Genomic DNA, 57,671 nt, shown 5'->3' with positions numbered 1-57,671 from the left:
GTCTGCGGCCGACCGGGACACAGTAATGGCTGTGCGCGTGGCCCGGTAATACAATCCAGCCAATGAATGACGAAATCCGGCCAAGCACAGGCGCAACCCTTTCTTCGGTCAGGCGGCGGGCACCGCAGGGCTTTGACATGCAGCTGCCCGCCCCGCTGCTGCGTGACCAGGAACTGGACTGGTTCGAGCGCGACGACGGACCGCCAGTGTTCGGCTTCCGCTTCGACAGCCCGCAGGGCCTGGCCCGCGAGGTGGACTGGCACCAGCATGCGCGGGCACAGCTGATCTGCGTCGAGCGCGGCCTGCTGACCACCCGCACCCGTCACGGCACCTGGTCCTTGCCGGCGGGTTCGGGCGGCTGGATGCCCGCAGCCGAGCCGCATACGGTGGTGATCGACGGCCCACTGCGTGGCTGGGGCATGGCCCTGGCCAGCCCGATCTGTGTTGATTTGCCCGACGACCCCTGTGTGATCGGCATATCCCGCCTGCTCAATGCACTGGCCGAGCGGATCAGCGACTGGTCGCCGGAGCAGCCACTGTCTCTGCCCCAGCAGCACATGATGGATGTACTGCTCGACGAAATCCGGCAGGCACCGCGCCAGCGCATGCACCTGCCGATGCCGGCCGATCGCCGCCTGCTGCGGATTGCCTCGCAGCTGTTGGCCGAGCCGGCCGATGACCGCAGCCTTGCGCAATGGGCGCAGTGGGCGGGCCTGTCACCGCGCAGCCTGAGCCGCCATTTCCGCGACGAGACCACCTTGAGCTTCGCCCAGTGGCGGCAGCAGGCACGGCTTGCCGAGGCGCTGCGCCGCCTCAACGACGGCCATGCCGTGGCCGACATCGCCCATTCACTGGGGTTCAGCAGCCCCAGCGCCTTCGTGATCGTGTTCCGTCGTCACTTCGGCCTGCCGCCCGGCCGCTACCAGAGCCGGGCAGAACAGGGGCTGGAAGGCGGGCTCGATCCCGTCCGTGGCTTGGCATCTCCGCCGCCATCCGGATAATCGTCGGATCAGGCAGCCGGCGGCCCCCGCCTTGGCTCCGCACAACAGGTAGCACCCACCCGCAATGACTGAGTCTGCACGCCCCGCTTACCATGGCTTCGAACAGCAGCCACTGCGCGAATACGCTGAACGCGCCTATCTTGATTACTCCATGTACGTGGTGCTGGACCGCGCCCTGCCCTTCATCGGCGACGGGCTCAAGCCGGTGCAGCGCCGCATCATCTATTCGATGAGCGAACTGGGCCTGGGTGCCGCATCCAAGCCCAAGAAGTCCGCCCGCACCGTCGGTGACGTCATCGGTAAGTACCACCCGCACGGCGACAGCGCCTGTTACGAGGCCCTGGTGCTGATGGCCCAGCCGTTCTCGTTCCGCTACCCGCTGATCGACGGCCAGGGCAACTTCGGCTCCAGCGACGACCCCAAGTCGTTCGCGGCCATGCGTTACACCGAATCCAAGCTGACCCCGATCGCCGAGGTGTTGCTGGGCGAACTGGGCCAGGGCACCACCGACTGGTCGCCGAATTTCGACGGCACCCTGGAAGAGCCAAGCTGGTTGCCGGCACGCCTGCCGCACCTGCTGCTCAACGGCACCACCGGCATCGCCGTGGGCATGGCCACCGACGTACCGCCGCACAATCTCAATGAGATCGTCAGCGCGCTGGTGCGCCTGATCGACGAGCCGGATACCACCGTCGCCGAGCTCTGCGAGCACGTGAAGGGCCCGGACTACCCGACCACCGCCGAGATCATCACCTCGCCGTCGGACCTGCGGAACATCTACGAGACCGGCAATGGCAGCGTGCGTGCGCGTGCCACTTTCAAGAAGGAAGGCAGCAACATCGTCATCGATGCGCTGCCGCACCAGGTCTCGCCGTCCAAGGTAATCGAGCAGATCGCCGCGCAGATGCGCGCCAAGAAGCTGCCGTGGCTGGAAGACATCCGCGACGAATCCGACCACGCCAACCCGGTGCGCGTGGTATTGATGCCGCGTTCCAACCGCGTCGACGCCGAGCAGCTGATGGGCCACCTGTTCGCCATCACCGACCTTGAGCGCAGCTACCGCGTCAACCTCAACGTCATCGGTCTGGACGGTCGTCCGCAGGTCAAGAACCTGAAGATGCTGCTCAGCGAGTGGCTGCGTTTCCGCCAGGACACGGTCACCCGCCGCCTCAACCATCGCCTGCAGAAGGTCGAGCGTCGCCTGCACCTGTTGGAAGGCTTGTTGGTTGCCTTCCTCAACCTGGACGAAGTGATCCGCATCATCCGCACCGAGGACGATGCCAAGGCCGCGCTGATCGCACGCTTCGCGCTGAGCGAAGACCAGGCCGAATACATCCTGGAAACCAAGCTGAAGCAGCTTGCGCGCCTGGAAGAAATGAAGATCCGCGGCGAGCAGGACGAGCTGGCCAAGGAACGCGACAAGATCCTGTCGATCCTGCAGAGCAGCGCCAAGCTGAAGAAGCTGGTCAAGGACGAACTGCTGGCCGACGCCAAGAAGTTCGGCGACGATCGCCGTTCGCCGCTGGTGCAGCGCGGTGCCGCCCAGGCCATCGACGAGACCGAGCTGGTCCCCAGCGAGCCGATGACCGTGGTGCTGTCGGAGAAGGGTTGGGTACGCGCAGCCAAGGGCCACGATGTCGATGGCTCGACCCTGAACTACCGCGACGGTGACAGCCTGCTGGCGGTGGCACGCACGCGAAGCACGCAGCAGGTCGCCTTCCTCGATACCGAAGGCCGCGCCTACTCCACGCCGGTGCATACCCTGCCCTCGGCACGTGGCAATGGCGAGCCGTTGACCGGCCGCTTCTCGCCGGCTCCGGGCAGCAGCTTCGTCACCGTGGCCAGCGGCGACAACAACACCCGCTTCGTGCTGGCGTCCACGCATGGTTATGGTTTCGTCACCCGCTTCGAGAACCTGACCGGCCGCAACAAGGCCGGCAAGGCGATGCTCAACCTGTCCGCTGGTTCGGCAGTGCTGACCCCGTCCCTGGTCGCCAACCCGGAAACCGACCGCATCGTCGCGGTCACCAGCGCCGGCAACATGCTCGCCATCCCGGCCAGCGAGTTGCCTGAGCTGGACAAGGGCAAGGGCAACAAGATCATCGAGATCCCCAAGGCCAAGCTCTCCACCGAGCGCGTGGTGGCGGTGGTCGCGGTTGGTCCGGGCAACAGCCTGCTGGTACGCAGTGGCCAGCGCACCATGAACCTGTCGTTCAAGGACCTGGAGACGTATCTGGGAACGCGGGCAACGCGCGGGCATCTGCTGCCGCGTGGGTGGCAGAAGGTGGAAGGGCTTGAAGTCCAGTAAGTACAAAGAAGGCCGGGCAATGCCCGGCCTTCTGCTTTTTGTTTCTTGTAGGAGCGGCGTAAGCCGCGAAGCCACTGAACCAACAATCAGCAGTGACCATAGACCACGCTTGATCCATTGCTATCAGCTTCGCGGCTCACGCCGTTCCTACAAACCACCGGCAACACAAGCGGAGACCCCCATGCAACCCGACTTCTGGCTGCAACGTTGGCAGAACGGTCAAATCGGCTTCCATCGCAACGAAGTGATGCCACTGCTGCAGAAGCACTGGCCCGAACTGCAACTCCCGGCAGGCAGCCGCGTACTGGTGCCGCTGTGCGGCAAGACCCTGGACATGCACTGGCTGGCCGCGCAAGGCCACCGCGTGCTTGGCGTCGAATTGTCGCCAATGGCGATCGAGCAGTTCTTCGCTGAAGCCGGCATCAGTCCGCTACGCCACAGCAGCCAGTACGGCGAGCACTACAGCGCCGGGCCGATTGAAATCATCTGTGGTGATGCATTTGCACTGGACGCGGAGTTGCTGGCAGACACAGCCGGCGTCTACGACCGCGCCGCCCTGATCGCCTTGCCGCCGCACCTGCGCCAACACTACCGCGACACCTTGTACGGGCAGTTGCCGATAGGTTGCCAAGGCGTGCTGATCACCTTGGAATACCCGCAGGACGAAAAGCAGGGCCCGCCGTTCTCGGTGGTAGAAGCCGAAGTGCAGCGCTTGTTCGCCAGCCCCTGGCAGGCCGGCCTGCTGGAACGCCGCGACATCCTTGATCAGCAGCCGGATTTCCGCGCGGACGGCGCAACTGCACTTTCCACCGCCGTCTACAGGCTGCAGCGCCTGTAGTGCCGACCCATGGTCGGCAGGGGCATTACCGATAGACCTGACAGATGCCGACCATGGGTCGGCACTACCAGGCGGCGTCCACCGCCCTCAGATCAATGTGCCGGGGTGCCCTTGGCGTCCATCTTGCTCAGCTGGTACAGCTCAAGGCCAATACGCTTGATCAGGCCCAGCTGCTTCTCCAGCCACCAGGCATGGTCTTCCTCGGTGTCGCGCAGCTGCAGCAGCAGGATGTCGCGGCTGACGTAGTCACCCTGCGCTTCGCACAGCTTCACACCGGCGGCCAGGTTGGCGCGCACCTGGTACTCGACCTGCAGGTCCTTTTCCAACATCTCCATCACGGTCACACCCGGCTCGAAGGCGTGCGGACGCATGTCCGGGTTGCCGCCGAGGAACAGGATGCGGCGCAGCAGCGCATCGGCGTGCTGTGTCTCTTCTTCCATCTCGTGGCCGATGCGCTCGAACAGCGCCAGCAGGCCCTGGTCCTCATAGCGACGGGAATGGATGAAGTACTGGTCGCGCGCAGCCAGTTCGCCGCGCAGCAGCTCCTTCAGGCACTCAATGACTTCGGCTTTGCCCTGCATGGGGGGGTGCTCCTGATGATTCGATGGTGCATAGGGTGCCCCATCTGAAAACCCAATGATCTAATCGGAATCACTTTCAGTTGCGATTCCCTCTCTTTCGGCTTCACAAGCTGTCTACAATCGCGACAGAACCGCTACCGGGGGTAGGCCTGTGCTGCGTTGGCTGCTGCGTTCGCTTTGGGTTGTATTGGGGCTGTTGCTGGTCTTGCTGCTGGTCATCTGGGGGTTGCTGCGTGGCAGCCTGCCGCAGTTGGACGGGGAACTGGCGCTGCCGGGGCTGTCGGCACCGGTCAGCATCCAGCGTGACGCACTGGGGGTGCTCACCGTCGAGGCCGCCAACGAGACCGACATGGCCCGTGCGCTGGGCTATGTACACGCGCAGGAACGCTTCTTCGAGATGGACCTGATGCGCCGCTCGGCGGCCGGGGAACTGTCCGAACTGTTCGGCGCCAAGGCCTTGCCACTGGACAGGCGCATGCGCGTGCACCGGCTGCGCGCCCATACCCAGCAGAACCTGGGCGCCGCCCTCGGCGACAAACGCGGCGTGATCGAAGCCTACCGCGACGGCGTCAATGCCGGCCTGGCCGCCCTGCCGGTGCGGCCATGGCCGTATCTGCTGCTGCGCCAGCAGCCGCGGCCGTGGGAGCTGGAGGACTCGGTGCTGACCGGGCTGGCGATGTACGCCGACCTGCAGGACCCGACCAATACCCGCGAACTGGCGATGGCGCGCATCCGCAGCGTGGTGCCACCCGCGCTGTACGCAATGCTTGCCCACGACGGCAGCAGCTGGGATGCACCCTTGTTCGGCGCGCCCCGTGGCGATGCGGTATTACCGGATGCGGCAACGCTGGACCTGCGCAATGCAGGCACCGCGCCGGCCCTCACTCCACTGCCTGCTTCGCAAGCGGTCCCCCTCTCTCCCGCTGCGCAGGAGAGAGACGTAGGTGGGTCGCCTGCGGCGACCGGTTCTTTTCCGGGTAGCAACAACTTCGCAGTAGCAGGAGCTCTGACTCCCGACGGCCGCGCCATCATCGCCGACGACATGCACCTGGGCCTGCGTGCGCCGAATATCTGGTTCCGCGCACGCCTGCGCTATGCCGACCCGACCGCGCCGGAAGGCAAGGTCGATGTCGCCGGATTCACCCTGCCCGGCCTGCCTGCAGTCATCGTCGGCAGCAATACGCGGGTGGCCTGGGCCTTCACCAACAGCTATATCGACACCGCGGACTACACCACCCTGCCCGCCAACACGCCGCTGCGCAGCTACAACGAGGCCATTGCCGTTGCCGGTGCCAACCCGGAAATGCTGCTGGTGCGGGAGAGCGATTGGGGCCCGGTCCTGCACGACGAACCCGACGGTCAACTGCTCGCACTGCGCTGGGTTGGTCAACAAGCCGGTGCGGTCCGCCTGGATTTCGCTGACATGGCCAAGGCCGCCGACCTGGATTCCGCATTTGCGGTAGCCGACCGCTCGGGCATCCCTGCTCAGAACCTGCTGGTCGCTGACCGCACTGGCCGTATCGCCTGGCGCCTCATCGGCGCGCGCCCTGCGCGTGACCCGAGTTGCCATGCCGACGCAGCGGCGCAGGCCAGCTGCTCGCCGTGGCCGATCCGCACCGACCACGCACCGGCACTGGTCGACCCACCGGACCATCGCTTGTGGACGGCCAATGGCCGCGTCCTCGACGGTGCCGCCCTGGCCGAAGCCGGCGATGGCGGTTATGACTTCGGTGCGCGCGCCAAGCAGATCCGCGACGGTCTGTTTGCCCACGAGAGCTTCAATGAAAGCGACCTGCTGGCGATCCAGCTGGACGACCGCGCCCTGCTGATGGAACGCTGGTGGAAGCTGCTGCGGCAGACCATCGAGCATAGCGATGATCCTGCACTGAAGCGTCTGGAAGTCGCCAGCCGCCAATGGCAGGGCCGCGCCTCCCCCGACTCGGTCAGTTACCGGATGGCACGCGGGTTCCGCGGCATCCTGATGGACAACATGGAAGGCGCGCTGCTGGCGACGGCCAAGCAACGCCTTGGCGAGCGCTACATTCCACCCAAGCTTGCCCAGTTCGAAGGCGTGCTGTGGCCCCTGCTCAAGGAGCGTCCTCCGCATCTGCTGCCGCCACCCTATGAGAGCTGGGATGCCCTGCTCGCCGACAGCGCCCGCCAACTTGAGAAGGATCTGGCCGAACAGGGCCCGGATCTGGCGCAACGCAGCTGGGGCGAGCGCAATACTGCAGCGATCTGCCATCCGGTCTCGGCGGCGCTGCCGGGTCTGTTCAAGCGCTGGCTGTGCATGCCGGCCCAGCCCTTGGCCGGCGATGACAACATGCCGCGCGTGGTCGGGCCCAAGTTCGGTGCCTCCGAACGCATGGTGGTGTCACCCGGTCACGAAGCCGACGGCATCGTGCACATGCCCGGCGGCCAGAGCGGCCATCCGCTGTCACCGTTCTGGGGCGCAGGCCACGACGACTGGGTGGAAGGCCGACCAACGCCGTTCCTGCCAGGCAAGCCGGCGCACACCCTGAGCTTGAGTCCAAGATAGGAGACATCACCGCCCACGCAACCCCGGCTGGCATCCAGGCGTGGGAGCGGCATAAGCCGCGAAGCTGGATTTACTGGAACCCTCGATGCATATGCAATCTGATGGTGTCCCTGCTTCGCGGCTGACGCCGCTCCCACAAACAGCTGACCGGCTCGCCGTCACCAATGCACTACGCGCTTACTTCAAGCGCACCGTCCACTCCACCTCGAGCTTGGCCTCGGCGTCGAACAGGCGGCTGATCTGCACCCAGCTCGCGGCTGGATACTTGCCGTCGGGGAAGAAGGTCTTGCGATCGGGAATCGCCTTGATCAAGCTATCCATATCCGTGGTGAAAACCGTTTCCTTGACCACCTGGCTGCTGTCAGCATTGAACTGCTGCAGGATTTTCGTCAGCTTTCCGTAGCAATCGCGTACCGCGACATGCATGTCCGCACCTCGGCAGGGGACGCCGGAGATATGCAACGTGTCGCCATCGCGCACCACGCCGGTGTAACCAATATCTGTTTCCCAGCTGCCCAGCTGATGCCGCTCCAATGGCACCTCGGCAGCGTGGGCCAAGGAACTGCACAACAGGCCAAGCATCACCAACGCACAAGCACGCATCGAAAGTCCTTTTTATCGGTTGTGAAGGGAGGAACTGCAATTTCCTGATCGCGCGCATTGGATTGTGCGGCATGAAACGTGCCCCCTCTCCCGATCCCTCTCCTGTACCGGGAGAGGGATTTCGGAGCCAATGCAGGCCAATGCGTCAAATGACCACCGGGTCGATTGACTACTTATCCAGCCAAGGCCTGTTCGTGCACACCGGCCACGGCGCGACCGGACGGATCGGCCATGCTGGCGAAGCTGGCATCCCAGGCAATCGCCGCGGGTGACGAACAGGCAATCGACTTGCCGCCCGGCACCGTTTCCGACGCCGCATGGCTGGGGAAGAACTGCTCGAAGACGTGGCGGTAGTAGTACGCCTCCTTGGTCTGCGGCGGGTTGTGCGGGAAACGCTTGTCGGCGGCGGCCAGCACGCGGTCGCTGACCTGTGCTTCGGCATGCGCCTTCAAACCATCGATCCAACCGTAGCCGACGCCGTCGCTGAACTGCTCCTTCTGCCGCCAAAGGATTTCCTTGGGCAGGTAACCCTCGAAGGCCTCACGCAACACCGCCTTCTCGATGCGGCCGCTGGCCTTGTCGACCATCTTGTGGCGCGCATCCATCTTCATCGCCACATCAAGGAATTCGCGGTCCAGGAACGGCACGCGCGGCTCCACGCCCCAGGCCATCATCGACTTGTTCGCGCGCAGGCAGTCGTAGTTGTTCAGTGCATCCAGCTTGCGCACGAGTTCTTCATGGAACTCACGCGCGTTCGGCGCCTTGTGGAAGTACAGGTAGCCACCGAAGATCTCGTCACTGCCCTCACCGGACAGCACCATCTTCACGCCCATTGCCTTGATCCGTCGCGCCAACAGGAACATCGGCGTGGATGCACGGATGGTGGTGACGTCGTAAGTCTCGACGTGACGGATCACCTCCGGCACTGCATCAAGGCCTTCCTCGAAGGTGTATTCGAAACCGTGATGCACGGTGCCCAGCATTTCCGCCGCCACCTTGGCCGCGGCCAGGTCGGGCGAACCCTTCAGGCCAATGGCAAAGCTGTGCAGGCGCGGCCACCAGGCCTCGCTCTGACCGCCGTCTTCGATGCGGTTGCGCGCATAGCGCGCCGCGACCGCGGCGACCAGCGAGGAATCCAGGCCACCGGACAGCAGCACGCCATAGGGCACGTCGGTCATCAATTGGCGGTGCACGGCACGCTCGAAGGCCTCGCGCAGTTCGGTCAGCGATACGTCCACACCTTCCACTGCGTCGTAGTCGCGCCACGGACGCTCGTAGTACTTGCTCAGCGTATCGGTGCTGCTGTCATACCAGTGGCCGGGCGGGAACTGCGCCACGTCGGCACAGGTATCGGACAGCGACTTCATTTCCGAGGCCACGCACAGCCGGCCCTGCTTGTCGTGGCCCCAGTACAGCGGCACCACGCCGATCGGGTCGCGGGCGATGATCACGCGCTGTTTCTCGCGGTCCCACAACGCAAAGGCGAAGATGCCGTTGAGCCTGTTCAAGTAGGACGCAGGTTCATCTTCACGGTACAGCGCGTTGATCACTTCGCAGTCCGAACCGGTCTGGAAGGCGTAGGGCTGGGTGAGTTCCTTCTTAAGTTCCTGATGGTTGTAGATCTCACCGTTCACTGCCAGTGCCAACTGGCCATCGTCGGACAACAGCGGCTGCGAGCCACCGGCCGGGTCAACGATGGCCAGGCGCTCGTGCACCAGGATGGCGCCGTCGTCCACGTAGACGCCGCTCCAGTCCGGGCCGCGATGCCGCTGGCGCTGGGATTGTTCAAGCGCCTGCCGACGCAGCGCCTGCAGGTCGTCACCGGATTGCAGGCCAAAAATGCCGAAGATGGAACACATGGGAAAGCTCCTGGGTTGTGTGGGGACAAACATTCGAAGCAACGGTTTGAAGACCTGCAGCCGCTCGGTGTTCCCGCCCGGCCACAAAAAAACCCGCATCGGCCGATGCGGGTTTTCTGGTGTCCTGAGCGTGTTGCCTGTTCTAGCTCTGGTCGCAGTCCCGCAGTGGCCGCGCACGATTATTCGCGCGCAGATTATTGCGGTTGTTATTGTTGACGGCGGTGGCCAGGAACGAGGACATGGCGCTGACCGTATCCCGCTTTCGGCGCCCGCGCAACTGTTGCTTTGGCAACCGATTCAGCGGCCGGGCCGGCGCACTCCGCGATAATCCCCCGCCACCTTGCCCGGACCTGCTGGATGCCCCGTCCCACACCCCGCGTGCTGCTGTACGCCCTGCCCCTGTTCATCCTGCTCGGTTGCGCGACAAGGCCCAACACCCGCCCTGCCAGCGACACCGAACGCGACGCGCTGTCCGCGGCCGCCGATGGCCAGTTCGATTCCGCACTGCGGGTGGCGAAGATGTATCAGGCCTGGAACGACCCGCGCGCATTGGATTGGTACGCGCGCGCCGCGGCGACAATACCGCGCACCCACCGCAGCACCGGCGCCGAGGAGCAACTGGGCAGGATCCTTGAGCGCGGCCGCCTGGACAGCAGTGACGAACCGCAAAAGCCCGAGGACGTCCGCTTCAAGCCGTCACCGCGCAAGGCACTGCGCTGGTACCAGAGTGCCGCCTACCACGGCTCGCCGTATGCCATGTCCGATCTGGCACGCTGGTACGAACGCCAGGGCGACATGGCGGGCGCACTGCGTTGGCGCCTGCGTTCGGCGGTGTACATGCGTGAGCTGTACAAGCTGGACGCACTGCGCAAGGCAACCCTCGCCTCAAGCGAAGCTGCTCGCCTTGACCCGGACCAACCCTCCAGCAATGCGACCATCGCCCGCATCCAGCGGCGTGCCGCGCGCGGCGATGCCGAGGCCCAGGTCGATCTTGGCGCCTTGCACGAAGCGGGCATCGGCATGCCAACGGATATGCGCGAGGCACTGCGCTGGTATCAGCGCGCCGGCGAACAGGGCAATGTCTACGGCCAGTACTTCAGCGGCTTGGCGCTCGGTCGCGGCAGCAAAAGCCTGCCGAAAGATGAGACTGCAGCGGCGGCATGGTTCGCGCGCGCCCAGGCGCAGGAGTTCTATCTGGCCGAGGAGTCGTACTGGCGCCGGGCCATCGCGCCGCCGTTCTTCATCTTCGAATAGATCGAGCAGGTCTGTACACACAACGTCCGCCGCAACAAGACTGCATCAGCACAGCGATGTCGCGCAGAATGACGCGCAAGCACCTGCAGAGTTGGACATGACGAACACTCCGGTTTTCCACGAAGAAACCATCGACCGCGCGCGCATGCAGCAGATCATCCGCGCGCACCCGCGCGCTGCGATATTCGAATCCTGCACGCTGGACGAAGGCGATTTCTCGCGCCTGGACATGGACGGCTTCCAGTTCAAGCAGTGCTCGCTGAGCAGGGCCAACTGGCTGGCCTCATCACTGGAGGAAAGCCAGTGGCAGAAATGCCGCGGCAGCCACTGCGACTTCAGTTCCGCGCAGCTCAGTGATTCGCGCTTCGATCACTGCGACCTCAACAACAGCTTCTGGCGACGCGCCACGCTGTCATCGGTGCAATTCAAGGACTGCAAGCTGACCGGCGCCCACCTGCAGGAAGTGAGCGGCTGGGCGCTGGAGTTCCGCGATTGCCTGCTGGTCAGCGCCGACCTGCGCGGCATGTCATTCCGCAAAGCGCAGCTGGAAGGCATGGATTTCTCCGATGCCGACCTCTCGGGCTGCGACTTCCGCGATGCCGTATTCACCGGCGGCAGCCTGCGCAACACACAGACCCGCCTGACCCGCTTCGAAGGTGCCGACCTGCGCGATACCGATATCAGCGGGCTCAACCTGATGGACGCAAAGCACTTCAAGAAGGCGGTGATCTCGCAGCGGCAGGCTGCGGCGGCATTGGCGGCGTTTGGGTTGATCGTCGCCTAGGGAAAACAGGTGCTTCGGATAGGCACCAGTACGGGCTTCCCGCTGGCCCAGGTCATGCCCCTCCCGGTCACTCCGCATCCAGCGTTGCGATCTCAACCCGATTCCGCCCCTCGCGCTTGCCGCGATAGAGTGCCAGGTCGGCACCGCGTACGAGCGCCATCGGGTCTTCCCCAGGCACCGGAGTGCAAACCGCCACCCCGACACTGATGGTCACCCGTTGCCCCGCCGCACCGGTCACCTGTTCCACCGCACTGCGCAGACGCTCCCCAAGCGCCATCGCCATCTGCGCGTCGCAACCCGGCAGGATCAACACGAACTCCTCGCCGCCATAGCGTGCGACCAGCTCTTCGGCACCGGTCACCTGCGCGGCCAGGGTCTGCGCAACGCGGCGCAACTGCAGGTCGCCGATGTGGTGGCCGTGGGTGTCGTTGAACTGTTTGAAGTGATCTACGTCGATCATCATCACCGCCAGCGGCTCCTGCTGTTCGACGCAGCGCTGCCACGCCCGTGGCAAGGCCTTCTCCATCGCGTGGCGGTTGGCGATGCCGGTGAGTCCGTCGGTCACCGCCAGGGCAGAGAGCCTGGAATTGGCGCTCTGCAGCTCGGCTGTGCGCTCGTTGATCTTCTGCTCAAGCAGGCGGTTTTGTGCATTGATGGCACGGGTGCGTAGCCGCACCACCGCGACCACGAACAACAAGCCCGCCACGCCAAAGCCCACTCGAGCCCAGGGCCGCTGGTACCAGAAGGGTGAAACCTGCAACGGGTAGCTCGTCGCCTCGGTGGGGGCGCCGCCCAGTACCCTCGCCTGCAACTGGAAGATGTAATCACCCGCTGGCAAGCGCTGGTAGGTCAGCTCACGCCCTGCCGTCCACGGCGACCATTCGTTGTGATAGCCCGGCATCCGGTAACGGAACTCGACTTCCGGCTCCATGCTCTGCACACCGAAGCGCAAGGCCCATCCCGCCCCCGCTGGCAAGTGCGGCGGTGTTTTTGGCAACAGCGGCAACAGTACCGGCGGATGGTTCGGACCTTGCAGCTCGATGCGATCCAGCCGCGCCTGCGCCGGTGTCGCGACGGACTCGATCGCAGCAGGATCCAACTGCAACACGCTGTCGCGGGTAACCACGCGCAGTTGCCCGTCGCGATGCAGGGCAACCGTCTTGAAACCTGGCACGCGGCTATCACTGACATGCTGCAGTTGGAACGTGGCCGCACCGGGCTTGCGCCACCATAGCTGTCGCGCGGTCCAGGCAAAGCTGCCCTTGGCGTTGTCCTCGCCTTCCAGCTCCATGGGCGCCTGCAGTCCCGGCAGCACGGGCAAAGCCGCGGCAACAAACCGTTCACCCTGCAAACGGTGCACCTGCTGCCCGGATATCGCGTACAAAACGCGATCACTCCGGAACAAACGAGTGCCCTTCCCTGCAGCTGCAGGCAAGCCTTGCTTCGACCCAAAATGCTGCTCAGCGAGCAATTGGCCAGTATCCGTAGCGAAGCGCCAGCGCCTCGCGCCACCGCCTGCATCGCCCGCCCACAACTCGCCTGCGACACCTTCATACACCCCAACCGCAGCGCCGCCGATCTGCCACTGCGCCTGCAGCTGCCAGCGCCCGTCGTGTTGACCGAGCACGATGATCTTGGTGTTGGTCAACGCGAACATGCGCCTGGCGTCGAACGCCGAGGGCATCAGCCTGCTGACACTGTCACCCAGCGCCGGCGGCAGCAGCCGTCGCGGTTGCGTTTGCCCGGGATCGAGCACCGCCAGTCCATAGCGATCTCCGATCAGGAGACCGGCGTTTGTTCCCTCCAGCGCAAAGGTCTCCAGATCGCGTCGCGGCCATTGCGAGAGCGAGAACATTGGCGTGCCCGCCGCAGAGGGTTGCGCACTCCACACACCCATGCTTGCCACCCACAGGCGGCCCTCATACCACGTGCTGTCGAAGATGCGTCCGTTCAGGCCATGCAGACGCCCATAGCGCGTCCAGGGTAGCGACCAGCGCAGGCGTGCGATGCCGTTCTCGCCTGAGATCCACACCGCGCCTTCGCGATCCTCCACCAGGTCGTGCATCTCACCCGCACACGCGGCAAAACTGTCGAGCAGGTGCAGATCGGGGGAGAAACGCATGATCGTGCCGTCGAAGCTGCCGATCGCGAAGCCACCGTCGGCAAGGGCAATACCGGTGTACGGCTCGTGCAGACGGAAGGCCGCATCGGCCTCCGTGTCGAGCTTGCGCACACGCCTACCATCGCTGAAATGGAAGCCATCGGCCGCGGCAAGCAGCAAGCCGCCCCGGTACGGCCAGGCCGCTGGAACACGCAGCTTGGCGAGCGACTCCATGCCTTCGACCAGCACCATCGCCGCCTTGTCAGCACGGTAAAGACCTTGCCCCGGAACACGGAAGAAGACCTCGTCGCCGGCCACCAGCGGACGCGTACGTGCGCCAGCGGGAAGCTGCATGCGCGTGGTGCTGCCGTCCTTTTCAAGCACGAACAAGGCGCCAGCGCTTACCGCGTGTACGCCACGCGAGGTTTCGCCCAACGAGAAGACCTCGACCGGCCCTTGCACCAGACCCGCACTGGCCAAGCGTGGCAACAGGTCAACGAATTTGTGGGTTCCATCAGGCTGTCGCAGCAAGCGTCCGAAAACCCCTGCGCCGGCGACAACGATGCTGCCGTCGCGCGCCAGCATGATCGAGTACACCGGCGCTTCACCAGACGCTTCCAACAGCTCCCATACCCCGCTACGGAAGACCATCACGCCTTCGCCACTGGCAGCATAGAGGTTGCCCGCGCGGTCGACGACCACGCCGGGATAGGTTGGCGCGGCAGGCAATTGGCTTGCCCCGAACTGACGTAGCAGCGGCAAGCCGTGCAGTGTTGTGCTGGCGTGCGCGAATGGCAGCAGGCACACCAGCAGCAGGGCCATCAGCCCTTTACGGAACCGCATTTGAACACTGTCCATCTCGCCCCCCCGGCAAGATTGTGCACTTGCACCGTAACAGCTTAGTCCAGCAGCTTTTCGATCAGTTTCCTGTACAGCCCAGGCAGCGCCTCCAGATCGGCGACGCGCACGTTCTCATCGACCTGGTGGATGCTGGCATTCACCGGCCCCACTTCGATGCACTGTGCGCCCAAGGGCGCGATGAAGCGGGCGTCGGAGGTGCCACCGCCGGTGCTTTCTTCCGGCGCGGCGCCGGCGAATCCGGCCAGAACGTTGCGGGCAACACTGCGCAGGCGCCCTTCCGGCGTATAGAACGGCTCGCCGCTGCGGTGCCACTGCAGGTCGTAATCCAGGCCGTGACGATCCAGCAGCGCACCAATCTCGGTTTCCAGCTTGTCCGCATTCCAATGTGGGTTGTAGCGCAGGTTGAACATCACCTGCAGCTCGCCCGGGATCACGTTGTTGGCGCCGGTGCCTGCGTTGATGTTCGAGATCTGCAGGCTGGTGGACGGGAAGCTTTCGTAGCCATCGTCCCAATGACGGGCAGTCAGCTCAGCCAACGCCGCTGCGGCCAGATGGATGGGGTTGCGTGCCTTGTCCGGATAGGCGACATGACCCTGCACGCCCTTGATACGCAGCTTGGCCGAAAGGCTGCCGCGGCGACCGACGCGCAGCAGGTCACCGAGCTTGGCGGTGGACGACGGCTCGCCGGTAATGCACCAGTCGATGCCCTGCCCGCGCTCGACAAAGAGTTTGGCAACGTGGCGGACGCCATCGATGGCATCCCCTTCCTCGTCGCTGGTCAGCAGCACCGCCAGCGTGCCGGGATGGTCCGGATGCGCGGCAACAAACTGCTCAGCGGCCACCACGAAGGCGGCAACGCTGCCCTTCATGTCGGCAGTGCCGCGCCCGTACAGCACGCCATCGCGCACCTCCGGCTTGAACGGGTCGCTGCTCCAGGCCTCGACCGGCCCGGTCGGCACCACATCGGTGTGACCGAGCAGCACCAGTACCGGTGCGCCGCTGCCGTGGGTGGCCCAGAGGTTGTCCACTTCCCCCAGGCGCAGGTGCTCGCAGTTGAAGCCTGCGGCGCTGAGGCGGCCTGCGATCAGCTGCTGGCAGCCGGCGTCTTCCGGGGTAACCGAGGGGCGGGCGATCAGATCGCAGGTCAGGGCTAGTACGTCGTTCATTGCAGCCTTCTTGGGTCGGTGGCTTCGCGGCTTACGCCGCTCCCACAATTGCTGGTGGGCGGATCAGGCGATGTTGAAACGGGCCTTGAAGCCGTTGTCACTGAAACCCTGGCTCAGGCTGCCATCGTCGGTGATCACCAACGGGCGCTTGATCAACTGCGGGTACTCGCGCAGCAGCAGCTTCCACTCGGCATCGGACTCGGGCGATTTGCGGTTGTCCGGCAGCTGCCGCCAGGTGGTCGAGGATTTGTTGATCATCGCGGCGAAACCGCCGGCCTTGCCAGCCCATTCGAGCAGGGTTTCCGGGCTGGGCTTGTTGTCGCGGTAGTCGACGAAGGTGTAGGCGACATTGAAGCGATCCAGCCATTTGGTGGCCTTCTTGCAGGTGTCGCAGTTTTTCAGTCCGTAGATCGTGGTCATGGTTCAAAGCTCGCGGTGATGTAGCCCCTCTCCCTTCGGGAGAGGGGTTGGGGTGAGGGTAAGGGCGAAGCCTCGCACAGGCTTGGCACTGCAGCGCTTCGCGCCAACCCTCATCCGCCCCTTCGGGGCACCTTCTCCCGAAGGGAGAAGGAGGAAATCAATCCGCCAACCCACGCAGCAGGTCATTGACGCTGGTCTTGCTGCGGGTCTTGGCATCCACCTGCTTGACGATCACCGCGCAGTACAGCGAATGCGTGCCATCCTTGGACGGCAGCGAGCCGCTGACCACCACGCTGTACGGCGGTACATAGCCATACGTCACTTCGCCGGTGGCACGGCTGTAGATACGGGTGCTCTGGCTCAGGAACACGCCCATGCCGATCACACTGTGGTGGCCGACAACCACACCTTCCACCACTTCCGAACGCGCGCCGATGAAGCAATGGTCCTCGATGATGGTCGGGCTGGCCTGCAGCGGCTCCAGTACGCCACCGATGCCGGCACCACCGGACAGGTGGCAATGCTTGCCGATCTGCGCGCAGGAACCCACCGTGGCCCAGGTATCAACCATGGTGCCCTCGCCCACATGGGCGCCGATATTGGTGAAACTCGGCATCAGCACCACGTCCTTGCCAAAGTGCGTGCCGCGACGGGCAATCGCGCCCGGCACCACGCGTACGCCGGCCTGGCGGAAGGCCGCTTCGTCGTAACCTTCAAAGCGCGACTCGACCTTGTCCCAGAACGGGGCCGGGGCGCCGTCCATCACTGCCATGTCGTTGACACGGAAGTACAGCAGCACCGCCTTCTTCAACCACTCGTTGACCTTCCAGCCGCCGTTGCCATCGGGCTCGGCAACACGGAATTCACCGGACTCCAGGCCGTCGATGACGCGGTTGACCAGCGCGCGGGTCGAACCTTCGATCTCGTCCATGGTCAGCATGGTGCGGCGCTCGAATGCGCTCTCGATGCCGAACTTCAACTCGGCCACGCCCGGTGCCGGCGGCTTGCGCAGGCTGCGCGGTCCTACCGACGGCGTCACCGGCTTGGTCGACTTCGGCTTGGCAGCAGCAACCTTCTTCACCGGTGCCTTGACCGTCTTCGCAACAGGCTTGGCGGCCGGCTTGGTCGCTACTGCAGCTTTTTTCTTCGGCGCAGCCTTTGCAGGCGCTGCCTTCTTGGCGGTCTTCTTGGTCACGGTCTTCCTGGTTGCGGGCTTGCTTGCCATCAGTGGGGGTCTCCTGGCTTGTTGTCGGGATCCAGGCAGGCAAGCAATGCATCACGCAAGGCCTGCATGGAGGTTTCGGTAAGGGGGTGATCGTGGCGATCGGTAAGTTGGAACTGATCTTCGGCGCGTTCGCCGAAGGTGGCGATGCGTGCATCCTGCACGCGCAGGCGCTGGTCACGCAGCACATGCGCGACGTCGGCAAGCAGGCCGGGACGATCCGGCGCCACCAGGTTCAAGACGGTCCGGCCTTCATGACTGGCGTCGAGGAACTCGATGCGCGGGGCGAAGCGGAAATGTTTGAGCTGCCGTGGCATCACCCGCCGCGAGGGACGCAGGATCAGGATATTGCCGGCCAGCGCCTTGCGCAGCACGGATTCCAGGCGCGCGGCATCGCCGTCGGCGAAGCTGCCCGCCGGCGTCACCTCGAAGGTATCGAAGATGGTGTCATCGGGGCCGTCAAGCACGCGCGCGCGGTGAATGCCGTAGCCGGCCCGGTCCAGTGTCATCACGATCGCGGCGAACAAGCCGTCACGGTCGGGCGAGTGCACGAACACTTCCAGTGCATCACTCTCGGGAGTAATCCGCCGTACCTTGACCAGGGTGCCGCCCTTGTGGATTTCCACCAGGGACGCAGCCTGCCAGACCAACTGCTCCGGGCGGAAACGCACGAAGCTCTCATCCGGCATGGCCGCGAACTGGCGGTCGATCACCGCATCCCCATGACCAAGCAGGCGCATCTGTTCACGCACGTTGTCGCGCGCTTCCTGCACCCGCTCGGCCTCCGGCAGGGGATGTTCCAAGCCTTCGCGCAGCGCGCGACGGGTGGCGAAATACAGGTCGGCCAGCAGCCTGTCCTTCCATGCATTCCACATCTTGGGACTGGTACCGGCGATATCGGCGCAGGTAAGCAGGTACAGGTAGTCGAGACGATCACGGTCGCCGACCAGACCGGCAAAACGATGGATCACCTCGGGGTCGGTGATGTCCTGCTTCTGCGCGGTCACCGACATGCGCAGGTGCTGCTCGACCAGCCACGCCACCAGTTCAGTGTCCGTGCTGCTCAAGCCATGTGCGCTGCAGAATTCACGCGCATCCACCGCGCCCAGTTCGGAATGATCACCACCACGGCCTTTGGCGATGTCGTGGAACAGCCCGGCCAGCAGCAGCAACTCCGGCTTGCGCAGGCGCGGCCAGACTTCGTGGGCGATGGAGAAACGCTCGTCGGCGCGGCCGCTGGCGAACAAGGCCATGTTCCGCAGCACCATCAAGGTGTGCTGATCCACCGTGTAGACATGGAACAGATCGAACTGCATGCGCCCGGACACCGCAGCGAATGCGGGAATCCATTGCCCGAGCACGCCAAGCCGCGCCATCCGCGCCAGCGTATCGACCGCACGCGGACCGCGCAGCAAGGCCATGAACTGCTCGCGTACGTCGTCGTCCACGGCGGTGTAGTCAGGAATCTCGTCCAGCATCTCGGCCAGACCGCGTGCCGTCATCGAATGCAGGCCGCGCACATCGGCGGTGCGCGCCCAGCACGCGAACAAGGCAAAGATGCTGCGGATGTCGCCATGCGGCCAGAACGGGTCGTCGGCGGACAGATAGCCGCGGCGCAGCGAGAATCCCTCACCTACCGGCTGCGGCGTCGCCTCACCGTCAAATTGTTCTTCAAAGCGTTGCAGCAGGCGGTCGCTGATGCGCCGGATCACCGTCGCACTGCGATAGAAGCCCTGCATCATTTTTTCCACGCCCAGGCTTTCGGCATCATCGCCAAACCCCATGCGCGCGGCCAAGGTCTTCTGGTAATCGAAACGCAGGCGCTCTTCCGGCCGCTGTGCGACCAGGTGCAGGCCGAAACGCAGCCGCGCCAACACCTGGCGTTCGCGCTTCAGCGCGGCGGCCTCGTCCAGGCCCAGATGGCCCAGACCGACCAGCGCATCGATATTGCTGACTCCGAAGGCACGCAGTGCCATCCAGCCCAGGGTATTGAGATCGCGCAGGCCGCCCGGGCCGTCCTTGATGTCTGGCTCCAGATTGTCTGCGGTATCACCGAAGCGCTGGTGGCGGGCAAGCAGCTCTTCACGCTTGGCCAGAAAGTACTCACGCGGCGGCCATACCAGGCTGGGCGCAATCGCCCGCGCCAGACCGTGCTGGGCGGTTGCGTCCGCAACCAGCGGACGCGCCTCGATCAAGGCCGTCAGCACCGTCTGGTCAGCCGCGGCGTGCACGCACTGCGTTGCCGAGCGCACCGCATGGCTGGCCGGCAAGCCGGCATCCCACAGCAAGGCGAACAGACGTGCCAGTGCGGCTTCGTGGCGTTGCTGCACGTCGGTCTCGGCCAGTACCAGCAGGTCAATGTCCGAGCGCGGGAACAGCTCGCCACGGCCGTAGCCACCGACCGCGAACAGCGCCAAGCCTGCAGTCGCAGGAATGCAGCGCTGCCAGGCTTCAATGATCAGCTGATCGACCGCACGCGCGCGCAGGCCGGGCAGACGCTCGACATTGTCGGTCTGCTCGAAGCGCTTGCCCAGGCGGGCATCGGTGTGGGCAAGTGACTGCCGTGCATCGGCAGCCCATTGCGCGTCACCGGCAGGATCTGCCGGCGTGTCCAGAATCGGGCCCGCCGGCAAAGAGGTCATGCCTGCGCGGATTCCGCCGGAGACAGCGTCAATACCTCAACGCCATCCTCGGTCACCACAATGGTGTGTTCCCACTGCGCCGAGAGCTTGCGGTCCTTGGTCACCACGGTCCAGCCATCGGGCAGCACCTTGGTGTAGCGGGTGCCTTCATTGATCATCGGCTCGATGGTGAAGGTCATGCCCTGCTTGAGCACCAGGCCCTGGCCAGGACGGCCGTAATGCAGCACCTGCGGCTCGTCGTGGTAGACCTTGCCGATACCGTGGCCGCAGTACTCACGCACCACGCTGAAGCGCTCGCCTTCAGCGAATTCCTGGATCGCATGGCCCACATCGCCCAGCGTCGCGCCCGGCTTGACCGCACGGATACCGCGCCACATCGCTTCCTTGGTGGTTTCCACCAGGCGCTTGGCCATCACCGACGGCGTGCCGACGTAATACATGCGGCTGGTATCACCGTGCCAGCCATCCTTGATGACGGTCACGTCGATATTGACGATGTCGCCATCCTTGAGCACCTTGGCTTCGCTGGGAATGCCGTGGCAGATGACGTTGTTCACCGAGGTGCACACGGTCTTGGGGAATCCGCGGTAGCCCACATTGGCCGGGATGGTGCCCTGCACGTTGATGATGTGGTCGTTGCAGATGCGATCCAGCTCTTCGGTGGTGACACCGGGCTTGACGTGCGGGGTGATGATGTCGAGCACCTCAGCCGCCAGACGACCGGCGATGCGCATCTTCTCGATTTCTTCGGGGGTTTTCAGTTGGATTGCCATGTGTCGATTATCCCCCATTTGGGTTATTTCGCTAAGTATTTCACATTAATGAACACGGAATCGGGTAGCCCGACCTGCTCCGCCCCGGTGTTCCCTGACCGCGAAGGCCCACGCTCCCGCCCAGCCCCCATACCCATGCGAATCGTCCCAATCGGACATTCGACAAGGCCTTAAACGCCCGCCACGCGTAGCTTATTTCGCGCACGCGCATCACAGAAAATCCCGCATTGGGACATATCTCATACCCCTGACAGTGACCCTGGGAACAGACTCAATCCGCACCTACCGCATACGCCAGACCTGCAAGCTGGCGTGTTCGAGACAAACAGGTGCGTTGTCTCTCATCCAAGGATCAACATGAAGCTCCGCAACGTTCCCCTGCCGGTCTGTATCGCCGCCGTTGTTGCAACCGGTGCCGCCCACGCAGCAACAGACACCGCGCAGTTCCAGGTCAAGATCACCATCACCGAGTCCTGTGACGTGCACACTGTAAGCGCGACCGATCTCGACTTTGGCAGCCACGTCCGTTCGACCATCGCCACCCCGATCGACAATCAGGGCACCCTGCAGCTCAACTGCAGCCGCGGCACGCCTTATCAGATCGCACTGGACCCCGGCCTCAATTCCAGCAGTGCAACGGCCGCCGCCGACAACCGCCGCATGATCAGCGCTGACAACAACTTCGTACCCTACGGTCTGTATCGGGATGCGGCCCGTACCCAGTTCTGGGGTCGGGTCGTGGGAACCAACACTTTCGCAGGCACCGGCACCGCCGCGCAGCAGTCGATCCCGGTCTATGGACGGGTACCGGCGACCGATGTGCCGGCAGGTGTCTACGTGGACACCATCACCGCCACTGTCACCTACTGACCAGGCCAGTGATGTGAACGATCGCCACCCGCCCCGCTTTCGGGTGGCGAGCCTGGCACGGCTCGCCACCATCACCCTTGCACTTGTCCTGCTGCCCGAGCTTCACGGCTACGCGGGCAATCTACAGGTCGCCCCCATCCTGCTGGAATTCAGCAACAGCCAAGCCTCACAGACACTCTGGCTGACCAACTCGGGAAACGAACCATTGCGCGCACAGATCCGCGTGCAGGAATGGCGCCAGGACAACGGACAGGAATCCTTGCAGCCCTCCGATGCGCTGCTCGCCAGCCCACCCTTGGTCGATATTCCTGCCGGACACAGCCAACTGGTACGCCTGCTGCAGGCGCACCCCGGCAGCAAGGATGGGGAGCGCGCGTTCCGGCTCATCGTCGATGAGCTGCCCGGCACCTCCAGCAGCGCCAGCTCCGGCCTGCGCTTTCTGCTGCGCTATTCCATACCCGTCTTTGTGCTGCCAACAGGGGCGACCCCACAACTGGAACGCAGCGGAAAACGCGAACCCACCGACGCCCGCCAGTTGCAGGGCGATTGGTCGGTACGCGACGGCAACGCCACGCTCTCGCTGCACAACCTCGGCACACAGCGCATCCGCATCAGCCAGCTGAGCTGGACATCCCCATCCGCCATGCCGATCGACATCACTCCCGGGCTGCTCGGCTACGTATTGGCCGGCAGGCAGATGCGCTGGACGCTCCCGCTGCCTACAACCTTGCCGGTCAATGGCACCCTCCACGCAACACTCAATGACGATGCCCATTCCCAACCGCTGCCGCAGGTCACTACTGACCGCTAGCATGGGGCTTGCGATTGCGGCCGCGATTCCGGCAGCGACGCTCGCCGAAGGAACCGGCAGAGAGTCACCTGCGCGCGTAGGCGATACCGGCGAATACGAACTGCACCTGCAAGCCAGCATCAATCAGGTAGACACCAGTGGACTGACCCGTTTCGTGGTTCGCCAAGACGCCTTGCTTGCCAGCCCCGCCAGCCTCCGTCTACTGGGGCTCAAACTCTCTGCCGAAGCCAACAGGCAAGCACTGCTGCCACTTGCATCGTTACCCGGCGTCGACGTGCACTATGACGTGCAACTGCAGCGCATCAACCTGCAGGTACAGGTGGACATGCTCGACCGCCCCCCGACCCATGTCGATCTGCGCCGCACCGATCACCTTCGCCCTGATCCCGAACAACGCGCGACCGGCGCCACGCTCAACTACGATCTATATGGACAGCGAAGCAGCAGTGCCAGCACCCTAAGCAGCTTCAGCGAACTGCGCCTGTTTGGCATTGGCGCCGGCATCTGGAACAACACCCTGGCCCATGCCTTCCATAGCCGCGGCGTGGACCACCACAACCGCACCAGCAGCACACGTCTGGACAGCAGCTGGCAACTGGACTTTCCCGAGTCAATGTTCAGCCTGAGTATTGGCGACAGCGTTTCCGCTGCACATGACTGGTCCCGTGCCTTGCGTTTTGGCGGGGTTCGGCTGTCGCGCAACTTCTCTTTGCAGCCGTATCGCATCACCACACCGCCAGCCTCGTTCGCTGGCGAAGCCGCCCTGCCCTCAACGGTGGATCTGTATATCGACGGCATCCGACAATCCAGCCAGCAACTGCCACCGGGACGTTTCCAGTTCGACAGTACACCTTCACTCAATGGTACCGGTCAGGCCAGTCTGGTCATCACCGACATCAATGGACAAAGCCGGACGCTGGATTTTTCACTGTACGGCACACCCGAACTATTGCAGGCCGGACTGAGCGATTGGTCGCTTGAACTGGGTGCGCTCCGCCGCGATTACGGCCTGCGCTCTTTCGCGTATAGCCCCTATCCCTTCGTCAGCGCCAGCCTCCGCCACGGGTTGAGCGACAGTTTGACCCTGCAATGGCATGCCGAAAGCAGCCAGGGCATACATCAAGCAGGACTAGGCGCGGTGATGTTGCTTGGCCGCCGCGGCGGCGTGTTCTCCGGATCACTGGCCGGCAGCCATGCTGGCGCGACCAGCGGACAGCAGCACGGCATCGGTTACCACTGGAGCTCGCGCCAACTCACCCTGTCCGCCAGCAGAACGCGACGCAGTCCAGGCTACCGCGATGTCGCTGCAGTGCATGAGCTGACCAGCTTGCCACGGCGCAGCGAGCAGGCGTACGTCGGCGTCAGCACGCCGCTGGGACAGCTCGGTATCAGCTACATCGCACAGCAGCACGCAGAGTTGCCACGCAGTCGCTACGCCAGCCTCAACTGGTCACACATGCTGCCCGACAATGGCCAGATCAACGTCAGTTTCAACCGTGACCTGGGCGAATACCGTGGCAACAACGTGTTCGTTCATTGGTCGCGACCGCTGGATCGCCACACCACCCGCACCGCGTCATTGCGGCATGCTCGCAACGGTACCCAGCTATCCCTGGAAGCCAACCATTCCGCCGTGCGCGACGACGCACTCAACTGGCGCACACAGCTCAGCGGCGGTGACGGCCAGCGCGGTGCGCGTGGAGAAATCGGCCGCCGCGGACACGCCAGCCAATGGACCGCAGGGCTGGAGCATGACAACGCACAACACAGCACTATCCGGGCATATGCCAGCGCCAACGGCGCCCTGGCCTGGCTCGGCGGTCATGCCCACGCACTACCGCGTATTGATGATGCCTTCGCATTGGTTTCGACCGCTGGTGTAGCCGATGTACCGGTACAACTGGACAACCGCAGCGTCGGCCGCACCGACAAACGCGGACAGCTACTGGTTTCCCAGCTCAGCGCCTGGCAACGCAATCAACTGTCGATCGATCCGCAGCACCTGCCTGCAGACATGCACTTGAACAACACCAGTAAACTCGTGGTGCCGGCAACACGCAGCGGCGTACTGGTGTCCTTCGACATGCGCCGCACGCTGGCAGTACATGTAGGCATACGCGATCGCGACGGTCAGTGGTTGCCGGCAGGCAGCCGACTCACCGTCAATGCGCCGGGCGCGCCAGAGGCAACCAGTCTTGTCGGCCACGAAGGCAAGGTCTATCTGCTTGATCCGCCTGCACGAGCACGATTGCTGTACCGCACCGGGACCAATGAATGCGCCGCCACCCTGCCAGCCCTTCCTGCGCGGGAAGGGCGCATCGACCTTGAGGACGTGACATGCGAATGATGCTGCCAGCACGCCCGGCAGCGCCGAACCACCACTGCTGGCGCCTGGTCTACTGGTTGTTGCCGCTGGTGCTCCTTCTGTGCCTCCTGCCGTCACTGCCGGTTCGTGCAGCCCCTTCCTGTTCGGTATCAGGCTCACCAGCCCTCAGCTTCGGCGCGGTCACAGCCAGCAGCTACCAGGACAGCCAGACGTCATTGACACTGAATTGCAACGGCGGCTCTGCCACCTTGTTGACTGCAGCGCAGGTCAGGGTCTGCCTGTTTGTCGGCACCGGCACGGCCGGAGCGGTTGGCCCCCGTTTGATGACCAACGGTAGCGGAGGCCTGATGCGCTACGACATCTATGCCGATGCCGCTCGCAGTCAATTGATTGGTCCACATTCCAGCGGCTACCCGCTTTACAGCATCAGCTTCCGAATCGCCCCCCGCGAAAGCCGGAGCATCAGGATCCCGATCTATGGACGCGTGCCTGCCGGCCAGAACCTGCCAGGCAACCTTCCCTATCGGGACCTGCCCTACAACTCCTACGTACGTTACAGCTATGGCTATATACATGCCCCTTTGGAAAGTGACTGCCGCGACCGCCTGCCCGGTCATCTCGGAGGCGCTGGTGACATCAGCTTCAACTGGAGTGGTGTATCTGCAAGTGTTCTGCGCACCTGCCGTATCAGCAATCTTTCCAATATCGATTTCGGATCTACGTCCGGACTGAAGGCCGCACGCGAACAGACCACTTCCGTACAGCTGAAATGCACCCCCGATGTGGCATGGCAGGTCAGCCTGAACGATGGCCTGCATGCACAATCGGGTGCGCGCTACATGGCTGCGGCCAACGAGCGTGTGGTCTACGAGCTTTACAGTGACTCAACCCACCTGAGCCGATGGGGAAACAGCCAGACCAGCACCGTCACCGGAACTGGGACTGGCGTACTGCAGAATCTGACGGTGTACGGCCATGTGCCTGCACAGCCAAGCGCAGCGCCAGGCACCTATCAGGACACCGTCACCATGACGCTGACCTATTGAGATCAACTCGGCAGAACAGCAGTACTGGCTCAGCAGTACCCTTTTCAGAGAGGTCACCTGCGATGCCTCATCTGGCGCGCACCAGCAGTATCGCGACGGCGACCATTGTCAGCCGACCCACGCATGCTGTCAGTTGACCGAACTTAGCAAGATCCCCCGTTCAGGCAAAACTGCCTGCGTGAACACGTGCCAGCGCTGCGCTGCCGTGCTTTGCTCTGCGCGCACCCCGAGGCCATGCAGCATGGCCTCGCCGCTGCCGCCAACCGCCGGGAGAATCGACATGCTCACGCGCACGCTCTTGATCACCGCAGCCAGCATCGCATTGACGGGAACTGCAGGCCTCACCCAGGCAGCGACACAGACCGCGCAGTTCCAGGTCCGCATCGTCATTACCGAGTCCTGTGATATTCAGGCCGTCGCCGCCAGCGACATCGACTTTGGCAGCGTGGCACGCGCCACCAGCACCCCGCTCGACGCCCAGGGCACGCTGGAGGTGAACTGTACCAACGGCACCCCCTACACCATCGGCATGAACCCCGGCGCCAATGCCACCAGCACCACTGCCGCCGCCGACAACCGGCGCATGAGCGACGGCGCCAGCAACTTCGTTGCCTATGGGTTGTACCGCGATGCCGGCCGGCAGAATTTCTGGGGCGAGGTGATCGGCACCGACACCCTGGCCGGGACCGGCACTGCCAGCGCGCAGACGATTCCGGTATATGGCCGCGTGCCTTCCACCGATGCCCCAGCCGGCAGCTACGGCGACACGGTGATTGCCACGATCACGTATTGAGTCCTTACCAGATGCAGCCCGCCTGCCCACGCGTCCGCAGCACCGCTCCGCGCCCTTTGCACCGGGCGCACTGGGGCCTGTTGCTGTTGGCCCCACTAGCAAGCGCCGGCAATCTGCAGGTTGCACCGATCCTGCTGGAGTTCGGTGAAGGTGTGCAGGCGCAGGCACTGTGGCTGGAGAACAGCGGCGATCAGCCATTGCATGCACAGGTGCGCATACAGCGCTGGACCCAAAGCAATTCGGCTGACGTGCTCGAGCCATCGCAGATGCTGCTGGCGCGCCCTGCCATCGTCCAGATTGGCCCCGGCCAACGGCAGCTGGTACGCGTGCTGCGGCCCGCCCCTTTGTCCGCGGGCGATACGCAGGAGCAAGCCTATCGCCTGCTGGTGGATGAGCTGCCCGCCACCCACGTCAAGCCCAACCAGGGCTTGAATTTCCTGCTGCGCTACTCGATTCCGGCGTTCGTGCTACCCGCCGGTGCCAACCCGCGCGAACCAGGAAGCAAAGCCGCTGCCGACACAAGCGGACTGCACGCCCGCTGGCAGCTAGACCCGGGCCTGCTGACCCTGACCGTACACAACACGGGCGCACAGCGCGTACGCCTGAGCCAGTTGCGCTGGCTGCCCGAGAACGGCCCACCGATTGAACTGACACCCGGCCTGCTCGGCTATGTACTGGCAGGCCAACACATGCAGTGGACGCTGCCGCTGCCACGCCCCTTCCCCCTCATCGGCACTTTGCAGGCCAGGCTGAACGATGCCGCCATCCCGCAGCCGCTGCGCCCTGCTGACCTTTGATCTGGCAATGCTCATGGCGAGTAGCTCCTCCCTGTCTGCCGCGCCTCCTGCCCGCCCGGATACGGCGCTCGTCGGCATTGGCGAACAGCTGCCACAGGAGCTGTATCTGGAAGTCCGGATCAACCAGGGCAGCAGCACCCAGCTGGCACGCTTCATCGTTGCCGGACAACAGCTGTCCGCCAGCACGGCGACATTGCGGGAACTGGGCCTGCGCCTGCCGGCGGGCGTGGAGCCCGACCAGCAATCGGTTGATCTTGCCCAACTGCCGGATATACGGATCAGTTACGACGCCCGCAACCAGCGCCTCGCACTGCAGCTACCGTTGGCCGGACTGAATCGGCCAGTCACTCGACTGCGTCCGGCGACGCCTCCCAGCGTGCTCGCTGCAAGCGACAGCAGCCCCGGCCTCCTGCTCAACTACGACCTGCATGCGCAACAGCAACGCGGATACCGCAGTGCCAGCAGCTTCAGCGAGCTACGCCTGTTCGGCGTCGGGGCAGGCATCTGGTCAACCACACAGAACACCAGCCTGGACGCTGACCGAGGCCACTGGCAGCACCGCAACATCCGCCTGGACAGCCACTGGCAACTCGACCTGCCCGGTCCGATGCTCACCCTGGGCATTGGCGACACCCTGACCGGCGCGCTGGAATGGTCGCGCGCCGTCCGCATCGCCGGCGTACACCTGTCACGCGATTTCGCCCTGCAACCCTACCGGGTGACCACACCATTGGCGTCATTCACCGGCGATGCCCTGCTGCCATCCACAGTCGACCTGTACATCAATGGCATCCGCCAGGCCAGCCGCAACGTGCAACCAGGGCGATTCCAACTGGATGCCGCCCCCACCCTCAATGGCAGTGGCCAGGCGCAGCTGCTGGTGACCGATATCAATGGGCAGCAGCGCATGCTGGAGTTTGCGCTGTACGGCACGCCCAGCCTGCTGCAGGCCGGCCTGAGCGACTGGTCACTGGATCTGGGCGTGTTGCGTGAGGATTACGGGCTGCGTTCCTTCGCTTACGGTGACAGGCCGATGGCCAGTGCCAGCCTGCGCCACGGCGTGCACCAGCACCTGACCATCGAAGCGCATACCGAGCTCAGCACGGACCTGCAGCTGGCCGGCATGGGTGCGGTGGCCCTGCTGGGCGAGCGCGGCGGGGTGGTGAACGCCTCCTTCAGCAGCAGTCGCGCCGGCATCATGCGCGGACATCAACACGCGCTGGGTTATCAATGGAGCGCGCACGGCTTCAGCGTCTCGGCCCGCACCCAGCGCAGCAGCAGCGACTTCCGCGATGCCCCTGCGTTTCTTGCCAATGCACTCCCGCCCCGCCGTACCGATCAGCTTTTCGTGGGCCTGGGCAATGTCCACAGCGGCCAGTTCAGCCTCAGCTACATCTCCCAGCATTACCCCGGCAGCCTCCCCACCCGCCTGACCGGGCTGGGCTGGTCACGCAACCTGCACGGAAATGCCTGGCTCAGCGTGCAGCTCCAGCACGACCTCGACAACCGGCGCACGGACAGCGCCAACCTGTATCTCTCCCTGCCACTGGGGCGGCTTACCCAGCTCAGCAGCGCAGTACGCCACGGCAGCGACGGCAACGCGCTGGCCCTGCAGGCAGGTCGCAGTGTGCCGGCGGATGCGGGCGGCTGGGGCTGGCGCGCGCAGGCAAGCCTGGGCACACGCCGCAGCGCCAACGCCGAACTGAGCCATCTGGGCGATGCCGGCCAGTGGCGTATCGGCATGGATTACGATCCCGACGCCGGTACCAACGGGTACGCCGATGCCAATGGCAGCATCGTGTGGTTCGGCCGCAGCATACGTGCACTGCGCCAGGTTGACGACGCGTTTGCCCTGGTGTCGACCAATGGCGTGGCGCAGGTCCCGGTACGACTGGAAAACCGCTTGATCGGCAGCACCGATGCGCAAGGGCATCTGCTGGTCGCCCCATTGCGCGCCTGGCAACGCAACCTGATCAGCATCGACACCCTTGGCTTGCCAATGGATTTGTCGCTGGATGCCCCGCAGCAGCTTGTGGTGCCTGCATCGGGCAGCGGTGCAAGCGTGGTTTTCAAGCTGCAGCCAAGCCGCCCGCTGCGCCTGCAGGTCCGCGGCACGGATGGGAGATGGCTGGGCGTCGGCAGCACGATCGCAATCGAACTGGCAGATCAGGTCGTCGCAACCACAATCACCGGCCATGACGGCGAGGTGTATCTGCAGGACCCGCCTGCCGGCGCGGTGCTTCGGATCCCGGTGGACGACAGCCACGACTGCGTGATTCCCCTGCCCATCGCCTTGCAAGGCAGCGACCCGCCCGGCATCACGACACTGCAGTGCCCACCATGAGCGACACGGCCACGCCATCGCCGCGAAAACTGCGCATCGCGACCCTGCATATCCTGCTGCTGGTGTTGGCAGGGCTCCCGCTCTTCACGTGGGCGCAAAGCTGCCAGGTGATCCGAAGCCCGAACATCGACTTCGGCGAAATCCGAGGCACGGCCACCACCGACACAGCGGCCACTGTCGTCGTCAGCTGCCAGGGCCTGGCACCGTTCGGCAACCAGATCACCGCCTGCATCTTCCCTGGCGAAGGCGTTCCCGGCGGCGTGGCACCACGCCGCATGACAAATGACGCAGGCGCCCTGATGAACTACGACCTCTATGCGAACCCGGCGCAGACACAACTGCTAGGCGCATTTGGCGGCAGCCAGCCCGTTTATGCGATCTCGATCCAGGCAGGCGCCCTGGGTCCACAACAGATCCCGTTCAACATCTATGCCCGCGTCCCGGGTGGGCAGACATTGCCAGCAGCCTACCGATACGAGGGCAACCCAGGCACCTCCATCCTCCGTTACAGCTATGGCCCACCACTACTCGCGCCACCAACCGCGGAGAACTGCCGCGATGGCACCTTTCCCTTGTTGGGTGGTGCTGGTCAATCGCAGTTCCTTTTTGGCACGGTCAGCGCGCAAGTGCCCAGCGCCTGCCTGATCACCATCGCCACCGACCTGGACTTCGGCAGCGCCAGCCGCCTCGACGCCTCCCGCGACCAGAGCTCGCTGATCCGCCTGCGCTGCGCTACCGGCACGGCATGGACCATGACCCTGAGCAACGGCAACAACCCTGCCAATGGGCAGCGCAGGATGGCTTCAAATGGCAACTTCCTGCCCTACGAGCTCTACCTCGACCCGGCACTGCTCATTCCCTGGGGCGACTCGGAGGCGACCGGCGCCAGTGATGTGGGTGAAAACGAAGAGGTAGCCTTCCCCGTCTATGGCAGGGTGTTCCCACAGCCGGCCCCCATTCCAGGCAGCTACAGCGACACGATCACGGTCACGCTTACCTATTAGGCCGCCCCCTTTTAGGCCGCTGCCCCTCGCTGATCCGGCAAATTGCGCGCAGCCCAGCCAGGGGCTATACTTCGCCGGCTTTTTCGGGCGCATGCCCGTTGGAGCGCGCTGACACCGGGCGTCAACCGGTGAATCCTCACCTGTCGCCCCCATCCGTGCCGGGGTGCCCTGTTCGTCAGGGTTCGGCCACGGAGGCGCCAGGGAAGCCCAACCCCGGAACTGTTTGCGCGCTCGACATGAAAGCCGCGCATCGCAGCACGACCCCAACAAACCGGGCGCGCGCGGTGTCAGTTCCACCATCAGGAGTTTTGCAATGCCCCAGATCACCATGCGTCAGATGTTGGAAGCCGGCGTCCACTTCGGCCACCAGACCCGTTACTGGAACCCGAAGATGGGCCAGTACATCTTTGGCGCCCGCGGCAAGATCCACATCATCAACCTGGAAAAGACCGTCCCGCTGTTCAACGATGCGATGAACTTCATCTCCTCGGTTGCGCAGAAGCGCGGCACCATCCTGTTCCTGGGCACCAAGCGCAGCGCACGCGAATCCATCAAGGAAGAAGCAGAGCGTTGCGGCATGCCGTTCATGAACCAGCGTTGGCTGGGCGGCACCCTGACCAACTTCGCCACCGTGAAGAAGTCGGTTGCCCGCCTGAAGGAACTGGAAGCCGGTGAAACCGACGGCAGCTTCGACAAGCTGGTCAAGCACGAAGTGCTGGGCCTGCGCCGTGAGCGCGACAAGCTGGAAGCCTCGCTGGGCGGCATCAAGGAAATGAACCGCCTGCCCGACGCCATCTTCGTCATCGACATCGGTCACGAAGACATCGCCATCAAGGAAGCCAAGAAGCTCGGCATCCCGGTGATCGCCGTGGTTGACACCAACTACAACCCGGAACTGGTTGATTACGCCATCCCGGGCAACGACGACGCCATCCGTGCCGTGCAGCTGTACGCTCGCGCCGCTGCCGACGCCGTGCTGGAAGGCAAGGCTGCTGCTCCGAACGCCGCCACCGTGCGCGAAGAAGAGTTCAGCGAAGCCGCTGCTGGCGAAGAAGCCAAGCCGGCCCGCCGCGCTCCGGCCAAGAAGGCTGGTGCCAAGAAGGGCGACGAGGCTTCGGCCTGATCCCCCTGGCGGGTGCAGCTGCTGCACCCGCTCCCCTGTGCTGGCGCCCGAGGCGCCGATCGCTGACAGGGCTGCGTAACAACGGCCGGCCATCATGGCCGGCCTACCCCTTTCTATTGATGAGGTAATTCCATGGAAATCACTGCTTCCCTGGTCAAGGAACTGCGCGAGCGCACCGGCGCCGGCATGATGGAGTGCAAGAAGGCTCTGTCCGAGACCAACGGCGACATCGACGCAGCGGCGGAAGCCCTGCGCAAGTCCGGCGCTGCCAAGGCCGACAAGAAGGCCGACCGCGTCACCGCTGAAGGCCGCGTGGGCGTCGCCAGCAACGGCGGCAACGCCGTCCTGGTCGAAGTGAACTCGGAAACCGACTTCGTTGCCAACGACGTCAACTTCAAGGCATTCGTCGATGCCGTTGCCGCTGCCGCCCTGGCATCCGGCGTCGCCGACGTTGAAGCCCTGAAGTCGGTCAAGCTGGCCAGCGGCGAAACCGTCGAAGAGACCCGCGCCATCGCGATCCAGAAGCTGGGTGAAAACATCCAGATCCGTCGCCTGGTCAAGATCAGCGGCGACAACACCGTTGGCACCTACGTGCACAGCAACGGCAAGATCGGCGTGCTGGTCGAGCTGGCCGGCGGCAACGCCGAGCTGGCTTCGGGCCTGGCAATGCACGTGGCCGCGATGAACCCGCCGCACAACAAGGCAGCCGACGTTCCGGCCGACTTCGTTGCAAAGGAAAAGGAAATCGAGCTGGCCAAGATGACCGACAAGGACAAGGCCAAGCCGGCTGACATCCTGGAGAAGATCATCAGCGGCAAGATCAACAAGATCATCAGCGAAGTAACCCTGTACGGCCAGAGCTATGTGCTGGACAGCGACAAGACCGTCGAGCAGGCCGTCAAGGCCGCTGGCGGCGACGTCGTCGGCTTCCAGCGCCTGGCTGTCGGCGAAGGCATCGAGAAGGTGGTGGAAGACTACGCCGCCGAAGTTGCCAAGGCGATGCAGGTCTAAGCACCCGCCGTCTGCAGCCCCTGAAAAAGCCGCGGTTTTCCGCGGCTTTTTCTTTGCCGCAAGCCGCCCGCAACGGCACACTCCCGGCACTGGGTTGCAATCCCCGTCTTTGCTTAAGGCATCCTGTATGCTTGCAGTACTGCCGACTGCTTCTTTGACATGTCCCCCGAGCTCACCGCAGCCCTGTCCCTCTGCCGCAACCTGCCCTCGCCACCGGCCATCGCTGTCCGTTTGATCGAGCTTGCGCAGGATCCGGAGACCGACATCGCCAGCGCCGCCGACGTGATAGCACTGGATATGGGCTTGAGCGCACGCATGATGCGCATCGCCAATTCGCCGCTGTACGCCAGTCGCCGCCGCATTGAAAACCTGGGCCAGGCATTGACCATGCTGGGCCTCAACGCCACCTTGCAGCTGGCGCTGGGTTTCAGCCTGTCACGCGCACTGCGCGAGGACGAAGATCACGCCCAGCTGCTGCAGGCGGTCTGGCGGCGCAGCATCCTCAGCGCCCTGGCCGCCCGTTACCTCGGACTGGCCCGCAACGTGCGCCGCGTCGAAGAACTGATGCTGGCCGGCCTGCTGCAGGACATCGGCATCCTCGCCCTGTTGCAGCTGCGCGGCGACAACTACCCCAGCCTGCTTGCCGGTGCCAGCAGCAATGAGGAACTGCTCGCCCACGAACGCACCATATTCGAGTGCAGCCACGCCGACGTCGGTGCCGAGCTGTGCGAGCAATGGGGCCTTCCGCCCTACCTGGTCGACGCCATCAGGCACAGCGAAGCGCCTGCCGAACCAACCGACCTGTTCGGCCGCTGCGTTGCCCTATCAGGCAGCATTGCGGAGATCTGGCTGAGCAAGGACACCGACCAGGCCCGCGACACCGCCCTGCGCCTGGTGCATGCACAGCTGGAAATGGACAGCAGCCAGTTCGAACTGGTGCTGCAACAGGTCAGCCAGATGCTGCCGGAGATCAGCGCATTGTTCGACGTGCCGGTACCGTCACCCGCGCGCATCACCTACCTGCTCGATCACGCCGCCGAACTGATGGCCCTGCGCAACCTGCGCGAGCTGCAGGACGCTGGCGCCGCCAAGCGACGCGCCGATGATTTCGAGCAGCAGGCACGCCGCCTGACCGAACAGGCGCATCTTGACGCACTCACCGGCCTGTTGAACCGGCGCCAGCTGGAAGTGGTGCTGGCACAGGAATTCGACCGCGCCGGTCGCGCCGATCGACCACTGTCGGTAGCCTTCATCGACCTGGACGACTTCAAGAAGATCAACGACCAGCACGGCCACCTGGTCGGCGACCAGGTCTTGCAGGCGTTCGCCAGCCAGCTGCAGGGCCAGCTGCGCGGTAGCGATACCGTTGCCCGCTTCGGCGGCGAGGAGTTCGTCGTGCTGTTCCCCGGCACCAACGAGCAGACCGCGCTGGAAGTGATACGCCGCGTGCTTGGCGCCATCACCCAGACCCCGATCGTCACTGTGGCCGACATGCCACTGCATGTGACCTTCTCGGCCGGTGTGGCCACCCATGGGGCTTACGAGCGTTTCACCGACATGCGCGACCTGCTCAAGGCCGCCGATGACGTGCTGTACCGCTCCAAGAATCTTGGCCGCAACCGGGTCATCGCCCGCGCACCGGATCCCCACCCCACCGCCTGCTGAACCAGATTCCGATTGACCCGGGCTTTGTCGCTGCATTGCAACAATAGATGTCACCTGAAACTGCGGCATCCGTTAGAATCCCCCGCGTTTTCCAGCCATCTGAGGTCACCATGTCCAAGCTCGCCTACCGCCGCATCCTGTTGAAACTTTCCGGGGAGGCGCTGATGGGGGACGAGGACTACGGCATCGACCCCAAGGTCATCAACCGCCTCGCCCACGAAGTCATCGAGGCCCAGAACGCCGGCGTGGAAATCGCACTGGTGGTTGGCGGCGGCAACATCTTCCGCGGTGCCGGCCTGGCTGCAGGCGGCATGGACCGCGTCACCGGCGACCACATGGGCATGCTGGCGACCGTCATCAACGCCCTCGCCATGCAGGACGCGCTCGAAAAGGCCGGTGGCAAGGCCCGCGTGATGAGCGCGATCAAGATCAACGACGTGTGCGAGGACTACATCCGCCGCCGCGCCATCCGCCACCTGGAAAAGGGCCGCCTGGTGATCTTCGCCGCCGGCACCGGCAACCCCTTCTTCACCACCGATTCGGGCGCCGCACTGCGTGCCATCGAGATCGGCGCCGACCTGCTGCTCAAGGCCACCAAGGTCGACGGCGTCTATGACAAGGACCCGAACAAGCATGCCGATGCGGTCCGCTATGACAGCCTGAGCTACGACCAGGTCATCAACCAGGGCCTGGAAGTCATGGACACGGCTGCCTTTGCGCTGGCCCGTGACAGCGACCTGCCGCTGCGCGTTTTCGACATGAGCCAGCCCGGCGAACTGCTGAAAATCCTGCACGGCGAGCCCATCGGCACCCTGGTGCATGGCCGCGACGCACACTAACCCACGCCGCCGGCGCGGTGGGCAGGGGTAATCGCCTATAATCGGCCGGTTCTAGAAACATCCAGGATTCGGCCGATGATCAACGATATCAAGCAAGATGCGCAGGCGCGCATGACCAAGAGCATCGAAGCTCTGCGCCATACCCTCACCACCATCCGCACCGGTCGCGCTTCGCCGACCCTGCTGGACGGCATCAAGGTCAAGGCTTACGGCACCGACACCCCCTTGAATCAGGTGGCCAGCATCAGCGTGTCCGAAGGACGTTCGCTGGTGATCACCCTGTTCGACAAGAACATGATCAAGGACGTGGAAAAGGCCATCTATGCCTCCGACATCGGCATCACTCCCACCACCATGGGCACGGTGATCCGCCTGAACCTGCCGCCGCTCACCGAAGAGCGCCGCAAGGAACTGGCCAAGTCGGTGAGCAAGGAAGGCGAAGAAACCAAGATCGCCATCCGCAACATCCGCCGTGACGCCAACCAGGAAGTGGCCAAGCTGCTCAAGGACAAGGCGATCACCGAGGATGACGACCGTCGCAGCCAGGACGACATCCAGAAGCTGACCGACAAGGCGATCAAGGACGTCGACGAAGTGGTCAAGCTCAAAGAACAGGAACTGATGGCGGTCTGAGGCGTGTCCTCCGTCCCGCACGACGACACCGCGGCCCCGGCATTGCCGGGGCACATTGCCATCATCATGGATGGCAATGGCCGTTGGGCGCAGCAACGCCGGCGGCCGCGCATGATCGGCCACCGCGCCGGCGCGCGCGCGGTCAACCGCAGCATCGACTTCTGCCTCGAGCGCGGCATTGGCGCACTCACCCTGTTTGCGTTTTCCAGTGAAAACTGGGGCCGCCCGCAGGAAGAAGTCGACTCGCTGATGAAGCTGTTCCTCGGCGCACTGGACCGCGAGGTGGATGAACTCCACCGTCGCGGCGTGCGCGTGCGCTTCATCGGCGACCGCAGCCGCTTCGCCGGCAGCATCGTCCAGCGCATGGACAAGGCCGAGCAACGCACGATCGGCAATACCGCGATGACCCTGAGCATCGCCGCCAGCTATGGTGGTCGCCAGGACATCGCGCAGGCTGCGCGCATCCTGGCCGAACAGGTCGCCGCCGGTACCCTGCGCCCCGAGCAGATCGACGAGCAGGCCCTCGGCCAGCACGTGGCATTGGCCGACATGGCGCCGCCGGACCTGTTCATCCGCACCGGTGGCGACACCCGCATCAGCAACTTCCTGTTGTGGCAGCTGGCCTACAGCGAACTATGGTTCACTGACGTGCTGTGGCCGGATGTCGATGCGGCCGTCCTTCAACTGGCACTGGATGACTATGCAAGGCGTGAGCGCCGCTTTGGTCTGACCAGCGCCCAGATTGCCGCCGCTGCGGCAGCGAGCGCACATTCATGACAAAGACCCGCGTGATTGCAGCGCTGATCATGGCCCCGGTGGCGATCTGCGCAATCCTGTTCCTGCCCAGCCAATGGCTGGCCGCCGCAGCCGCCCTGGTGTTCCTGATCGGCCTGTGGGAATGGCTCAAGCTCACCGGCGTGGTTGGCCTGCCACGCACCGTGCTGGTGGCGCTGAACCTGCTGCTGATGGTGCTGCTGGTCTGGGCCTCGGACGGCAGCATGGTGCTGTTCCAACTGGCAGCGCTGGTCGGCGTCGGCTTCTGGCTGCTGGCCTTGCTGTGGCTGCGTTTCTTCGATTTTGGCGCGCATGACGAAAGCAGCGCACGCATGCTCAAGCTCGCCGCCAGCAGCCTGGCGATCATCCCGGCCTGGGCCTCACTGGTCCTGATCCATGCTGGCAGCAATGGTCACCTGTGGCTGTTGACCGCATTGACCCTGGTCTGGGCAGCCGATTCCGGCGCGTATTTCGCCGGCCGCACCTTTGGCAAGCACAAGCTGGCCCCGCGCATCAGCCCCAACAAGACCATTGAAGGACTGCTTGGCGGACTGGTCGCCGGTCTGGTTACCGCTGGCGTATTCGGCTGGCTTGCCGGCGTGCAGGCCCCGCAGTTCGGCTGGCTGATGCTGGTCACCGCGGTGGCAGTGCTGGCTTCGGTGCTGGGCGACCTGTTTGAAAGCCTGCTCAAGCGCCACGCCGGTGCCAAGGACTCGGGCCACATCATTCCCGGCCATGGCGGCGTGCTGGACCGCATCGACGGCGTGCTCGCCGCGCTGCCGGTATTCGCGCTGGGCAAGGAAATCTTCGGTTTCTAAGCATGTCCACCTCTTCAATACGTCAGGTCGCCATCCTTGGCGCCACCGGCTCCATCGGCACCTCGGCGCTGGATGTGATGGCCCGCCACCCGCAGCAGATGCGCGCCAGCGTGCTGGTAGCGGGCAGCAATGTGGATGCGCTGATAACGTTGTGCCGTCAGCACCGTCCGGATCACGCCGCGATTGCCGACCCGGTGCTGTTCGCGCGCCTGCGTGACGGCCTGAAGGACGCCGGACTGACGACCGAAGCACATGCCGGCCATCAAGCCATCGACGCACTGGCCGCCAGCGACTGCTGCGACACCGTTGTGGCCGCCATTGTTGGTGCCGCCGGCCTGTCCTCCACGCTCGCCGCCGCCCGCGCCGGCAAGCGCCTGCTGCTGGCCAACAAGGAATCACTGGTACTGGCCGGCGAGCTGCTGACCCGCGAGGCCGCCAACGCCGGCGCCGAGATCATTCCGATCGACAGCGAGCACAACGCCATCTTCCAATGCCTGCGCTCGCGCGACGCGCGACTGGAAGCCGGCGTCCGCCGCATCATTCTGACCGCGTCCGGCGGCCCGTTCCGGGGGCGCAACCGCGCCGAGCTGGAAAAGGTGACCGTGGCACAGGCCGTTGCCCACCCGAAGTGGTCGATGGGCCCGAAGATCTCGGTCGATTCGGCGACGTTGATGAACAAAGGCCTGGAAGTCATCGAGGCCCACCACCTGTTCAACGTGCCCGGTTCACGCATCGACGTGCTGGTGCACCCGCAGAGCCTGGTGCACTCGCTGGTCGAATTCATCGACGGCTCAACCCTTGCCCAGCTTGGCTTGCCGGACATGCGCACCACCCTGGCCGTCGGCCTGGGCTGGCCGCAGCGGATCGAGTCGGGCGTCGGCGGGCTGGACCTGCTGACCCAGGGCCGGCTGGATTTCGAGGCGCCAGACATGGATGCCTTCCCCTGCCTGCGCCTGGCCTGGCAGGCGATGGAGACCGGTGGCAGCGCCCCGGCAATCCTGAATGCCGCCAACGAAGTCGCCGTTTCAGCGTTTCTTCAGGGGCGCATAGGCTTCCTGTCGATCCCGGCACTGGTGGAACACACGCTATCTACCCTGCCCTACGTGGCGGCCGATACACTGGACGCCCTGTTGGCAGCTGATACTCAGGCCCGCCATATCACCGAATCCGCCATTGCCCGCCTGCCGAATGTCTGATCCCACCCTACAACCGAGCTGTGCCCATGGCTGATTTCCTGGGGTCTGTGTGGTGGATGATCGTCAGCCTCGGCGTGCTGGTGACGTTTCATGAATTCGGCCATTACTGGGTGGCCCGCCGCTGCGGGGTAAAGGTCCTGCGCTTCTCGGTAGGCTTCGGCAAGCCGCTGTGGAGCCGCCGCAACCGCAACGGCACCGAATTCGCCATCGCCGCCATCCCGCTGGGTGGCTATGTGAAGATGCTGGACGAGCGCGAGGTCGAGGTCCCGGCCGGTGAACGCGCCGTCGCCTTCAACAACAAGACCGTCTGGCAGCGCATCGCCATTGTCGCCGCCGGCCCTGCTGCCAACCTGATCCTGTGCATCGCCCTGCTATGGGCGATGTTCGTGATCGGCCGCCAGGACTATTCGGCCACCATCGGCCGCACCACCGGCATGGCCGCACAGGCCGGCTTTGTCGCCGGCGACCGCATCCTTGCTGTCGAGGACCGCAGCGTCGACACCTGGGCCGAGGCCAGCATGGCCTTCACCACCGCTGCCATGGACCGTCAGGATGCGCACGTACGCGTCCGCGACAGCCTCGACAACGAACGCACCCGGGTGCTGCCACTGTCGCAGCTGCCCGCTGGGTTTGATGAACGACAGGTGCCGACGCAGGCCGGCTTCATCTGGCAGTTCTGGCTGCAACCAGCGCGGGTTGACTCGGTTTCCGTCGATTCGGCCGCCGCCGGTTTGCTGCAGACCGGCGACCTGATCCTGGCCGTGGACGGCCAGCGCGTGGACAGCGCCGACCAGGTCACCCCGCTGATCCAGCAACTCGGCCAGCGCGGCGGCCCGGGCATGGTCGAGGTCGAGCGCAATGGCGAGCGACTGGCGCTGGAGCTGACCCCGCAGGCCGGCCAAGGCCCGGACGGCAAGCCACGCTGGCTTATCGGGGTTGGCTTTGCCACCAACCAGGCCCCCGCCTACGACGCCCGCCAGCAGTACGGCGTGTTTGCCGCGCTGCCGGCTGCCGTGCGCGAAACCGGCAAATTGGCGACAGATTCGCTGGGTATGATGCGGCGCATGCTCACTGGCCACGCCTCGGTAAAGAACATTTCCGGCCCGATCACCATCGCCCGCGTCGCCAATGCCTCGGCTGAACGCGGGGTGGATTGGTTCCTGTATTTCCTGGCTTTGCTGTCGCTGAGCCTGTGCATCATCAATCTGCTGCCCATCCCCATCTTGGACGGCGGGCACCTGCTGTATTACCTTATCGAGTTGGTCAAGGGCAGCCCGCTTAGCGAGCGCGCCATGGCTGCCGGCCAATACATCGGTCTGGCGCTGTTGGCGGGGTTGATGGGACTGGCGTTCTACAACGACATCCTCAGCCTGGTCCCGCGATGAACTTTTTCCCGTTGTCGTCGTCTTACGCCGGCACCCACGCATTATCGAAATCGACTCCAACCGGACGTGATATGACGCGACTTCCCAATCGCCGCTTGCTGGCCCTCGCACTTGCCGCTGGTCTGGCCCTGCCTGTGCTCGCACAGGCAGCCGAGCCCTTTACCGCCAGCGACATCCGCGTGGACGGCCTGCAGCGCATTTCCTCCGGCACCGTGTTCACCTACCTGCCGGTGGAACGCGGTGACGTGGTTGACGATGCCAAGACCGGCGACACCATCCGCGCCCTGTACAAGACCGGCTTCTTCGAAGACGTGCAGCTGGACCGTCAGGGCGACATCCTGGTCGTCACCGTCAAGGAGCGCCCGGCGATCAACAAGTTGACCGTCACCGGCAACAAGGACATCAAGAGCGAGCAGCTGCTCAAGGGCCTGTCGGACATCGGCCTGAGCGAAGGCGGCACCTTTGACCGCCTGAGCCTGGACCGCGTGACCCAGGAACTGCGCCGGCAGTACAACGACCGCGGCAAATACAACGTGGAAATCACCCCGACGGTGAGCCCGCTGGACCGCAACCGCGTCGACGTTGCCATTGCCGTCAAGGAAGGCAAGGCGGCCAAGATCCGCCACGTCAACCTGATCGGTACCGAGAAGTTCCCGGCCGAAGACATCATGGACATCTGGGAGTCCAAGGAGCACAACTGGGCCTCGTGGTACCGCCGCGATGACCAGTACTCCAAGGAAAAGCTGTCCGGCGATCTGGAAAAGCTCAATTCCTGGTACCTGGACCGTGGCTATGTCGACTTCAGCATCGACTCCACCCAGGTCTCGATCAGCCCGGACAAGCGCGACATGTTCATCACCGCCGGCGTGACCGAGGGTGAGCAGTACAAGATTTCCGAGATCAAGGTCACCGGCGACACCATCCTGCCGCAGGAAGACGTCGAGAAGATGGTCATCCAGAAGAGCGGCGATACGTTCTCGCGCGCCCTGCTGGAGTTCAGCGCCGACGGCATCACCAACAGCTTGTCCAACGTTGGCTATGCCTTCGCCAAGGTCAACCCGATCCCGACCAGCAACCGCGCCGACCGTACCGTGGCGGTGAACATGCAGGTGGTGCCGGGCCCGCGCGTGGCCGTGCGTCGCATCGTGTTCAAGGGCAACGCGCGTACCAGCGACGAAGTCCTGCGTCGCGAAATGCGCCAGTTCGAGAACAGCTGGTATTCGCAGGCCGCGATCGACCGCTCCAAGATCCGCCTGCAGCGCCTGGGCTACTTCGAGTCGGTCGATGTCGAGACGCAGCCGGTCACCGGCAGCAATGACCAGGTCGACGTGGTCTACAACGTCAAGGAAACCACTTCGGGCAGCTTCGTGTTCGGCCTGGGCTATTCGCAGTCCTACGGCATGACCACCTCGGTACAGCTGTCACAGAACAACTTCCTCGGTGGCGGTAACCGCGTGTCGGTCGAGGCTTCGCGCAGCAGCTACCTGCAGCGTTATGGCTTCAGCTACACCAACCCCTACTTCACCGATGACGGCGTCTCGCTGGGCTACAACCTGTCCTGGCGTGAGCTCGACTACTCCGACTTCAACACCGCGCAGTACAACAGCACCAATGGTTCGGCGCAGGTGGTGTTCGGTATTCCGATCACCGAGAACGATGCGTTCTCGCTGATGTTCGGCATCGACAGCAACCAGATCACCACCTATCAGGGCTACACCCCGAAGGCGATCATCGATTACATCGATGCGGTCGGTACGCGCACCTTCCATTCCTGGCGTTCGGAGCTGGGCTGGGCACGCGACACCCGCAACGACTACTTCATGCCGACCCGCGGCACCTACCAGCGCCTCGGCCTGGAAGCCACGTTGCCGGGTTCGACCGTGGAGTACTACAAGCTCAGCTACCAGTTCTCCAAGTACTGGCCGATCATCCCGTCACTGGTGATCAACACCCGTCTGGAACTGGGCTACGGCGACTCCTACGGCAAGGACAAGGTCCGCGATATCTGCTGGAACGATATCCCGGCCACGCCTGGCACGCCGGCCACCGGCACTACTCCTGCGGTACCAGGCACCGCAGCCACCACCCAGGTCGTTGACTGCGCCACCAATCCCACCGCCAACCACCGCCAGGTCAAGGCGAGCGGCCTGCCGTTCTTCGAGAACTTCTACGCCGGCGGCACCAACTCGGTGCGCGGCTTCGAAGACAACACCCTGGGTCCGCGCTCGGAAATCATCGGCGGCTACTACAACGGCCAGCCGCTGGGTGGCTCGGTGAAGACCGTCGGCTCGATCGAAGCCTATTTCCCGAAGTTGTTCGACAGCCCGTCGGCGCGCGTCTCTGCGTTCATCGACTTCGGCAACGTCTACAACGGCACCAGCAACTTCAAGGCCAATGAGCTTCGTGCATCGGCCGGTCTGGCCCTGCTGTGGCGCGCACCGGTCGGCCCGATCTCGATCAGCTACGCCATCCCGTTGAAGAAGGAAGACGGTGATGAGATCGAGCGCCTGCAGTTCACCTTTGGTGGTCAGTTCTAAATAGAACTGACCCGCTGACCCGAGGCTGCGCCCCGGGTACCGAAGACTGCGCCATGGCGCAATCTTCGGGCGCGCTCTGGTCTACCGATTCCCCGCGCCTGTCGGCGCGCCCCCTTTACCAAAGGGGGCTTTCCACCAGAACTACCGTCTCAAACTGCCCCGGGAAGCAACACCGTCCCGGGGTTTGCTTTTATGGGACACGTGGCTTCGCTCGGCGCAGCGGGACATTCCATCAAAGCCATGCTGCCCCATTGGCCCCCACTTCCGGCCAACCCGCCCCCCCCCCCGCTCCCTTGCCCTGCAAGGGTGATAACGTCTGTTCGCATGACCGCCATCGGCGCACACGGTAAACTTGCTGCGTGAATACTCCTACCTATACCGCTCAGGAACTTGCCGACCGTTTCGGCCTGCAGGTGCACGGTGACCCTTCGGTCGCCATCCACGGCGTTGCCACGCTGGCCCATGCCGGGCCCGGGCAGCTGACCTTCCTGGCCAATCCGCGTTACCGGGCACAGCTCGCCGACAGCAAGGCGTCGATCGTGCTGCTGCGCGCCGACGACGCCGAGGCCGCACCGGGCACCGCCCTGGTCGCCAAGGACCCGTACACCACCTTCGCCAAGATCGGTGCGCTGTTCGAGACCGTGCCGGTGCGCGAACCTGGCATCCACCCCAGCGCGGTCATCGACCCCAGCGCGACGGTGGCCGCCAGCGCCCATATCGGTCCGCACGTCTGCATCGGCGCGCGCAGCGTGATCGGCGAAAGCTGCATCATCGGCGTCGGCAGCATCATCGGCGACGACTGCGTGGTCGAGGCCGGCACCGAACTGCTGGCCCGCGTCACCCTGGTTGCGCGGGTCAAGCTGGGCAAGCGCGTGCGCATCCATCCGGGCGCCGTGCTCGGTGCCGAGGGCTTCGGCCTGGCAATGGACAACGGCCACTGGATCAAGGTCCCGCAACTGGGTGGCGTGCGCATCGGCGACGATTGCGAGATCGGCGCCAACACCTGCATCGACCGTGGTGCACTGGAAGACACCACGCTGGACGAAGACGTGCGCGTGGACAACCTGGTGCAGATCGCCCACAACGTACAGATCGGCGCTCACAGCGCCATCGCCGGCTCCACCGGCATTGCCGGCAGCGCCAAGATCGGCCGCTACTGCCTGCTCGGCGGCGCCGTCGGCGTCGTTGGCCACCTGGAAATCTGCGACCACGTCGTCATCACCGGCAAGTCGGTGGTGCGCAACTCGATTACCGAACCGGGCGAGTACTCGTCTGGCACCCCTTTGACCGACAACCGCACGTGGCGCAAGAACGCTGCGCGCTTCAAGCAGCTCGATTCGCTGGCACGGCGCATCCTGGCTGTGAGCAAGGAGAAAGAATGAACGCACCACTGCAGATGCCCATCGACGTCACCACGATCCAGACGTTGATCCCGCACCGCTACCCGTTCCTGCTGGTCGACAAGGTTGTCGACCTGGATGTGGACGCCAAGCGCATCATCGCGCACAAGAATGTCACCATCAACGAGCCCTATTTCCAGGGCCACTTCCCGGGCCAGCCGATCATGCCGGGCGTGCTGATCATCGAAGCCCTGGCCCAGGCCGGTGGCGTGCTGACCCAGCTCAGCCTTGGCCGCGACGCGCAGTCCAAGCTGTTCTACCTGGTCAAGGTCGACAACGTGCGTTTCATGAAGCAGGTGGTACCGGGTGACGTGCTGGAACTGCATGTGCAGGTCAAGCGAATGATCCGCAACATGGCGGTCTACTACGGCGAAGCCAAGGTGGATGGTGAAATCGTCGCACACGCCGAAGTGCTCTGCGCCGGCACCCGCGAATAATCTGCCTGGAGCAAACGATGAGCGATAACGCACCCTTGATTCACCCGACCGCGGTCATCGATCCCTCGGCCAAACTCGGCCAAGGCGTGCGCGTGGGTGCGTTCACCCTGATCGGCGCCGACGTCGAGATCGGCGATGGCACCGAAGTGGGGCCGCATTGCAGCATCCACGGACCGACCCGCATCGGTCGCGACAATCGCTTCATCGGCCACGTCGCGGTCGGCGGCGAACCGCAGGACAAGAAGTTCGCCGGTGAACGCACCGAGCTGGTGATCGGCGACCGCAATGTATTCCGCGAATTCGTCACCCTCAGCCGCGGCACTGCCGGCGGCGGTGGCGTGACCACCATCGGCAACGACAATTGGATGCTGGCCTACGTGCATGTCGCCCATGACTGCCACGTCGCCGACCATTGCGTGTTCTCCAACAACACCACGCTGGCCGGCCACGTATCGGTTGGCAACTGGGTGATCATCAGCGGCTTCGCCGGTGCCCACCAGTTCTGCCGCATCGGCGACCATGCCTTCCTTGGCATGGGTGCCTTGGTCACCGGCGATATCCCGCCGTTCACCATGGTCGGCATCGACGGCCACGGCCGTCCGCGCGGCATCAACAGCGAAGGCCTGAAGCGGCGCGGTTTCGACGCCGAGCGCATCAGCGCGATCAAGCGCGCTTACCGCACCATCTACGTCGCCGGTGTGCCGTTGGCTGAAGCCAAGCTGGCGCTGGCCGAGCAGGCGCAGAACAGCGATGACGTCAAGCAGATGCTGGACTTCATCGAGCACGGCGAGCGCCCGCTGCAGCGATGAGCGCTGTAACCCAGGACTCCGGATTGGCGCTTGGCCGCAAGCCGCGGATCGCGCTGGTTGCCGGCGAGGCGTCGGGCGACCTGCTTGGCGCCGGCCTGATCAATGCCCTGCGTGCGCGCTACCCCGATGCCGAATTTGCCGGCATCGGCGGCGATGCAATGCGCAATGCCGGCTGCGAAACCTGGTTTGATGCCAGCGAGCTGGCGCTGATGGGGCTGGCTGAAATCCTGCGCCATCTGCCGCGCCTGCTGAAGCTGCGCAAGGAATTCCGCCAGCGCGTGCTCGACTGGCAGCCGGATGTATTCATCGGCATCGACGCACCGGATTTCAATCTGGGCGTGGAAAAGTGGCTCAAGCAACGCGGCCTGCGCACCGTGCACTACGTCAGCCCCTCGGTCTGGGCCTGGCGCGAGAAGCGCGCCGAGAAAATCGGCGCCAGCGCCGATCTGGTGCTGTGCCTGTTCCCGATGGAACCGCCGATCTATGCCCGCCACGGCATTGACGCACGCTTCGTCGGCCATCCGATGGCCGATGAGATCCCATTGCACAGCGATCGCACGGCAGCGCGGCAAGCACTGGGCATTCCCGGGCAGGCAACGCTGCTTGCGGTACTGCCCGGCAGCCGCCTGGGCGAAGTGAGCCGACTCGGCCCGCCATTCTTCGCCGCCGCCTGGCGGCTATGCGAACAAGATCGCGGCCTGCATATCGTCGTGCCCGCGGCCAATGCCAGGTGCAAGACGATGATCACCGAGCAGATCCGCAGCGCAGCGCTTCCCAGCGCGCGCCTGCACCTGCTCGATGGCAAGGCACGTGAAGCGATGACCGCCGCCGACGTGGTGATGCTGGCCTCCGGCACCGCCACCCTGGAAACCATGCTGGTCAAACGGCCGATGGTGGTGGGCTATCGCGTGGCCGAACTCACCTACCGCATCGTCAAGGCGCTGGGCCTGATCAAGGTCGATCGTTTTGCCCTGCCCAATGTATTGGCCGGCAAGGACCTGGCACCGGAGCTGATCCAGCATGAATGCACCCCGGAGAATCTGGCTACCGCCGTGCGCAACTGGTTTGAGCATCCCGATTGCGTCAGCGGCCTGCAGGACGACTACCAACAGCTGCACCAGCAGCTGCGCCAGGACGCCTCGGCACGAGCAGCAGAGGCTGTCGCGGGCCTGTTGCAGGCGCCGCGCAAGCAAGGCCAGCCGTGACCACAAGGCGTACTCCCAAGGCGGCGGATGTCTCGCTGTCCTTGTTTGACGACGCTGCTTTGCTCGAACGGCAGGCCCCGCGCCTGGTTGCTGGCGTCGATGAGGCCGGGCGCGGCCCGCTGGCCGGCCCGGTCGCGGTAGCAGCCGTCGTGTTCGATCCCGAACGCCCACGCATCAATGGCCTGGATGACTCCAAGGCATTGACTGCACTCCGCCGCGACCAGCTCTACGACCGCATCATCGAACGTGCGTTGGCTTACAAGATCGTGATGGTCGACGTCGCCGAGATCGACAGCCTCAATATCTTCCAGGCCACCATGCAGGGCATGCGCCTGGCGGTGGAAGGCGTGGCACATGTCGCCCAGTTCGCCCGCATCGATGGCAACAAGATTCCCAAGGGCCTGCCCTGCCCGGCCGAAGCACTGGTTGGTGGTGACGCCATCGACCGCAGCATCATGGCCGCCTCGATCCTGGCCAAGGTCAGCCGCGACCGCTTCATGCTGGAGCTGCACCAGCAGCACCCCGAGTACGGCTTCGATCAGCACAAGGGCTATGGCACACCCTTCCATATGGCCGCGCTGCGCACACATGGCCCCTGCCCGCAGCACCGACGCAGCTTTGCACCGGTGCGTGCAAGCCTGGACGCATCCTGAGCCACGCGCCGCGCCCGTCAGCGCGGCACGATCTTGATTCCAGGGTCGAGGTGGCTTGAGCCGATGCGCACGTCGTACTTGATATTGCTCTCGCTGCTCACGGTTTTTGCAACGATCAGCACTTCCTGCCGCCTGCCCATGCGCTGCGAATTGAAGTCCTTCTGCCCGATGCTACCCGCACTGCGGTAATACGCGGCAGCACCGGGAGATTCGGCAAACGCCAATGCGAACGGGTCCAATACATCTTCTGCGGTGCGCCAGAGCACCTGCGTACCACTACGCACCGTGCACACATCCGGAGTGATTACCGGCCCACCTGGACCAGACGCCACATCGACGTAGACCAGTTTGACGATACGCGGCGGCAGGTTCTCCGTGCATTGCAACACTTCACCCGGAAGCGGTGGTTGGGTGGCGCAGGCAGCAATGCCTGCAACCGTTCCGATGGAGACGACAAGATAGAGCCACACGCTAAGGTTCATGACGACCACTCCTCGTTGAGGTCCGCCGCCACGGACAGAAACCGTGTTCACTCCTTACGCACGCCGCTGCCGACCAGCGCATGACGCTGCAGCGACAGCAAGGCATCGATGCGCTGCTGCGGTATGCCCTGCTTCAACGCGCTTTCAACGCAGTTGTGCGCGCCCGCCTTGTCGCCGAGCAGGGTCAAGGTCTGTGCACACCACAACGCGACTTCTGCCGCCTGCGTGCCCAACGCACGCGCCGCCTGCAGATCCTGCAGCGCGCGCGCACGCTCGCCCAGGTTGGCGCGGTACCAGGACAGCAAGGCCAAGGCATACGCATCATCGCGGCGCACATCGACGTATTGCTGCGCCAGATGCGCCGCACGCAGGTACGGCGCCTGTGCCTGTGCGGCGGTTGCAGGCGCGGCAGCCAGTGCATCGGCAAGATTGCCCCAATGCAGATAGTCCTCCGGTTCCAGCACCGTCGCCTGTTGGAACAGTTCTGCGGCGACCGCGTATTCGCCGTGATCGAATTTCATCGTACCCAGATTGGTCAAGGCACCGGCATTGGGCTCGATCAACAAGGACATATTGAACGCATGCCCTGCCTGTTCGGTATCGCCCTGGGCAAGATACAGACCGCCCAGGCTGCCCCATAGGCGACTGTCTTCCGGCTGCAGCACGGTGGCGGTGACAAAAGCATCGATCGCCTTGGGCACGTCGCCGCGCAGCCAATGGTGGTAGCCAAGCAAGCGATAGATCTGCGCATCACTAGGCCGCGCCGCGATGGCCTGCTGGAACGACTGCAGCGCCTGCTCTTCCTTGCCGAGCGCAGCGTAAGTGCGTGCCTGTCCGACCAGACCATCAGCGCGCAGTGCCGGATCATCGATGACCTGCTGGTACAGCTTCAGCGCCTGCGCGTTCTGGCCGCTGACGCGGGCAATCTCCGCCATCGCCAGGCTCACTTCGTGCAAGCCGGGGTCCATCGCCTGCGCCCGTGCACATGCCTGACGTGCGCGCTCGAACGCGCCAGCGTCACTCACCCCCTCCAACCGGGCTATCTGCGCGCGACAGATGCCGGCCTGGGCCCGCGCGAAGCGTGGATCAATCGCCAGCGCCTGTGCAAACGCCGCCATCGCGCGCTCGTTGCCGGCCTCGCCGATTGGCCGTTGCAGCAGCGACAGGCCACGCAGATAGGCATCGTAAGCGTTGACGTCGTTGGTCGGGTTCAAGCGCTGCGCAACCCCGGATGTCTTTCCCGGTAGATGGCCGAGCAAGGCGTGCACGACCTTGCTGGCTATCTCGCCCTGCAGCGCAAACACATCATTGATCTCCCGATCATAGGTTTCCGCCCACAAGGTAAAACCAGTATTGGTATCGGACAGCCGCGCACTGATGCGCACCCGTCCGCCCTCGCGACGCACACTGGCATCCAGCAGCGTGGCCACACCCAGACGGCGCCCGATCCGACGCACATCGTCATCGTCGGTAGCGCCTTCGGCAGGAGCCGCGAGTTGTCGTGCGGCCACCTTCAAGCCCGGTACATTGGTGAGGGCATCATGCATCTCCACCGCCAGACCATCGGCAAAATAGCGGTCGGCGGCGGCGTCGCTGAGGCTGCTGAATGGCATCACCGCAATCGAAGCGCCGGCCACCACCGGCGTGCGACTCCACCACCAGTAACCAACCCCCAACAGCAGCAGCAACAGCGCACAGCCGATCAGGAAGGCGCGTGAACGCATCCACGCTGGCAGCGACAACTTCGGCGCTTCCCGCCACCAGCGCGACAATCGCCGTTCTGGCGGCTGCGACGGCTCGGCATTCGGATCACTATCCACAGCGATGTGTTCAGCGGGTTCAGCAACTGCAACAGCCTGCTCCGCCGCCGTAGACGTGGAAATCGCTTCAACGACCGAGGCCGATGAAGCCGCGGCCTCTGGCGGCAACAACTTGCCAATGAAGCGATAGCCCAGACCGTGCTGGGTCTGGATGTAACGCGGCTCATGCGAGTGGTCGTCCAGCACCGAACGTAACTGCGCGATGGCACGTGTCAGCACACCTGGCGTCACATGCCGGTGGCCCCAGACAGCATCCAGTAGTTGGTCGCGCACCAGCAATTCATCGGCATGCCGCAGCAGCATCAACAGCACCGCGAATGCTTTTGGCTCCAGCGATTGATACTGCCCGTCACGGCTGAGCGTATGCGCCAGCGCATCCACCACGATGCCGTCGAAACGGTAGCGTTCGACCGCTTGACCTGTGTCAGCAGGGTCTTCGACCGCACCCATCGGCAAGCCCTCATGAATTCCTCAGAAACCAGCGCAATGACTGTCTGAAGGCTCCGCCTGCCATCATGACCAATGCTACGCCCAAGCGGATGCTGGCGCTGCGTTCCCCCCTCCCGGACGCCCCACCCGCAGGAGCACCACCATGTACGCCATCGACCCCCGCCTACCGCTGCCGCAGGTTCTGGACCAGTACCCGAGCGGCACCCCGCATCGCCGCAGCCATGTGAACGACTATCTGTTGGTCCCGCGTGAGATGGAGTATTTCAATGGCCTGCTGGCCCGTCTTGGCCGGACCCAACCGCCACTGCAGACGGACCAACTGGCCACCGCTGCCCGCAGCCTGAACAACGCAGCCGGGGACGAAAGCGCCTCGCCCTGCATAGAACAACGGATGCGCCACGCCGACCTGCTGGAACAGCTGTTACAGGAGACCGACTGGGAACCCGCCGCCGAGGTCAGTTGCGAACTGCATCTGGTCATGGCTTACCTGCACGCCAGCCACCAGCTGATCCCCGACACAGTCCCGGGCGTCGGCCAGCTGGATCAGGCCATCGTCATCGACACCGTCTGGCCGAAACTGGCCGGCGAAGTCGCCAACTTCCTCGACTACCAGCGCCTGCGCCAGATGGAGGCCGAACGCCAGGGCCGCGGCTACCATGACATCGCCTTCAACCGCCGCAGCTGGCTGGAGCTGCGTGAGATCGAAGCCCGTCTGCACGAGCACCAGCGCCGGGTACGTGAAAGCAGCTACGCACCTGAACCGCTCAGCTACTTCCGTATCCACTGACGGCGGCACCGACAGGGCTCCAGCCAGACCCACCGAGTTCATGCTGGAGCCCTGATGGGCGGGACTTGGCGATCAACCCCGCCCTGCCTTCGCCCGTACTGATAGTGTGCACCTGCGGGCCGTTGGCCCGGGCCGGCGCGGGTCGCAGGCATGTCAAGCCTTGCCCCACCCCGCCCCCGTCGCTACCCTGCACCGGCATACTTCTGGCTCCGCATGTCTACTTCTTCCCGCTTCGTCCATCTCCACGTCCACACCGAATTCTCGATGGTGGACTCCACCATCCGCGTACCTGCCAAACCCGACCAGGCCGACCCCAAGAAGGCCAAGCAGGCCAACCTGCTGAGCCGCTCGGTCGAGATGAAGGCACCGGCGCTGGCGGTCACCGACCTGAACAACATGTTCGCGCTGGTGAAGTTCTACAAGGCTGCCGAAGGCGTGGGCATCAAGCCCATCGCCGGCGCCGACCTGTTGATCACCGAGGACGGCCAGGACCCCTGGCGCATGACCTTGCTGTGCCGCGACCGTGAAGGCTACCTGAGCCTGTCAAGGCTGCTGACCCGTGCGTGGATGGAAGGCCATCGCAACGAAGGTGGCGTTGCCGTGCATCCGCAATGGTTGAAGGATGGCTGCAAGAACCTGTTCGCGCTGGCCGGCCGTCACAGCCTGGCCGGGCGCCTGGCCAATGACGGCCGCCACGATCTGGCCGAGCAGCAGCTCGCCGACTGGCAGCGCGTGTTCGGTGACGGCCTGCACCTGGAACTGACCCGCACCGGCCGCGATGGCGAGGAAGCCTTCAACCAGTTCGCGCTGCAGGCTGCCGGCCAGCGCGGCCTGCCGGTGGTGGCGACCAATGATGTGCGCTTCCTGTCGCCGGATGACTTCTACGCGCATGAGGCGCGCGTCTGCATTTCCACCGGCCGCGTGCTGGATGATCCCAAGCGTCCGCGCGAGTACAGCGCCGAGCAGTACCTGAAGACGCCGGAACAGATGTGCGAGCTGTTCGCCGACATCCCCGACGCGATCGACAATACCCTGGCGCTGGCCGAACGCTGCAACGTCGAGATGCGGCTGGGCACCTACTTCCTGCCCAACTATCCGGTGCCCGACGACCAGACCCTGGACAGCTGGATCCAGAAGATCTCGCGCGACGGCCTGGAAGAGCGCCTGCAGGTGCATCCAATTGCTGCCGGCATGACCCGCGAGGACTATGACGCGCGGCTGGAGTTCGAGCTCAACACCATCATCAAGATGGGCTTCCCCGGCTACTTCCTGATCGTGGCCGACTTCATCCAGTGGGGTAAGAACCAGGGCATTCCGATCGGTCCGGGCCGTGGTTCCGGTGCCGGTTCGCTGGTGGCCTGGGCGCTGAAGATCACCGATCTGGATCCGCTGCCCTACAACCTGCTGTTCGAGCGCTTCCTCAACCCGGAACGCGTGTCGATGCCCGACTTCGACATCGACTTCTGCATGGACCGCCGCGACGAGGTGATCGACTACGTTGCACGCAAGTATGGCCGCGAGCGCGTCAGCCAGATCATCACCTACGGCACCATGGCGGCCAAGGCGGTGGTGCGTGATACCGGCCGCGTGCTCGGCTTCCCCTACGGCCTGGTCGACGGCGTTTCCAAGCTGATCCCCAACATCCTCGGCATCCACCTGAAGGATGCGCTGGGCAAGGGCAAAGAAGGCACGAGTTCGGAAATGGCCTCGGCCGAGCTGATCCAGCGCTACGAGTCCGAAGACGACGTCCGCGACCTGATCGACCTGGCCCTGCAGCTGGAAGACCTGACCCGCAACGCCGGCAAGCATGCCGGTGGTGTGGTGATCGGGCCGGAACCGCTGAGCGAGTTCTGCCCGCTGTACGCCGAACATGACGATGGTGGCATCGGCAAGAACCCGGTCACCCAGTTCGACAAGAACGACGTTGAAGAAGTCGGCCTGGTGAAGTTCGACTTCCTCGGCCTGCGCACGCTGACCATCATTGATTGGGCGGTGAAGGCGATCAACAAGCGCCATGAGCGTGCAGGCATTCCGCCGATCGACATCGCCCATATCCCGCTCGACGACGCCCCGACCTACAAGGACATCTTCGCCAACGGCAATACCGGCGCGGTGTTCCAGTTCGAATCCTCGGGCATGCGCCGCCTGCTGAAGGACGCGCGCCCCGATCGCTTCGAAGACCTGATCGCACTGGTGTCGCTGTACCGCCCGGGCCCGATGGACCTGATTCCTTCCTTCAACGCGCGTAAGCACGGCCAGGAAGAAATCATCTATCCCGATCCGCGTACCGAAGTCATCCTGAAAGACACCTACGGCATCATGGTGTACCAGGAACAGGTGATGCAGATGGCGCAGATCGTCGGCAATTACTCGCTGGGCGGCGCCGACCTGTTGCGTCGTGCGATGGGCAAGAAGGTGCCGGCGGAAATGGCCAAGCACCGCGAGATCTTCCGCGAAGGCGCGGCCACCGGCGGCGTCGATGGCCCCAAGGCCGACGAAATCTTCGACTTGATGGAGAAGTTCGCCGGCTACGGCTTCAATAAGTCGCACGCCGCCGCCTATGCATTGGTCAGCTACCAGACCGCCTGGCTCAAGCGTCACTACCCGGCCGAGTTCATGGCTGCGACGTTGTCCTCGGACATGGACAACACCGACAAGGTGGTCGGCTTCCTGGCCGAGGTGAAGAACCTTGGCCTGACCGTGCTGCCGCCGCGCGTCAACGACTCGGCCTATATGTTCGAGGCCGCCAACGCCGACACCATCCGTTACGGCCTCGGTGCGATCAAGGGCGTCGGCCAAGGTGCCTGCGAAGCGGTAGTCGAGCAACGCGAACGCGGCGGCGAGTACGCCTCGCTGCTGGATTTCTGCGCGCGCGTGGAATCGGGCAAGCTCAACCGCCGCACGCTGGAAGCGATGATCAACTGCGGTGCCTTCGACGGCATCGGCAAGAACCGTGCGACCCTGGCGCTGCAGCTGCCGGAGGTGATCAAGGCCACCGAGCAGATGGCGCGCGAGAAGGCCTCCGGGCAGAACTCGCTGTTCGGTGCACCGGACCCGGTCAGCACCGCCAGCCAGCTCGACCTGCCCGAGAGCAAGGAATGGCCGCTGGCACAGCTGCTCAATGGCGAGCGCGAGACGCTGGGCTTTTTCCTCAGCGGCCACCCGTTCGACCCGTATGCCGATGACGTCAAGGAACTGGTCGGCACCGACCTCGGCGGCCTCGACAAACTGATTGCGCCGGCCTTCCCCTCCAAGGACGGCGAGAAGCGCGCCTGGCGCCAGGAGTCCCCGGTGATCCTGGCCGGCATGGTCATTGGCGTCCGCCGCAAGGGCGACAGCCAGGTCTTCGTGACCCTGGAAGACGGCAAGGGCCGGGTCGAATGCAGTGCGTTCTCCGATGGCCTGGCCGAATTCGGCCACCTGATGACCAAGGACCGCATCCTGGTGGTCAAGGGCGGCCTGCGCGAAGACGAGTTCAACGGCGGTTATGCCCTGCGCATCCGCCAGTGCTGGGACTACGAGCAGCTCTGCGCCGACCACGCCTTGCGCGTATCGATGCGCGTGGACGGCCGTGGCGGCCCGATCTGGCAGCGCATCGACGCCCTGCTCGCCACCGCCCGCCCGGGCCGTACCCCCCTGCGCCTGGACCTGCTGCTCAACGGCAAGCCCGGCAGCATCGCCGGCATGCTCGACCTCGGCAGCAGCGGCTCGGTGCGGGTCACGCCCAAGCTGCTCGATGCCCTGCGCGAGGACCCGGCCGTGCGCCGGGTCAAGGTCAAGTACAGCCCGCCCTGGGCCAATTGATTGTCCGGACGGACGCGTACGGGTTGATACGGCGCGTTCGGCTACACTTCCCCCCTTTCATTGCTGACGGTTTCCGATGAATCCGAACTACCTCGATTTCGAGCAACCCATCGCCGATCTGGAATCCAAGATCAAGGACCTGCGCAATGCCAGCGCCGGGCCGGCGGTCAATGTCGATGCTGAGGTCAAGGCGCTGGAAGACAAGCTGCGCCTGCGTACTGCCCAGATCTTCCGCAACCTGTCCTCGTGGCAGGTGCTGCAGGTGGCCCGCCACCCGTCGCGCCCCTACCCGCTCGACTACATCCGCATCTTCTGCGATGAGTTCCAGGAACTGGCCGGCGACCGCGCCTTTGCCGATGACAAGGCCATCGTTGGTGGCCTGGCCCGTATCGGTGGCCGCTCGGTGATGCTGATCGGCCACCAGAAGGGCCGCGATACCAAGGAAAAGGTGCGCCGCAACTTCGGCATGCCCAAGCCCGAGGGCTACCGCAAGGCCTTGCGCCTGATGAAGATGGCCGAGCGTTTTGGCCTGCCGGTGCTGACCCTGATCGACACCGCTGGCGCCTGGCCGGGCATCGACGCTGAAGAGCGCGGCCAGTCCGAAGCCATCGCCCGCAACCTGATGGAAATGGCGGAGCTGAAGGTGCCGGTGATCTGCACCGTGATCGGCGAAGGCGGCTCCGGCGGCGCGCTGGCACTGGGCGTGGGCGACCGCACCCTGATGCTGGAATACAGCGTCTACTCGACCATCAGCCCGGAAGGCTGCGCCTCCATCCTGTGGAAGGACGCCGGCAAGGCCAAGGACGCCGCCGAGCAGCTGGGCATGACCGCCCCGCGCCTGAAGAGCCTGGGCCTGATCGACAAGATGATCCGCGAGCCGATCGGCGGCGCCCACCGCAACCCCACGCAGATGGGCAAGCGCCTGAAGGCCGTGCTGCTCAATGAGCTGGACGCGCTGGAGAAGCTGCCCCTCGACGAACTGCTGGCGCGCCGCTACGCGCGCCTGCGCAGCTACGGTGCCTACGAAGCGGCCTGAGCCGCTTCCGCCACAGGGACACACGGATGAGTCCGATCATTCTGCTTTCGCTGATCCTGCAGGTCGCCTGCTGCGTGCACGTCGTGCGCACCGGGCGACCGCTGTACTGGATCTTCATCCTGCTGTTCTTCTCCTACCTGGCAGTGCTGATCTACCTGATCGCCGAGGTACTGCCGGACCTGCGCAACAGCCCGACCGCGCGCCGTGGCCTGCGTCAGGTCCGCGACCAGATCGACCCGCAGCGTGGCAAGCGCCAGGCCGACCAGCGGCTGCGGGTGTCCGACACAGCCGACAACCGCAGGCACCTGGCCCAGGAGCACCTGGACCGCGGCGAATATGCCGAAGCGGCGACGCTGTACGAAGGTGCGCTGCGCGGATTGCACAGCGAGGACCCGGACCTGATGCTGGGCCTGGCCAAGGCCCAGTACGGCCTGCAGCAGCCGGCACAGGCGCGCAAGACGCTGGAAGCCTTGATCGCTGCCAACCCCAACTTCCGCTCGCATGACGGCCACCTGCTGTATGCCCGCACCGTGGAGGACAGCGCGGACATCCCTGCCGCCCTGCACGAGTACGAGGCGATGATCGGCGGCTACCCGGGCGAGGAAGCACGGCTGCGCTATGCACTGCTGCTCAAGCGCGCCGGCCGCGACGACGACGCTGCCAGGCAACTGCAGAACATCCTCGACCGCGCCGAGAGCTCACCGCGCTACTACCAGCAGGCACAGCGCGCCTGGATCGATGCCGCACGCAAGGAACTGCGGCAGCTGACGCCGGCAGGCTGAGCCGTCCTGTCTGATTGTGGGAGCGGCGTCAGCCGCGAAGCTGACCCTGCCAAAGCCCTTGGCACTCGCGCAATCTGATGCTGTACTGGCTTCGCGGCTCACGCCGCTCCCACATCCAAACCGACGCCTGCACGCTGGCACCGGATTGTGGCGACGCGATGCACCGATGGACTGTGTTATCTGCCTTCTCCCCATCCCCGGCGAGGCCAAGCAGCATGATCACCAGCCTGAAAGTCGTGTTGATCGCCATCAGCGTGCTCGCCAGCATGTACCTGATCGCCTGCGCCCTGCTCGCCTTCAATGCCCGCAGCATGCTTTACCACCCGGCCCCGCGCAGTGCCGATGTACCGCACTGGACCATGCCGCGCGGCGATGCCGACATCATCGTCTCCAGCAACAAACAGCACAGCACGCAGCTCATCCTGTATTTCGGCGGCAATGCCGAAGATGTCTCGCAGGCGCTGCCGATGCTGCAGCAGGCCTTCCCGGCGGCCGCCATCCACGCCATGCACTACCGCGGCTATGGCGGCAGCAGCGGCTCACCGACCGAAGCCACGCTTGTTGGCGATGCCTTGGCGCTGTACGACAGCACCAGCAACGGCCAAGCCCAGGACGTCGTCGTGATCGGCCGCAGCCTCGGCTCCGGCGTCGCCGTGCAACTCGCGGCTGCGCGGCCGGTTCAGCGACTGATTCTGATCACCCCTTACGACAGCATCGGCGGCCTTGCGGCACGCATGTTCCCGGCCTTCCCGGTGCGCCTGTTGCTACGCGACCACTACGACTCCTGGCGTCACGCGGCGCAGATCACCGCTCCCACCACGCTGATCATCGCCGGCAGGGATGAGGTGATTCCGAATGCGAGTTCGCTGCGGCTGCTGCGCGAATTCCGGCCCGGCGTCGCGCAGGCAATAACCATCGCTGATGCCGACCACAATGATGTGTTTGGCTATCCGGAGTTTGCTGAGGCTTTGAGGGGGCAGTAAGGCTCACAAGCTCAACCCCTCCCCCGCCCTCCCCTTGGCTTCGCCAAAGGGAGGGGGCAGCGGGTGATCCCTCCCTTTTGGGCAGCCAAGGGGTGGGTT

At 64.5% G+C, this 57,671-nt stretch carries 46 protein-coding genes; 34 read left to right on the top strand and 12 right to left on the bottom strand.

Annotation, left to right across the window (positions count from 1 at the left end; translation table 11 throughout):
• The first annotated feature begins 137 nt into the window (after positions 1-137).
• From AC1VWL_RS07795 to AC1VWL_RS07785, 3 genes are all read left to right on the top strand, one after another.
• On the top strand, positions 138-1,001 hold the full coding sequence (locus tag AC1VWL_RS07795; protein WP_482986317.1) for a helix-turn-helix domain-containing protein: 864 nt from the start codon (positions 138-140) through the stop codon (positions 999-1,001).
• Between the two features lie 64 nt (positions 1,002-1,065).
• Positions 1,066-3,309, top strand: a complete 2,244-nt coding sequence (gene parC, locus AC1VWL_RS07790) for a DNA topoisomerase IV subunit A (RefSeq protein WP_482986316.1) — start codon at positions 1,066-1,068, stop codon at positions 3,307-3,309.
• A 181-nt stretch (positions 3,310-3,490) separates the two neighbouring features.
• Positions 3,491-4,147: a thiopurine S-methyltransferase gene (locus tag AC1VWL_RS07785; RefSeq protein WP_482986315.1), complete on the top strand. Its 657-nt coding sequence runs from the start codon at positions 3,491-3,493 to the stop codon at positions 4,145-4,147.
• Positions 4,148-4,239: 92 nt separating this feature from the next.
• Here AC1VWL_RS07785 and AC1VWL_RS07780 read toward each other — a convergent pair whose 3' ends face one another.
• A complete protein-coding gene (locus tag AC1VWL_RS07780) occupies positions 4,240-4,728 on the bottom strand; it encodes a bacterioferritin (protein WP_282273472.1) in 489 nt (162 codons plus the stop codon).
• Positions 4,729-4,879: 151 nt separating this feature from the next.
• Between AC1VWL_RS07780 and AC1VWL_RS07775 the strand changes: the two genes are divergently transcribed.
• Positions 4,880-7,267, top strand: a complete 2,388-nt coding sequence (locus tag AC1VWL_RS07775) for a penicillin acylase family protein (protein WP_482986314.1) — start codon at positions 4,880-4,882, stop codon at positions 7,265-7,267.
• 177 nt (positions 7,268-7,444) lie between these two features.
• Here AC1VWL_RS07775 and AC1VWL_RS07770 read toward each other — a convergent pair whose 3' ends face one another.
• Both AC1VWL_RS07770 and asnB read right to left on the bottom strand, forming a co-directional pair.
• Positions 7,445-7,870 carry a RidA family protein gene (locus tag AC1VWL_RS07770; protein ID WP_482986313.1) on the bottom strand — a complete coding sequence of 142 codons (426 nt, stop codon included), beginning with the start codon at positions 7,868-7,870 and terminating at the stop codon, positions 7,445-7,447.
• 173 nt (positions 7,871-8,043) lie between these two features.
• Positions 8,044-9,729 carry an asparagine synthase B gene (gene asnB, locus AC1VWL_RS07765; protein ID WP_482986312.1) on the bottom strand — a complete coding sequence of 562 codons (1,686 nt, stop codon included), beginning with the start codon at positions 9,727-9,729 and terminating at the stop codon, positions 8,044-8,046.
• Between the two features lie 357 nt (positions 9,730-10,086).
• On the opposite strand from asnB, the gene AC1VWL_RS07760 reads away from it, so the two are divergent.
• Positions 10,087-10,983, top strand: a complete 897-nt coding sequence (locus AC1VWL_RS07760) for a tetratricopeptide repeat protein (RefSeq protein WP_482986311.1) — start codon at positions 10,087-10,089, stop codon at positions 10,981-10,983.
• Between the two features lie 97 nt (positions 10,984-11,080).
• Positions 11,081-11,767, top strand: coding sequence for a pentapeptide repeat-containing protein (locus AC1VWL_RS07755; protein WP_482986310.1), 687 nt, complete (start codon positions 11,081-11,083; stop codon positions 11,765-11,767).
• A 67-nt stretch (positions 11,768-11,834) separates the two neighbouring features.
• On the opposite strand, the gene AC1VWL_RS07750 is transcribed toward AC1VWL_RS07755, so the two are convergent.
• The 6 genes from AC1VWL_RS07750 to map all read right to left on the bottom strand — a co-directional run bounded on the left by AC1VWL_RS07750 (position 11,835) and on the right by map (position 20,952).
• Positions 11,835-14,711, bottom strand: a complete 2,877-nt coding sequence (locus tag AC1VWL_RS07750; RefSeq protein ID WP_482986309.1) for a GGDEF domain-containing protein — start codon at positions 14,709-14,711, stop codon at positions 11,835-11,837.
• A gap of 56 nt (positions 14,712-14,767) precedes the next feature.
• A complete protein-coding gene (dapE, locus tag AC1VWL_RS07745; RefSeq protein WP_482986308.1) occupies positions 14,768-15,895 on the bottom strand; it encodes a succinyl-diaminopimelate desuccinylase in 1,128 nt (375 codons plus the stop codon).
• 63 nt (positions 15,896-15,958) lie between these two features.
• Positions 15,959-16,315, bottom strand: a complete 357-nt coding sequence (locus tag AC1VWL_RS07740; RefSeq protein WP_296251301.1) for a Spx/MgsR family RNA polymerase-binding regulatory protein — start codon at positions 16,313-16,315, stop codon at positions 15,959-15,961.
• Positions 16,316-16,472: 157 nt separating this feature from the next.
• Positions 16,473-17,540: a 2,3,4,5-tetrahydropyridine-2,6-dicarboxylate N-succinyltransferase gene (gene dapD / locus AC1VWL_RS07735; RefSeq protein WP_482986307.1), complete on the bottom strand. Its 1,068-nt coding sequence runs from the start codon at positions 17,538-17,540 to the stop codon at positions 16,473-16,475.
• Entirely contained in the window at positions 17,540-20,155 is a 2,616-nt protein-coding gene (locus tag AC1VWL_RS07730) for a [protein-PII] uridylyltransferase (protein ID WP_482986322.1), read from the bottom strand. Before AC1VWL_RS07730 ends, dapD begins: the two co-directional genes overlap by 1 nt.
• Positions 20,156-20,175: 20 nt before the next feature.
• Positions 20,176-20,952 carry a type I methionyl aminopeptidase gene (gene map, locus AC1VWL_RS07725; RefSeq protein ID WP_296251306.1) on the bottom strand — a complete coding sequence of 259 codons (777 nt, stop codon included), beginning with the start codon at positions 20,950-20,952 and terminating at the stop codon, positions 20,176-20,178.
• 357 nt (positions 20,953-21,309) lie between these two features.
• Between map and AC1VWL_RS07720 the strand changes: the two genes are divergently transcribed.
• Genes AC1VWL_RS07720 through AC1VWL_RS07705 form a run of 4 tightly spaced genes read left to right on the top strand, consistent with a single transcriptional unit; the run spans position 21,310 to position 26,005 of the window.
• Positions 21,310-21,822 (top strand): Csu type fimbrial protein, encoded by a 513-nt coding sequence (locus tag AC1VWL_RS07720; protein WP_482986306.1) that lies wholly within the window; start codon positions 21,310-21,312, stop codon positions 21,820-21,822.
• 13 nt (positions 21,823-21,835) lie between these two features.
• Complete coding sequence (locus AC1VWL_RS07715) at positions 21,836-22,633, top strand: fimbrial biogenesis chaperone (protein ID WP_482986305.1); 798 nt, start codon at positions 21,836-21,838, stop codon at positions 22,631-22,633.
• Between the two features lies 1 nt (position 22,634).
• Positions 22,635-24,980, top strand: a complete 2,346-nt coding sequence (locus AC1VWL_RS07710; RefSeq protein ID WP_482986304.1) for a fimbria/pilus outer membrane usher protein — start codon at positions 22,635-22,637, stop codon at positions 24,978-24,980.
• The gene (locus tag AC1VWL_RS07705; RefSeq protein WP_482986303.1) at positions 24,971-26,005 is read left to right on the top strand and encodes a Csu type fimbrial protein; all 1,035 of its coding nucleotides are present in this window, start codon (positions 24,971-24,973) and stop codon (positions 26,003-26,005) included. Before AC1VWL_RS07710 ends, AC1VWL_RS07705 begins: the two co-directional genes overlap by 10 nt.
• 129 nt (positions 26,006-26,134) lie before the next feature.
• Here AC1VWL_RS07705 and AC1VWL_RS07700 read toward each other — a convergent pair whose 3' ends face one another.
• Positions 26,135-26,293 (bottom strand): hypothetical protein, encoded by a 159-nt coding sequence (locus tag AC1VWL_RS07700; protein WP_482986302.1) that lies wholly within the window; start codon positions 26,291-26,293, stop codon positions 26,135-26,137.
• Here AC1VWL_RS07700 and AC1VWL_RS07695 point away from each other — a divergent pair.
• The 19 genes from AC1VWL_RS07695 (at position 26,286) to AC1VWL_RS07605 (ending at position 47,428) form a co-directional block, all read left to right on the top strand.
• Positions 26,286-26,798, top strand: a complete 513-nt coding sequence (locus AC1VWL_RS07695; RefSeq protein WP_482986301.1) for a Csu type fimbrial protein — start codon at positions 26,286-26,288, stop codon at positions 26,796-26,798. The genes AC1VWL_RS07700 and AC1VWL_RS07695 overlap by 8 nt on opposite strands.
• A gap of 86 nt (positions 26,799-26,884) precedes the next feature.
• On the top strand, positions 26,885-27,595 hold the full coding sequence (locus AC1VWL_RS07690; protein WP_482986300.1) for a fimbrial biogenesis chaperone: 711 nt from the start codon (positions 26,885-26,887) through the stop codon (positions 27,593-27,595).
• A gap of 13 nt (positions 27,596-27,608) precedes the next feature.
• Positions 27,609-29,939: a fimbria/pilus outer membrane usher protein gene (locus AC1VWL_RS07685; RefSeq protein WP_482986299.1), complete on the top strand. Its 2,331-nt coding sequence runs from the start codon at positions 27,609-27,611 to the stop codon at positions 29,937-29,939.
• Positions 29,936-30,943, top strand: coding sequence for a Csu type fimbrial protein (locus AC1VWL_RS07680; protein ID WP_482986298.1), 1,008 nt, complete (start codon positions 29,936-29,938; stop codon positions 30,941-30,943). The genes AC1VWL_RS07685 and AC1VWL_RS07680 overlap by 4 nt, the downstream gene beginning before the upstream one ends.
• A 313-nt stretch (positions 30,944-31,256) precedes the next feature.
• A complete protein-coding gene (gene rpsB / locus AC1VWL_RS07675; protein ID WP_481533949.1) occupies positions 31,257-32,066 on the top strand; it encodes a 30S ribosomal protein S2 in 810 nt (269 codons plus the stop codon).
• Between the two features lie 132 nt (positions 32,067-32,198).
• A complete protein-coding gene (gene tsf / locus AC1VWL_RS07670; protein ID WP_481507896.1) occupies positions 32,199-33,077 on the top strand; it encodes a translation elongation factor Ts in 879 nt (292 codons plus the stop codon).
• A 159-nt stretch (positions 33,078-33,236) separates the two neighbouring features.
• Positions 33,237-34,742, top strand: coding sequence for an HDOD domain-containing protein (locus tag AC1VWL_RS07665; RefSeq protein ID WP_481533950.1), 1,506 nt, complete (start codon positions 33,237-33,239; stop codon positions 34,740-34,742).
• Positions 34,743-34,852: 110 nt separating this feature from the next.
• Positions 34,853-35,581: a UMP kinase gene (gene pyrH, locus AC1VWL_RS07660; RefSeq protein WP_313169345.1), complete on the top strand. Its 729-nt coding sequence runs from the start codon at positions 34,853-34,855 to the stop codon at positions 35,579-35,581.
• 75 nt (positions 35,582-35,656) lie between these two features.
• Entirely contained in the window at positions 35,657-36,214 is a 558-nt protein-coding gene (gene frr, locus AC1VWL_RS07655) for a ribosome recycling factor (protein WP_282267388.1), read from the top strand.
• Between the two features lie 3 nt (positions 36,215-36,217).
• Entirely contained in the window at positions 36,218-36,991 is a 774-nt protein-coding gene (gene uppS / locus AC1VWL_RS07650; RefSeq protein ID WP_482986297.1) for a polyprenyl diphosphate synthase, read from the top strand.
• Positions 36,988-37,806, top strand: a complete 819-nt coding sequence (locus AC1VWL_RS07645) for a phosphatidate cytidylyltransferase (RefSeq protein ID WP_481533952.1) — start codon at positions 36,988-36,990, stop codon at positions 37,804-37,806. Before uppS ends, AC1VWL_RS07645 begins: the two co-directional genes overlap by 4 nt.
• Before the next feature lie 2 nt (positions 37,807-37,808).
• Positions 37,809-39,002 carry a 1-deoxy-D-xylulose-5-phosphate reductoisomerase gene (locus AC1VWL_RS07640; RefSeq protein WP_482986296.1) on the top strand — a complete coding sequence of 398 codons (1,194 nt, stop codon included), beginning with the start codon at positions 37,809-37,811 and terminating at the stop codon, positions 39,000-39,002.
• A 26-nt stretch (positions 39,003-39,028) separates the two neighbouring features.
• On the top strand, positions 39,029-40,387 hold the full coding sequence (gene rseP / locus AC1VWL_RS07635; RefSeq protein WP_482986295.1) for an RIP metalloprotease RseP: 1,359 nt from the start codon (positions 39,029-39,031) through the stop codon (positions 40,385-40,387).
• A 71-nt stretch (positions 40,388-40,458) separates the two neighbouring features.
• A complete protein-coding gene (gene bamA, locus AC1VWL_RS07630) occupies positions 40,459-42,924 on the top strand; it encodes an outer membrane protein assembly factor BamA (RefSeq protein ID WP_481533955.1) in 2,466 nt (821 codons plus the stop codon).
• A 359-nt stretch (positions 42,925-43,283) separates the two neighbouring features.
• On the top strand, positions 43,284-44,306 hold the full coding sequence (lpxD, locus tag AC1VWL_RS07625) for a UDP-3-O-(3-hydroxymyristoyl)glucosamine N-acyltransferase (protein WP_296253442.1): 1,023 nt from the start codon (positions 43,284-43,286) through the stop codon (positions 44,304-44,306).
• Complete coding sequence (gene fabZ / locus AC1VWL_RS07620; RefSeq protein WP_481533957.1) at positions 44,303-44,761, top strand: 3-hydroxyacyl-ACP dehydratase FabZ; 459 nt, start codon at positions 44,303-44,305, stop codon at positions 44,759-44,761. Before lpxD ends, fabZ begins: the two co-directional genes overlap by 4 nt.
• 17 nt (positions 44,762-44,778) lie before the next feature.
• Positions 44,779-45,570: an acyl-ACP--UDP-N-acetylglucosamine O-acyltransferase gene (lpxA, locus tag AC1VWL_RS07615; protein ID WP_482986294.1), complete on the top strand. Its 792-nt coding sequence runs from the start codon at positions 44,779-44,781 to the stop codon at positions 45,568-45,570.
• Positions 45,567-46,775, top strand: coding sequence for a lipid-A-disaccharide synthase (lpxB, locus tag AC1VWL_RS07610; RefSeq protein WP_482986293.1), 1,209 nt, complete (start codon positions 45,567-45,569; stop codon positions 46,773-46,775). The genes lpxA and lpxB overlap by 4 nt, the downstream gene beginning before the upstream one ends.
• Before the next feature lie 35 nt (positions 46,776-46,810).
• Positions 46,811-47,428, top strand: a complete 618-nt coding sequence (locus tag AC1VWL_RS07605; protein WP_482986321.1) for a ribonuclease HII — start codon at positions 46,811-46,813, stop codon at positions 47,426-47,428.
• A 17-nt stretch (positions 47,429-47,445) separates the two neighbouring features.
• Here the strand turns inward: AC1VWL_RS07605 and AC1VWL_RS07600 are convergent, their stop codons facing one another.
• Both AC1VWL_RS07600 and AC1VWL_RS07595 read right to left on the bottom strand, forming a co-directional pair.
• Positions 47,446-47,910 (bottom strand): hypothetical protein, encoded by a 465-nt coding sequence (locus tag AC1VWL_RS07600; RefSeq protein ID WP_482986292.1) that lies wholly within the window; start codon positions 47,908-47,910, stop codon positions 47,446-47,448.
• A 47-nt stretch (positions 47,911-47,957) separates the two neighbouring features.
• The gene (locus tag AC1VWL_RS07595; RefSeq protein ID WP_482986291.1) at positions 47,958-50,180 is read right to left on the bottom strand and encodes a winged helix-turn-helix domain-containing tetratricopeptide repeat protein; all 2,223 of its coding nucleotides are present in this window, start codon (positions 50,178-50,180) and stop codon (positions 47,958-47,960) included.
• Between the two features lie 142 nt (positions 50,181-50,322).
• Here AC1VWL_RS07595 and AC1VWL_RS07590 point away from each other — a divergent pair, with 142 nt between their 5' ends.
• From AC1VWL_RS07590 to AC1VWL_RS07570, 5 genes are all read left to right on the top strand, one after another.
• Positions 50,323-50,967 (top strand): hypothetical protein, encoded by a 645-nt coding sequence (locus tag AC1VWL_RS07590; RefSeq protein ID WP_482986290.1) that lies wholly within the window; start codon positions 50,323-50,325, stop codon positions 50,965-50,967.
• Positions 50,968-51,180: 213 nt separating this feature from the next.
• Positions 51,181-54,771, top strand: coding sequence for a DNA polymerase III subunit alpha (gene dnaE / locus AC1VWL_RS07585; protein ID WP_481533963.1), 3,591 nt, complete (start codon positions 51,181-51,183; stop codon positions 54,769-54,771).
• A 76-nt stretch (positions 54,772-54,847) separates the two neighbouring features.
• Positions 54,848-55,807 (top strand): acetyl-CoA carboxylase carboxyltransferase subunit alpha, encoded by a 960-nt coding sequence (locus AC1VWL_RS07580; protein WP_482986289.1) that lies wholly within the window; start codon positions 54,848-54,850, stop codon positions 55,805-55,807.
• 26 nt (positions 55,808-55,833) lie between these two features.
• Positions 55,834-56,589 carry a tetratricopeptide repeat protein gene (locus AC1VWL_RS07575; protein WP_482986288.1) on the top strand — a complete coding sequence of 252 codons (756 nt, stop codon included), beginning with the start codon at positions 55,834-55,836 and terminating at the stop codon, positions 56,587-56,589.
• Positions 56,590-56,804: 215 nt separating this feature from the next.
• Positions 56,805-57,572 carry an alpha/beta hydrolase gene (locus AC1VWL_RS07570; RefSeq protein ID WP_482986287.1) on the top strand — a complete coding sequence of 256 codons (768 nt, stop codon included), beginning with the start codon at positions 56,805-56,807 and terminating at the stop codon, positions 57,570-57,572.
• Positions 57,573-57,671: the final 99 nt, after the last annotated feature.

The sequence above is a fragment of the Stenotrophomonas sp. STEN063 genome, assembly GCF_056854515.1.
The sequence above is the reverse complement of the archived record's forward strand: the minus strand, read 5'-3'. Positions and strand labels throughout refer to the sequence as shown.

Bases quoted from the DNA above. Each gene is read 5' to 3' on its own strand.
- AC1VWL_RS07575 (WP_482986288.1), top strand. From the start codon at position 55,834: ATGAGTCCGATCATTCTGCTTTCGCTGATCCTGCAGGTCGCCTGCTGC.
- AC1VWL_RS07600 (WP_482986292.1), bottom strand. From the start codon at position 47,910: ATGAACCTTAGCGTGTGGCTCTATCTTGTCGTCTCCATCGGAACGGTT.
- bamA (WP_481533955.1), top strand. From the start codon at position 40,459: ATGACGCGACTTCCCAATCGCCGCTTGCTGGCCCTCGCACTTGCCGCT.
- AC1VWL_RS07645 (WP_481533952.1), top strand. From the start codon at position 36,988: ATGACAAAGACCCGCGTGATTGCAGCGCTGATCATGGCCCCGGTGGCG.
- AC1VWL_RS07780 (WP_282273472.1), bottom strand. From the start codon at position 4,728: ATGCAGGGCAAAGCCGAAGTCATTGAGTGCCTGAAGGAGCTGCTGCGC.
- AC1VWL_RS07580 (WP_482986289.1), top strand. From the start codon at position 54,848: ATGAATCCGAACTACCTCGATTTCGAGCAACCCATCGCCGATCTGGAA.
- rseP (WP_482986295.1), top strand. From the start codon at position 39,029: ATGGCTGATTTCCTGGGGTCTGTGTGGTGGATGATCGTCAGCCTCGGC.
- rpsB (WP_481533949.1), top strand. From the start codon at position 31,257: ATGCCCCAGATCACCATGCGTCAGATGTTGGAAGCCGGCGTCCACTTC.
- AC1VWL_RS07710 (WP_482986304.1), top strand. From the start codon at position 22,635: ATGGGGCTTGCGATTGCGGCCGCGATTCCGGCAGCGACGCTCGCCGAA.
- lpxA (WP_482986294.1), top strand. From the start codon at position 44,779: ATGAGCGATAACGCACCCTTGATTCACCCGACCGCGGTCATCGATCCC.
- AC1VWL_RS07740 (WP_296251301.1), bottom strand. From the start codon at position 16,315: ATGACCACGATCTACGGACTGAAAAACTGCGACACCTGCAAGAAGGCC.
- dapE (WP_482986308.1), bottom strand. From the start codon at position 15,895: ATGAACGACGTACTAGCCCTGACCTGCGATCTGATCGCCCGCCCCTCG.
- AC1VWL_RS07755 (WP_482986310.1), top strand. From the start codon at position 11,081: ATGACGAACACTCCGGTTTTCCACGAAGAAACCATCGACCGCGCGCGC.
- parC (WP_482986316.1), top strand. From the start codon at position 1,066: ATGACTGAGTCTGCACGCCCCGCTTACCATGGCTTCGAACAGCAGCCA.
- AC1VWL_RS07750 (WP_482986309.1), bottom strand. From the start codon at position 14,711: ATGCGGTTCCGTAAAGGGCTGATGGCCCTGCTGCTGGTGTGCCTGCTG.
- asnB (WP_482986312.1), bottom strand. From the start codon at position 9,729: ATGTGTTCCATCTTCGGCATTTTTGGCCTGCAATCCGGTGACGACCTG.
- AC1VWL_RS07590 (WP_482986290.1), top strand. From the start codon at position 50,323: ATGTACGCCATCGACCCCCGCCTACCGCTGCCGCAGGTTCTGGACCAG.
- dnaE (WP_481533963.1), top strand. From the start codon at position 51,181: ATGTCTACTTCTTCCCGCTTCGTCCATCTCCACGTCCACACCGAATTC.
- fabZ (WP_481533957.1), top strand. From the start codon at position 44,303: ATGAACGCACCACTGCAGATGCCCATCGACGTCACCACGATCCAGACG.
- AC1VWL_RS07760 (WP_482986311.1), top strand. From the start codon at position 10,087: ATGCCCCGTCCCACACCCCGCGTGCTGCTGTACGCCCTGCCCCTGTTC.
- AC1VWL_RS07785 (WP_482986315.1), top strand. From the start codon at position 3,491: ATGCAACCCGACTTCTGGCTGCAACGTTGGCAGAACGGTCAAATCGGC.
- AC1VWL_RS07685 (WP_482986299.1), top strand. From the start codon at position 27,609: ATGGCGAGTAGCTCCTCCCTGTCTGCCGCGCCTCCTGCCCGCCCGGAT.
- AC1VWL_RS07795 (WP_482986317.1), top strand. From the start codon at position 138: ATGCAGCTGCCCGCCCCGCTGCTGCGTGACCAGGAACTGGACTGGTTC.
- AC1VWL_RS07570 (WP_482986287.1), top strand. From the start codon at position 56,805: ATGATCACCAGCCTGAAAGTCGTGTTGATCGCCATCAGCGTGCTCGCC.
- lpxB (WP_482986293.1), top strand. From the start codon at position 45,567: ATGAGCGCTGTAACCCAGGACTCCGGATTGGCGCTTGGCCGCAAGCCG.
- pyrH (WP_313169345.1), top strand. From the start codon at position 34,853: ATGTCCAAGCTCGCCTACCGCCGCATCCTGTTGAAACTTTCCGGGGAG.
- frr (WP_282267388.1), top strand. From the start codon at position 35,657: ATGATCAACGATATCAAGCAAGATGCGCAGGCGCGCATGACCAAGAGC.
- AC1VWL_RS07680 (WP_482986298.1), top strand. From the start codon at position 29,936: ATGAGCGACACGGCCACGCCATCGCCGCGAAAACTGCGCATCGCGACC.
- AC1VWL_RS07695 (WP_482986301.1), top strand. From the start codon at position 26,286: ATGCTCACGCGCACGCTCTTGATCACCGCAGCCAGCATCGCATTGACG.
- AC1VWL_RS07720 (WP_482986306.1), top strand. From the start codon at position 21,310: ATGAAGCTCCGCAACGTTCCCCTGCCGGTCTGTATCGCCGCCGTTGTT.
- dapD (WP_482986307.1), bottom strand. From the start codon at position 17,540: ATGGCAAGCAAGCCCGCAACCAGGAAGACCGTGACCAAGAAGACCGCC.
- AC1VWL_RS07705 (WP_482986303.1), top strand. From the start codon at position 24,971: ATGCGAATGATGCTGCCAGCACGCCCGGCAGCGCCGAACCACCACTGC.
- AC1VWL_RS07595 (WP_482986291.1), bottom strand. From the start codon at position 50,180: ATGGGTGCGGTCGAAGACCCTGCTGACACAGGTCAAGCGGTCGAACGC.
- tsf (WP_481507896.1), top strand. From the start codon at position 32,199: ATGGAAATCACTGCTTCCCTGGTCAAGGAACTGCGCGAGCGCACCGGC.
- AC1VWL_RS07665 (WP_481533950.1), top strand. From the start codon at position 33,237: ATGTCCCCCGAGCTCACCGCAGCCCTGTCCCTCTGCCGCAACCTGCCC.
- AC1VWL_RS07770 (WP_482986313.1), bottom strand. From the start codon at position 7,870: ATGCGTGCTTGTGCGTTGGTGATGCTTGGCCTGTTGTGCAGTTCCTTG.
- AC1VWL_RS07640 (WP_482986296.1), top strand. From the start codon at position 37,809: ATGTCCACCTCTTCAATACGTCAGGTCGCCATCCTTGGCGCCACCGGC.
- map (WP_296251306.1), bottom strand. From the start codon at position 20,952: ATGGCAATCCAACTGAAAACCCCCGAAGAAATCGAGAAGATGCGCATC.